We start from the raw sequence: 57,671 nt of genomic DNA, 5'->3' as shown, positions 1-57,671 counted from the left end.
AATGGATTGCCATCTCTGTTGAGAAAGGATACTTGCAACCTTAAGACAAAGTTATGAAAGGACGGTAGACATTAAGTTGTTCAGTCTTTACCCTAGAGCGTCGCACGATGAGTTACCGAGTTTTTTATGCCTGAGTTACCAGAAGTTGAAGTTAGTAAAATGGGGATCACCCCTCATTTAGTGGGTCAAACGATCCAGTCTTTGACTTTTCGCACCCCTAAACTCCGTTGGGATATTCCACAGGAATTAAAACAATTAGAAGGTCAGGTTATCCGAAATATTACTCGCCGAGCTAAATATTTACTGATTGAGACCGATATAGGTAGTGCGATTGTTCATTTAGGAATGTCGGGGTCGTTGCGAGTGCTTGATGCTGAAATCTGTGCAGGTAAACATGATCATGTTGATTTGAAGCTAAGTAATGGAAAAGTACTGAGATACAATGATCCCCGCCGATTTGGTGCTTGGTTATGGTGCGCACCGAATGAACAACATCAAGTATTAAGCAACCTTGGCCCAGAACCATTAACAACGGAATTTCATGCTAGCTATATGCTAGAGAAGGCATCAGGTAAGCGTTCGACGGTTAAGCAGTTTATTATGGATAATAAGTTTGTTGTTGGTGTTGGCAATATCTATGCGTGTGAGTCTTTATTTTCTGCCAAAATTCATCCTAATAGATCTGCTGGGAGTTTGTCTTCCAGAGAGTGGCAAACTTTGGTTACAGAGATCAAGCAAGTGTTACACACCGCCATTAACCAAGGTGGCACGACACTAAAAGATTTTGCTCAAGCAGACGGTAAACCTGGGTATTTTGCGCAAGAGTTAAATGTGTATGGTAAAGAAGGAGATCCATGCCCTCATTGTGCCGAGAGGCTTGAAGCCATGAAAATAGGGCAACGCAACACGTTTTTTTGTTCAAATTGCCAAAAGTGATAATTTTGTGCCATTAGTAACATAATAGATGCTTAAACAAACTGCGAAGTAAGATTTCGTGAAACATAAGCCGACAACGGCTATAATTAGTTCTTTTTATTCAAGCCATATTGTAGTAGGAGACGCCTTAAATGGTGCAACCCATTGAGCATGTTTTTGTGATTCACGTAAGTGAAGGATATGACGACAGACGCAAACATATCGATAAACATTTACCAGAATCTGGCCTTACTAATTTTGAGTATATGCTTGATGGTGATATAAAAGATCTAACTGAAGATGTATTAGGTACCTTATTTAAAGGTAGTGATCAAAGTCCTGCTGAGCAGTCTTGCTTTTATAAACATTATTTAGTTTATAAAGCCATAGTTGAGCAAAAAATTCCCCATGCTTTAATACTTGAAGATGATGCTTATCTGGTCAAAGATTTTAACTTAAAAATGGTTAATATTATCAATGAATTGGCAGATAAATCTAATTATCTAGTCAATATTGAAAATGCATATTTAAGTGTACCATATAAATATAGAAAGCCCAATCAGCATATCTATTTAGCCAATTATACTAAAATGACTGGTGGTTATATCATTGATTATGTTGCAGCAAAAAAAATATATGATCACCTTAATTTAAATCCTATTCATCTTCCAATAGATGTCTACCAGAGTGAAATGAGAGATAAAATAGGATTTAATATCTATTGGGCTCACCCTTCCTTAGTCCAACAGGGGAGTAAAAATGGTACTTTTGCAAGTACGATTAATGTAGAAGGTGATAGATTTGTCGATAAAGTTAAGTACTGGTTTAAGTGTTACCATAAACAGTATGTTTGGAGTCATGTGAATAAGCGCGTTTTAAGGGTGTTTGAAAATGTTAAACACCACAAATAAAAATAAATTAGTTTCTCTTCTTTTTTCTATTCCTATTCTTTGGATGGCAACAGGAATGCTATGGGATGGGGATGGAGATATGCGCTTAGTTCCTATTGTATTACTTGTTGCGTTAACTTCTTTATTTTTATTTAAGTTTGATACTATTAAAGATAACTTTAATAGTAACTTTTGGATAAAGATATTATTAGTTAGTTCTTGTTTTGGAATTTTTGCTTATTTATATTATGGATTCGATTCTCGTGAGTTACGAGCCACTATAACTATTCTACTAGTTCTATTAGTTATTCCCTCTTACTATTATAGAAGAGGAAGTGTACAGTGGTTTCTTTTAGTTTGTTCTGTTTGTTGCTCTATTTATGGTTATTATTTTCAATATTTAAATTCTAGTACTCGTAGTGAGTGGCCTATTAATGCTATCCCTTTTGCGACTATATCAGGTCTAATATTAATTATATCTATTAATCTTCTTTTGATAAGTAAATGTAGAATTAAAAAAATATTGATATTAATGCCTTCAATTATTTTCTCATTAAATGGTGTTTTATTTAGTCAATCAAGAGGACCATTGATATCTGTAGTTATAGTATTATTTATTAGTATATTTACTTTTTTCTTATTGAAAAATAAGAGATCTGCTTTTTTTTCCATTTTAGCCTTTTCTATCTTAAGTTTAAGCTTAATACAAATTCCTTTGGTTAACCAAAGACTAAATTATACCTATAATGAGCTTAATACTATCAAAAATGGTAACTTTGATACATCCATAGGTGTTAGATTTCAAATGCAAAATATTGCATTTGAACTTTGGAAGCAAAAACCTATTTTTGGATATGGAAAAAATATAAAGAGAGAATTTGCACGACTTGAAAAGAAAAAAATTATAACACCTAAAGTTTACCGTCTTATATCTATGACTTTCCACAACGGCTATCTAGATAAGTTTGTTCTCTACGGTATTCCTGGTGGTTTGATTTTTCTGACTTTCTTGTTTTATCCCATATACCTTTCTCGGCAATATTCTCTAAAGGAAGGAAGTGCTCTTCTTTGGGCTCCTGCTTTATTTATGATACTTTGTAATCTGACTGATGCGCCTTTTATTAATGCACAAGCCGCTATCTACTATATGTTTATCATTGGTGCCATGAGTATGATGCTGAAAAATGAAAAAGAGCAGAGATTGGAGAATGTATGAAGCTATTTTACTACATCAAACATGCACTATTAAATGTGGCTCCAAGTCTTTTTTATCATCACAAAAAAACACAATTAGAAACTAAGTACCGTGAGATACAGGACTACATTGCTCAACGTACGGATTATTACTGTAATCTTAGCCAACCTTTTAGCCTGCCAGAAGCATCGGTTCAAATCGGTAATTATAAGCGTAAAGGGTACACTTCTTACTATTTCGATCTAAAAGAATTTTTGCATTACTTTCCTAAGCAATTTCAATTTGCCTATTATTTTGGCGATGAGACCCATATAGAGCCTGTTCCGACTTTGTTTAAGGCACGTCCTATTGAGGGTGAGAACCAGAACTCGGTTCTTTTTAAACTGGATAAACGTCGTCACTTTCGCTTTGTTGAAGATAAATTGACGTTTGCAGAAAAGAAGAATATGGCGGTGTTTCGCGGCGCTGTAACACAGCCTCATCGCATTCGCTTTATGGAGCAATTATTCGGTCATCCATTGGTCGATGCTGGCCAGTCCAATACCAGCGAGATACATCCTGAATGGCAAAAGCCGTTTATGTCAGTGGAACAGCAACTCAAATACAAATTTTTGGTTTGTTTAGAAGGGAATGATGTAGCGTCAAACCTAAAGTGGGCGATGTCCTCAAACTCGGTTGTAATTACACCCAAAATGAAATTTGAGACGTGGTTTATGGAAGGAACCTTAGAAGCTGGTAAGCACTACATTGAAGTCAAAGATGATTTTTCGGACTTTGAAGAGAAAGTGAATTACTATTTGGCACATCCTGACGAAGCTGAACAAATAGTCCGAAACGCTCATGACTATATTAAACCATTCTTGAACGAAGAGTTGGAACAGCTCATTTGCATTAAAACACTTGAACGCTATTTTGAGCTTTCGGGTCAATATAACAAGACGAAGTGATGAAGATACTGATAATTGGCCCTTCATGGGTAGGTGACATGGTGATGTCACAGGGCCTGTATATCGAGCTAAAAAAATTACACCCTGAAGCTGACATTGATGTTTTAGCTCCGGCGTGGTGTAAGCCTATTCTAGAGCGTATGCCTCAGGTTCGAAAAGCACTAGAAATGTCATTAGGTCATGGTCAGTTTGATCTAAAAACGCGTTATCGCTTAGGTAAAACTCTTCGAGAAGAGCAATACGATATTGCTTACACTTTGCCTAATTCTGCAAAGTCTGCGTTGATCCCGTTTTTTGCTAAGGTAGCCAAGCGGGTTGGGTGGAAGGGAGAGGTGCGTTATGGCCTTCTCAATGACATCCGTACCAACAAAAAATCATTTCAGTTTATGTTGGAGCGATATGTTGCACTAGCACATCCGAAATCAGCAATGACAGGATCAGGCTGCTTGGGGGAATTGTCCTCATTGCCTTACCCTCAACTTACGGTGTTAGCCGAACCTCAAGCCAAAGCGATACACCAATTTGGCTTAAATACCGATAGGCCAATACTTGGACTTTGTCCTGGTGCGGAATTTGGGCCTGCGAAGCGTTGGCCAGATAATCATTTTGCCAGTGTTGCCAGTTCAATGATCGCAAAAGGCTATCAAGTCTGGTTGTTTGGCTCGGTGAAAGATCGTGAAGTCACTGATAAAATCATTCAACAAGTAGAGCAAAATAGCCAACAATTTTGTTTTAACCTAGCGGGTGATACGAGCTTAATCCAAGCGGTGGATTTAATTGGTGCTTGTAAAACCGTTGTCAGCAATGATTCTGGTTTAATGCACGTTGCTGCTGCGGTTGGTTGTAATGTGGTTGCGGTGTATGGTTCGAGTTCACCTAAGTATACGCCACCACTTACTGACAAACTCGCAATATTGAATACTGATATCGATTGTCGGCCATGTTTTGAGCGCACGTGTCCCAAGCAACACATGAAATGTCTTGTTGAATTAGAACCTCAACGAGTTGTTGATGCAATTTCTCAGTTTGATGTCATTTTATAGGAGTAAGTGATGAGCACTATTGTGCGTTATTGCTATACCTTTCTACTCATGCTGATAAGCCCCATCCTGTTATGGGGCTTATACCGTTCTAAACCTAATAAACCTCGTTTTGGCTTCCGCTGGAAAGAACACTTTGGTTTTACACCCGAATTGGGTGATATCAAAGAAGGGGTAATCTGGGTACATGCGGTTTCGGTTGGTGAAGTGTTGGCAAGTAAGCCGCTTGTGTTGCAGCTCAGAGAGCGTTATCCAACAAAAATCATTCTAATCACTACCACAACAAGTACCGGGGCAGAACAAGCAAGTAAATTAGGTGATGGAGTGATTCATCGCTATATGCCCATCGACTTTTCTTGGTGTGTTCGTCGTTTTTTAAATGTCGTTCAACCAGAAGTATTGTTAATAATAGAAACAGAAATTTGGCCCAACACGATTCATACAGTGACTAAATCTGAGGTTCCGATAGTTTTAGTCAATGGCCGCTTATCCGAGAAATCGGCTAATAATTACCAAAAACTGCGATTGCTAATCGTCCCAGCATTGCAGCAATTAACGACGCTTTTGACAGTACATGATGATGATAAGCAACGTTTCCTAAAGTTAGGCGCATCAGAGACATCGGTGACGACCACTGGCTCGCTAAAATACGATATTTCAGTAAATAACCGTGTTTTTGAGTCTGGTAAAACATTACGCAATTTTCTTGGGCTTAAGCGCAAAGTCTGGATAGCGGCAAGTACACATCTTGGTGAAGATGAACAGATACTACAAGCTTACAAAATGGCGAAACAATCCATTCCGGAACTCCTGCTTGTTTTGGTTCCTCGTCATCCTGAGCGTTTCGACTCTGTTGCAGAATTGATTGAAAATCAAAACCTTTCCGTTGCGAGAAGAACGTTGATTCAGTATGACGATTTAGCGGAAACTATTGATGTCTACTTAGGTGATACCATGGGTGAAATGATGGTATTACTTGCTGCAAGTGATTTGGTGTTTATGGGCGGAAGCCTGATTGGCCAAAAAGTGGGTGGGCATAATTTTATTGAACCAGCGGTATTATCTAAAGCCTGCATTACTGGTCCGAGTTATTACAATTTTGCCGATTTGGGTGAGCAGTTAATTAATGCTGGAGCACTTGAAGTTGTAGAGGATAGTGTTCAGCTCTCTGAAAAGGTATTAGAGCGTTTTTCATCGCCGAATTCTTTAAAACTGAGTGGTGAAGCTGGGTGTGATATAGTGCTTCGTAATCAAGGAGCGCTCAAGCGCACACTAGCCGCCATTGATTCTGTTATTGAGAGTAGCCAATGATCAAAACATTCATTATTCATGTCAGCAAAGGATATGAAGAACGTCGTAAGCACATTGATAGTCACTTACCTAAACATGGTATCAGTGATTATGAATATATGCTTCGTGGTGACATCGATGATTTAGATGACAACATCCGTAATGAATTTTTTGGGCCTAGATTGTCTCTTGCTGAAAAATCGTGTTTCTATAAACATTTTCTGGTGATGAAACATGCAGTAGAGCACCAAATTGAACCTGTATTGGTTTTTGAGGATGATGTGGTTTTAACTGACAGGTTTCAAGCTGAGTTTGCCAATATTCAGTCTGAACTAGCAGACAAAAAAAACTACTTTGTGAATATTGAAGAAGCTTCTAACTCCGTACCATTTAGTATCCGCAAACCAAACCAACACTTATATCCTTGCAAGGTGAATAAGCTATGTGGTGGCTATATATTTGATCTCGAATTTGCCGCCAAATTTGTTGCTTACGTTGAAGCGGAGCAAATCAATACTCCAATCGATGGCTTAATTGGTGATCTGATTGATCAATTACAGTTCAATTTATACTGGACCCATCCACCAGTGGTAAAGCAAGGCAGCAAAATTGGCATGTTTGAAAGTGAGTTAAGTGGCCGTTCTTCTGGCTGGTATGCAACAATGCGGAGCTGGTTTAAAGAAGGTTATCGTACGCACGTTCGTAGTCACTTAAGTCAAAAACAAAAAGCCTTGTTTGAGCACGTAACCAAGTATTGATTAGCTTATGAATGTATCTCCCAAGCAATACCTTGCTTTTGTTGTTTACGGTAATGACAAAACATATTACCAAGGGGCACGATTCTGCATTTTATCTTTCCTAGCGAATTGGCAAGGTGGTGTAGGTAGCCGACCTGAAGTGGTTGTACTAGCAGAAGAAACTGAGCATTTTTCTGGGTTGCCTATTCGGATTCTGCCAATTAGTTCAGCTCAAAAAGCGGAGTGGAGTTTAAATAATACCTATCACTTTAGAATAAAGAATCGTGGTTTGAAGTACTTGTGTGATCAGCTACCGTTAGCTAGTGAAGATAAGCTAGTGTTTTTAGATACTGATACTTACTTTAATCAAGCGACTAATATTTATTTTGATGCTATTAGTTCAACTGAATCGTTGATGTTTTTCCCAGAGGTGAAGATTAATGATTTACCAGAATCCAATGAATATGCTGTGATCCGAGGCAAGGATATTGCCTTAGAGGATGGTTCAAGCTACTGCGTGACAGAGCAGTCCACAATGTGGGCGTCCGCTGTGATTGGTATTACCGGATCGCAAAAGCAAGCATTTGATTATGCCGATCAGCTTATTCAAGCTTTGAGAAATGAAGGGTGTAAAGCCCATACACTAGAGCAGTTTGCACTGTCAGAAGCATTGTCTCGAGATGTAGCATTGCGACCTGCGAAGGATTGGTTGAATCATTATTCCACCAGTGGCAGAAAAGATTGGGGAAGAAAAGTGCTTGAGCGCTTCTTTATTGAAAATGGCAACAAGCCGTTTGAAGAACAAGTACAGCTCGCCAAAAAAGTAAGCTTTACTCGCCCGTTGTCAGAAGTTATTCGTGGTCATATCTACAAGAAGAAAAAGAAACTACGCCAGCTGTTTGGTTTAAAACCAGAGTAACAACAAAATGCTATGCGTGGTAGCCACTTAATAGAGCTTGCCACGCATCGCTTGAGAGCTGAATATTTTCTAGTTTCACTTCCTTGTCAAAAGAACGTTTTAATCTCTCTAAGTTTCCTTCTTTCCATTGTCCATTTGCTTGTTGCATGCACTTGTCAAAATCGATGATCCAGACTTTGTTGTGGTCATCGATCAGAATATTGTGGATATTCAAATCAGTGTGATTGACGTTAATGTTATGCATCTTGCGTATTTCTTGGCCAATGAGGAAAAATTGATCTTTGGATAGTGAACCTTGAGAGAGGATTGCGACTAAATCGCGTGCATTGGCAAGCTTTTGCACCAAAATATCTGCTTTGTATGTGGGGCCGTGTTTGATGATTCTGGCTGCAACGGGAGCGGGCACGTTAACGCCATATTCAACCAGTGTTTTTAATAAAGTTAGCTCTTGGTAAGCTCGGGTATTGTTTAACCCTGTAAACCAATAACTGTCCTCAACCAGTTTGCCAAATAGACCGCCACGGCGATAGTGCCGAAGAGCAAATTCACCTTGTTTCCCCTTAACAAACCAAGTCGTTCCACGACCTTGCGCTGAACCTGTAATGGCATTAATGCTCTGCCAATAGTCAATCGAGAAAGCTTGCTCAACGTCTTCACTCAGTAGAGAAGGATCATACCAATACGTTGTTTGTTGGGTTTGCTTTTGGGTAAACATGAATTACTGTCTTGGTCGGGTTGGTTTATGGCATACTAAGCGCAAAGTATATCAAACCAACAATTGATTAATGAGTTGTCCGCAAAGCTATCAAAAAATTCTGGTTATCGCCACACACTGTATCGGTGATAGCCTGCTTATCACCACTTTTACTCGTAGCTTAAGAAAAGCTTATCCTAGTGCGCAAATTGACGTATTGGTGAATGCACGTGGTGAAATGGTGTTTGGTACCAACCCCGATGTTGATAGCTTGGTTGAGATCCCACCTCGGCCGAAATTAAAAGATTATCGTCGCATTCTCAAACAGCGTGGACGGTATGATTTAGTGATTAACGAGATGCTCAATGACCGTACGGCGATCTATAGCTTTGTTTTTGGTAAGAAGCGTTTAGGGGCTGTAGACGACAGCTTGAAGGGGGCTTGGTTAAAGAAACTCGTCTTCAACAAATATATTCTTGAGCAAAATCGTTTTGAGCACAAAATGAGCCGTATGGCGCGTATGCTTGATCAGATCAACGTGGAAGTTGTACCTAAGCTCATCTCACCCGAAGAAGAATTACCTGAAATAGTTAAAGAGTCCTTGCCGAAAAACTACGTCGTTGTGCATGCGCCATCTTCGAATGAAATTAAACAGTGGCCCGTTGATTACTGGATTGACGTGATCACGGCGATGCTGGAGCAAGGCTATAATGTAGTGCTATCAGGTGCAGCTTTGGAGCGCGATCAAGCGATCGTGTCTGAGCTGTTAGATAAGCTCCCACCATCAGAGCACCTATTTAGTGTTATGGGTCAGCTTTCTCTTGCACAGACCTCCACTCTATTGAAACAAAGTGATGGTTTTGTTGGGTCCGATAGTGGGCCAGGTCATATGGCGTCAGGCTACCCAATCCCCATTGTATCTCTGATCAGTGTTGCGCCAGCCAGTATGTGGTCGCCGTGGCCTTATGAGATGTCAGTCGACAGGGTAAACAACCTGTACTCGAATGGAACGCTTAAGCAGAAGCAAGGCAACATTACCTTATTACAATCAAATCGAGATTGCGTCCCTTGTTATAAGAACAAATGTCAGATCAGTGATGATTTGTATTCTCCTTGTCTTAAAGATATTAAGCCGGTACGTGTGATTGAAGCCATCACAGAAACGATTCCTTTAAAGGTGGTGGAATGAGTACAACAAACATAACGCCGCCTTCGTCTATTTGTGTCTTGCGACTGTCAGCCATTGGCGATGTTTGTCATGCACTGTCTGCCGTGCAGTTGATCCAAAAAACATATCCTCAATGCCGTATTACTTGGGTGATGGGCAAGATTGAAGCGCAATTGTTAGGCGATCTCCCAGGCATTGAAGTCGTTGTTTTCGACAAGAAGCAAGGCTTTAAAGGGATGAAAGTGGTTTGGCAACAGCTTAAAGGGATCAAGTTTGATTACTTGCTGCATATGCAAGTGGCGCTACGTGCAAGCCTGCTCTCTTGGGGAATCAAAGCCAAAGTAAAGCTGGGCTTTAGTTGGTCACGAGCAAAAGAAGGTCAGTGGTTATTCACCAATAAAAAATTACCTGCAACTGAGGTTGGGCATGTTCTGGATAACTTTGCTGAATTTGCTCGTTATCTTGGTTGTCCAGTCACAAAGCCAAGTTGGTCTATTCCGCTGTCTGATGAAGAAATGGCTTTAGCGAAAAGCCTTTCCCAGCCATATATGGTGATCAGCCCGGCAGCAAGCAAGGATGAGCGCAATTGGTTGGTTGAGCGATATGCCCAAGTCGCGGATCATGCGCATCAACAAGGTTTAAGTGTTATGTTGTGTGGTGCGCCAACTGAGCGTGAACACAAACTTGCAGCGCAGATCGAACAAACGATGTCAGTGCCATGTACCAATTTAGTGGGTAAAACTTCATTGAAGCAGTTGGTTGCGGTATTAAAACATGCTGAAGTGGTGCTGGCTCCTGACTCTGGACCGGCTCATATGGCAACAACGCAAGGGACACCTGTGATTGGTTTGTATGCCCACAGTAACCCGCGTCGAACAGGACCATATAATAGTCAGCAACTGGTGGTTTCGGTTTATGATCAAATAGCGCAAGAGCAGTACGGTAAGCCTGTTTCTGAACTTGCGTGGGGAAGTCGAGTTAAAGGGCAAGATTTGATGGCTAGAATTCAAGTTGAAGATGTGATTGCTCAATTAGACCACCTTTTACCATCAAAAATGAGTCGTGAATCTTTAGAAGACGAGTCGCTACAAGCTGAATAATTGATAAGGAATCGTATGCGCATAGCAATTTATCCGGGCACTTTTGATCCTGTAACTAATGGTCATTACGACTTGATTAAGCGAGCAGCCAGTATGTTCGATCAGTTGATCATTGGAGTGGCAGCCAGTCCGAGTAAAAATACCTTATTTACACTGGATGAAAGAGTGGCTTTATTGCGAGAAACTTGCCAATCCTTACCGAACGTTTCAGTGGATGGCTTTAGCGGTTTGTTGGTGGACTTTGCAACGAAAAAGAGCGCCACTATTTTGATTCGCGGGCTGAGAACCACAATGGATTTTGAATACGAGTTTGGCTTAACGACTATGTATCGTCGTTTGAAACCGGAATTAGAAAGCTTGTTTCTAACCCCTTCAGAAGAATACGCCTTTCTTTCTTCAACCTTGGTGCGTGAGGTTGCAATTCATGGTGGTGATATCGCGACGTTTGTACCGGAATGTGTCCACAAAGCCGTTTTGGAAAAAACAAAGGTGAAGAAAGCTAAGTCATGAATATTTTGATGTACACACGTGCGACGTTGCCTGTTAAAAACTATGGCGGAACGGAGCGAGTGATTTGGGATTTAGTTTATGCACTACATTTAGCGGGTCATAAAGTCACATTACTTGCTGGTAAAGGCACTCAATGTGAATGGGCAGAGGTGATTGAGTATCAACCTGAATGTCCAGTTTCAGAGCAAGTCCCAGCTTATATTGATGTCGTGCATTTTCACTCTGAACTAGAGCCAGTTCACTGTCCTTATGTTTATACACAACATGGTAACTCCGCTGGGCCTATAGACGAAAATACCATTTTTGTTTCTAAGCAGCATGCGATCAATCATGGTGCAGAAGCCTTTGTTCATAACGGGTTGAATTGGGATAATTACCTAAAACCACGGCTAAATGCCAATAGAAAGCGCTTTCATTTTCTCGGTAAAGCAGCATGGCGGGTGAAGAACGTTCAAGGGGCAATTGATATCACCAAAAAAGCTGGTGAGACACTGGATGTACTGGGTGGCCATCGTCTTAACATCAAAATGGGATTCAGACTAACACTGGACAGGCATGTGCGTTTCTTGGGCATGGTGGATGACACCACGAAGTCACAAATAATGACGCAATCCAAGGGATTGATATTTCCTGTGACCTGGCATGAACCGTTCGGACTGGCAATTACAGAGAGTTTGTATTTCGGTTGCCCTGTTTTTGCGACACCTTATGGCTCGTTACCAGAACTAATCACAGAAGAGGTTGGTTTTTTATCTGCGAATGAAAATGCGCTTGTGGATGCGGTTCGGGCATCAAGCCAGTTTTCTGCTGAGCGTTGTCATGAATACGCGCGAGATTGTTTTAATGCAGATATGATGGCCCAAGCTTACCTCGCTAAATATCAGCAGGTAGTTAATGGTTCAGCACTGAATCCAACGCTTGGAGATGTGTTAAAAGAATATAAGAAACTGCCTTATTCTAAAGCATAAATAAAGGGAGCCATATGGCTCCCTTTATTATCTAGTAACCCACATATGGGTCGTTACCATCACGGCGGGTTTTGAGCAATTTCAGAATCCACATATATTGTTCAGGCTTTGGTGTAACAAACTCTTCGACCACCACGTTCATTGCACGCGCATCTTCTAGTTCATCACCACTAAAATCTGCCATAGGTGGCTTAATTTCTATCTCATATTGACCCGTTTCAACATTGTAGCTGGCAAACGTTGGGACAATTTTTGCTCGGCTAACTTTAGCGAGCTTACCAAGACCGGGGAGTGTTGCTTTCTCGGTAGCGAAGAAATCTACAAAAACACTTTGTTCAGGGCCATGATCTTGATCGGGAAGGTAGTAGCCTAAATAGCCGTCTTTGACTGATTTGATAAATGGTTTAATGCCTCCACTGCGATCATAAACACGGCCGCCATATTGCACACGTTGCTTGTGCATTAACCAATCCGTTAACGGGTTCTTCTGGCTGTTTGCCATAGCGGAAACAGGTAGGCCACGAGACGCCAGTAAAATCGCAGGGATATCAATGGCCCAAGAGTGCGGAACCAGTAAGATCGCACTTTGCTTCTCTTCATGAAGTTTTTGTAAGTGCTCTAGTCCGATAATTTTGGAATGGCGCTCAAGCCATTTTTTACTGCGCAAGGAAATAGCAGGGAAGCCAAGTAGAAAGGTTCCTGCCGTGACGAGACAGTTTTCTAAAATCTGTTCGCGTTCAGCGTCACTTTTTTCAGGAAAGCACAAAGACAAATTGATACGCGCCTTTTGCACTGGTCCTCGCTGCTTTTTTGTCATCTTTTTAGCAACAAAGCGTGCGATAGCTGCTCGAGCTCTATTTGGAAGTAGGGTAATCGGCGCTCCAAGCAACAGAGCGATCCATGTTCCCCAATGTTTTGGTGCCAAGTACTCGGCTTTAAACTCAGGGTTATAGGCTTTAGGGTCGTAATCGTTTCTGGATTCAGACATAGGGTAAGGGTATTTAGTAAAAACCGGCTCGGATGAGTGAGCCGGTGTAAATCGTTTCAGCTTAGGCGTTAATAAGCTGCATGTATTCAGCGACACCTTGTGCCACAGTCTTAAACTGGTGGTCACAACCAGCAGCTCGGAGATTAGTTAGATCGGCTTGTGTAAACTCTTGGTACGCACCTTTCAAATGCTCAGGGAATGGGATGGTTTCCATTGTTCCTTTGCCGTGGTAGCTAATTACTGCTTTTGCAACCTCTTCAAAGGACTCCGCATTACCAGTACCTAGGTTAAAAATACCAGAGACTCCACTTTGCATGAACCATAGGTTGACGGCAGCTACATCGCCCACATAAACAAAATCACGCTTGAAGTGTTCGCTACCTTCAAATAATTTTGGATTCTCGCCAGCATTCATCTGATTGTTTAAGTGGAAGGCTACCGAAGCCATTGAGCCCTTATGTTGTTCACGTGGGCCATACACATTGAAATAACGGAAACCGACGACTTGTGACAGTTTTTCACCATGGGCGGCAGCATCTTCCCACACACGGCGAACATAATTATCAAACTGTTGTTTGGAGTAACCGTAGACGTTTAGTGCGCCTTCGTATTGTTTTTCTTCTTTAAATACAGACGTTTCACCGTAGGTAGCGGCCGAAGAAGCATAGAGGAATGGAATGTCACGATCGAGGCAGTAATGCAGTAGCTCTTTAGAGTACTCGTAATTGTTAAGCATCATATACTTGCCATCCCACTCAGTCGTCGCAGAACAAGCACCTTCATGGAAAATGGCGTCGATGGGGCCAAAGTTCTCACCTGCCATGATTTGAACTAAGAAATCATCACGATCCATGTAATCAGCAATATCCAAATCAACCAGATTCTGGAATTTCTTGCCATTTTTCAGGTTGTCTACAACCAGAATATCGTTAATGCCTTGTTCATTTAGGGCTTTGACAATGTTGCTGCCGATCATGCCAGCACCACCGGTTACGATGATCATACTCATTCCTTCATAATAAAGCGGTTCTTTCGCGAGTATAACACAGTTGTTTTCACCCTCCAGAGCTCTCTAGCCAAGATAGAAAAAGAGACGCCATTAAGGCGTCTCTTTACATTGGAGGTTAGGCTTAGTCACTGCCAAATAAGTCGCGGGTGTAAACTTTGTCTGCAACATCTTCAAGCTCAGCAACCATGCGGTTAGAAACAATTACATCGGCTTCTTGCTTAAATGCCTCAAAATCAGTGATAACACGTGAGTGGAAGAAGTGTTCTTCTTTCAACACTGGCTCGTAAACGATAACTTCAATACCTTTAGCCTTTAGACGCTTCATGATGCCTTGAATCGAAGATGCACGGAAGTTGTCAGAACCAGCCTTCATGATCAGACGGTAGATACCGACTACTTTAGGCTCACGTTTTAAGATAGATTCAGCAACAAAATCTTTACGTGTACGGTTTGCATCCACAATCGCTGCGATGATGTTATTTGGTACCGTTTCGTAGTTAGCCAGTAGCTGCTTGGTATCTTTTGGCAAGCAGTAGCCACCGTAACCAAATGAAGGGTTGTTGTAATGACTACCAATACGTGGGTCTAAACCTACACCTTCGATGATTTGGCGTGCGTCCATACCATGCGCTTCAGCGTAAGAATCTAGCTCGTTAAAGTAAGCAACGCGCATAGCTAAGTAAGTATTTGAGAATAACTTAACAGCTTCTGCTTCTGTTGAGTTAGTGAACAGAACAGGAATGTCTTCTTTTATCGCGCCTTCTACGAGTAGATCGGCAAACACTTTCGCACGCTCACTTTGCTCACCAACAATAATACGAGATGGGTGCAAGTTATCGTAGAGTGCCTTACCTTCACGTAAAAACTCTGGAGAGAAGATCAAGTTATCACAACCGAGCTCCTGCTTTATGCGGTCTGTGTAACCGACAGGAATGGTTGATTTGATTACCATCACTGCGTTTGGGTTAATTGCCATTACATCTTTGATGACAGCTTCAACAGAAGAAGTGTTGAAGTAGTTGGTTTGAGGGTCGTAATCCGTTGGGGTGGCGATTACAACATACTCGGCATCTTTATAGGCTTGCTCTTTGTCTAACGTAGCCTGAAAGCTCAGCGTTTTGTTTGTTAGAAAGTCTTCAATTTCAGCATCAACGATCGGAGAGATGCGGTCGTTTAGCATCTTTACTTTTTCTTCGATGATATCAACGGCTACTACGTCATGGTTTTGCGCGAGTAGCATTGCATTGGATAAACCAACGTACCCGGTACCTGCAACTGCAATTTTCAAAATAAACTCCGATTTAATTCTTATTCAATGCTTGCTTCCAATCAGAAATGAATATCCGCAAAGGAAGAAATTAATGTTCTATACCGAGCTCTCCTCTCTTTTGGAAAGCAACAGGGAAAGATGGATTGCTATTATGGTAACTAGAGCGATACAAATTAGGCAATATAGAATTAAACATAGATGATTTGGTTAGCAGAAGTGAGAAATTATTTATAGGCAATTAATGTCATTGGTGCTCAATTTATAATGCTACGTTCTGAAATTATTATTTGTGTAATTTTAAAGCCTGAGATTGTAGAAGAAAGCTTATGCTCATAGCATAGAATGTCTTCATTCTGTAGTAGAGCCTCCCTCCAGTTGTATCTTTGAGCTATAAAATAGCTATATCTTAAAATTTTCTGTAAAATTTGCTTATTTGCAATAAAGCACTGTTAGTCTATTGGGATACTTGACCTAAAGGTGAGGGATAGATTTGGTTCTAATATGCTATTTATAAATGAAGGTATGTCATGACATCAATTTTGCCTTTAATTGGCCGCTCTAATGCTCTGTTTACACAGGATATTACACAGTATGAATCGGAGCTGTCACGCATTGTTTCTGCGTCAAGTTTCCTTGTTCTGGGCGGCGCTGGCTCAATCGGACAAGCCGTAACTAAAGAGATTTTCAAACGTAACCCTAAGAAGCTACATGTTGTCGATATTAGTGAAAACAATATGGTAGAGCTTGTTCGAGATATCCGTAGCTCATTTGGTTATATTGATGGTGACTTCCAAACATTTGCTTTGGACATTGGTTCTCTAGAGTACGACGCATTCATTAAAGCCGATGGTAAGTTCGATTATGTATTGAACCTATCTGCGCTTAAGCATGTTAGAAGTGAAAAAGATCCTTATACACTGATGCGCATGATCGATGTGAATGTTTTTAATACTGACAAAACGATCCAGCAGTCTATTGATGCTGGCGCGAAAAAGTACTTCTGTGTTTCAACAGATAAAGCAGCAAACCCAGTCAATATGATGGGAGCGTCCAAACGTATTATGGAAATGTTCCTGATGCGTAAAAGCGAGCAAATGGCAATCTCAACTGCTCGATTTGCAAATGTGGCATTCTCTGATGGCTCGCTACTTCACGGATTTAACCAACGTATCCAAAAGCGCCAACCTATCGTGGCCCCAAACGACATCAAGCGTTACTTTGTTACTCCTCAAGAGTCGGGAGAACTATGTTTAATGTCTTGTATCTTTGGCGAAAACCGTGACATTTTCTTCCCGAAACTGAGTGAAGCTCTACATCTTATTTCGTTTGCAGATATCGCGGTGAAATACCTAGAGCAACTTGGTTTTGAACCTCACCTATGTGAAACAGAAGAAGAAGCACGCCAACTTGCACATACGCTTCCAGAGCAAGGCAAGTGGCCATGTTTGTTCACTGCAAGTGACACAACTGGTGAAAAAGACTTCGAAGAGTTTTTTACAGATAAAGAAGAGTTGGATATGTCTCGATTCGAAAATCTAGGCATCATCAAAAATGCTCCTCTTTATGAGCAAGAACTTCTTACTTTGTTTGAAAACAGCATCTCTGAGATGAAAGGTGAGCGAGCTTGGACTAAAGAGCAGATTGTGAAACTGTTCTTTACCATGATCCCTGATTTTGGGCACAAAGAAATGGGTAAATACCTCGATAGCAAGATGTAAGTGGAGTATTCAATGAAAGCGACATCTATTGTTGAATTTGTGAGAGATACTTACAAAACAGACGAATTTATTCCCTTACATGCACCGACTTTCGATGGCAACGAAAAAGCGTACGTAATGGAAACGATTGAAAGTACATTTGTTTCTAGCGTCGGTAAGTTTGTCGATGATTTTGAGAGAAAAATTGAAGCTTACACTGGTACGGCTAAAGCTGTAGCGACAGTGAATGGTACAGCAGCATTGCATGCTGCATTGTACATGGCTGATGTTCAAAGAGGCGACTTGGTCGTCACGCAAGCTTTGACTTTTGTTGCAACCTGCAATGCTCTTTATCATATGGGGGCTGAGCCTATTTTTCTGGATGTATCTCCAGTGAGTTTAGGGTTGTGCCCTAAGGCTGTGGATGCATTTTTAGAAGAGAATGCTGAAGTCACAGACGTGGGGTGTATCCATAAAAAAACAGGTAGAAGAATCAAAGCCGTTGTACCAATGCACACGTTTGGCCACCCTGTAGAGCTTGATGAACTGGTTGCCGTTTGCTTGAAATGGAACATCACGTTGGTTGAAGATGCCGCAGAAAGCCTAGGCTCGTTCTATAAGGGCAAACACACCGGTACTATTGGTGATTTTGGTGCTGTCAGCTTCAATGGCAATAAGATCATCACCACAGGCGGTGGTGGCATGGTGTTATGTAAGACTCAAGAATTAGGTGCGCGTACTAAGCATGTCACGACGACAGCAAAAGTTCCTCATCCGTATGAATTCTTCCATGATGAACCTGGCTTTAACTACCGAATGCCTAACCTGAATGCTGCTCTGGGATGTGCACAGATGGAAGTTATCGAGCAGTATTTGAAGCAAAAGAGATTGCTTGCAGAACGCTATAAAAACTTCTTCAAAGGTACAGATTTTAAATTTGTCACTGAGCCAGAGTATGCGAAGTCAAACTATTGGTTAAATGCAATCATTTGTCCGGATAAAGAAAGTCGCGAAGAGGTACTTAAAGGCACAAATGGTTCAGGCGTGATGACTCGACCTATTTGGCAGCTCATGCACAGATTACCTATGTTTGAGAATGCAATACGTGGTGACCTAACTTACTCAGAGTTTATTGAGGCGCACCTAATCAATCTTCCAAGTACCCCATTGGAAATCAAAGGCTAAGTAGGTTTAATACATACATGACGCAGACACATAAAAAGGTTGCGGTCTTTACTGGTACAAGAGCAGAGTATGGTCTGCTCTTTTGGCTTTTAAAGGACATACAAAGCGATCCTGACCTAACACTTCAATTGCTTGTTTCTGGTATGCACCTATCACCGGAATTCGGTGATACTTACAAACAAATTGAAAAAGATGGCTTCAATATCGATGAGAAAATAGAGATTTTGTTGTCTTCTGATTCCGCTGTAGGTACAGCGAAAAGTATGGGGCTGGGTGTTTTAGGGTTTGCTGATGCCTTGTCGCGACTAGCACCAGATGTTCTTGTCATTCTTGGGGATCGCTTTGAAGCGCTCGCCGCAGCACAAACGGCCATGATACTTCGTATTCCGATCGTTCATCTTCATGGTGGTGAAATAACAGAAGGTGCTTATGACGATGCAATTCGTCATGCGATTACTAAGTTGAGTTACCTACATGGTACGTCGACAGACGAATACCGAAACCGAGTGATTCAACTTGGTGAATCACCAGCGCGTGTACGAAATATTGGTGCAATTGGCTTAGACCACCTAAACCGAGCGTCTTTTATGACGGTTTCTGAGTTGAGTGGATCACTAAGTTTTGAGCTCACAAAACCTTATTTTGTTGTTACTTATCATCCTGTTACTCTGGGTAACGAATCTCCAGAGGAAAGCTTTCAATCGCTTTTAGACGCATTGGATGAATACCCTGATCATCAAGTAATATTAACTTACCCTAACGCAGATGACGGGGGTCGACGCATTATCCCAATGCTAGAAGATTATGCGGCAAGTCAACCAAAACGTGTCTTGGCGATTCCATCACTAGGGCAAGTGCGTTATTTGAGCTCGGTAAAGCATGCGGCTGCAGTTATTGGTAATTCGTCGAGTGGTATTATTGAAGTACCAGCTTTTGATGTTCCTACAGTGAATATAGGGGCTAGACAAAAGGGACGCTTGGCCGCAAAAAGTGTTTTAAATACCACTGCTACGAAAGAATCCATCAGTAACGCGATTGGCCTCGCTGTGAGCCGAAAGTATAAAGCTGAAGATGAAAATATTGCTAACCCCTACGGGCAAGGTGATAGTAGCAAGCAAGTCATAGAGATGATTAAAGGACTGGATTTTGATCCTTGTAAGTCTTTTTATGATGTAAACATTGAACCTGACTTAAACAAGAAAGTAGAGTGAGACAATAATGACTTTGATTATTGCCGAAGCGGGTGTAAACCATAACGGTCAAGAAGAACTAGCATTTTCGTTGGTCGATGCTGCTCACAAAGCTGGAGCGGATATAGTAAAGTTCCAAACTTTTAAAGCAAAAAACCTAGTTACCGAAGAGGCTAAGCAAGCTGAATATCAAGTAACGAATACTCAAAAGCAAGAGTCTCAGTTATCGATGTTAAGCCGTTTAGAACTGTCGTACGAGACCCACCATGATCTCGTCAAATACTGTGATTCGCTTGGTATTGAGTTTCTATCAACAGCTTTCGATTTAGAAAGTTTAGATTTCTTAGTCAATGATCTTGGTTTAACGCGCTTGAAGTTGCCTTCCGGTGAGTTAACGAACGCTCCTCTTGTATTGGCTCATGCTCGTACTGGTTGTGATCTTATTGTATCAACAGGTATGGCAACACTTTCCGAAATTGAGACAGCTCTTGGGGTGATTGCTTTCGGCTATACAGCCGATGAAAAAGCAGAACCTTCCATGCTAGGTTTCCAAGAAGCTTACGTATCAGAAGCAGGTCAAAAAGCGCTAAAAGAAAAAGTAACAATTCTTCATTGTACGACGGAATATCCTGCTCCAATGGAAGAAATCAACCTAAGAGCAATGGATACGCTAGGGCGAGCATTTGATTTGTCGGCAGGCTATTCGGATCACAGTGAAGGAATAACAATTCCAATTGCGGCTGTTGCTCGCGGCGCTGTTCTGATCGAGAAGCACTTTACGTTAGATAAAAACATGGAAGGTCCAGACCATAAAGCTTCGCTTGAGCCACAAGAGTTAGAGGCAATGGTTAAAGCCATTCGTCAGGTGGAAGTTGCATTAGGTTCTAGCGTCAAAACGCCAACAGTTTCTGAAGTGAAGAATAAATCAGTAGCACGAAAGAGCTTAGTAGCTGCAATGGATATTAAAGAAGGTGAAGAGTTAACAGAATCCAACCTTACGATTAAGCGCCCTGGTTCTGGTTTGTCACCTTACCGCTATTGGGAACTTATTGGTAGTAAGGCGAGCAAAGGGTATAAAGCAGGAGAGCTGATCATTGAGTGATGAGCCTATTCTTCCTATTGTAATGATTGGTGGAGGCGGTCATGCCTCCGTTCTTGCTGAAATACTGCTTACACAGGGAAGAGACCTACTTGCTGTGATAAGCCCTGAAGATGTAAGCCAACGTTCTGTATTTAAAGGAATTGCCATCCTTGAAAAGGACGAAGATATTCTGAAGTTTGATAAAGACAAGGTTCTTTTGGTCAACGGTATTGGAATGATGCCCAAATCCGGCTTCAAGAAAAAAATTAATGAGCACTTTCTTTCATTAGGTTATCAGTTTGAGACAGTTATTGCAGATAGTGCATTTGTCTCGCCTTTTGCAAAGGTAGGTATTGGATCCCAGATACTTCCTAAAGCGATAGTTCAGACTGGAGCAGAAATAGGTAACCATACAACTATTAATACTGGGGCAATTATTGAACATGATTGTCAAATTGGCTCATATAACCATATAGCTCCTGGTACGACTATTTGTGGGGGAGTTGTAACTAATGATGAGGTTTTTGTTGGTGCTGGTTCGACTCTTATTCAAGAGATTAAGGTAGGGAAAGGTGTTGTAGTTGGTGCGGGTACAACAGTTCTAACTAACTTGGAACCAGACTTAGTTTGCTACTCTAAGCCGAATTACAAGAGAAAATGAAATGAGTCATGATTGGAAAAAAATTTTAGTAAGCGCTTGCGATAGAGTACATGAAGTCTTAAAAGTGATTGATGCTCAAGCCTTGAAATTAGCGCTGGTGGTAGACTCTGATGGGTGCTTATTAGGTACAGTTAGCGATGGAGATATACGTAGGGCATTAATTAATGGTACTCCACTAGAACAGCCTATATCAGTGGTTATGAATGAATCACCAACTACAGCAAGAGTTGGAGTGTCAAGAAACGACCTATTAACATTGATGGAGCAACGGGAGATTCATGCAATTCCGATACTAGATAATGGTAAGGTCATTGGTCTAGAAACATTACACGGATTGCTCCATAAACCACAATATTCTAATCCAGTCTTCCTGATGGCTGGAGGTTTTGGGACTCGTCTTAAGCCATTGACAGATAATTGTCCCAAGCCTTTACTCAAGGTCGGAGAAAGACCAATTTTAGAGACGGTAATTCTAAGCTTTGTTCGCTCTGGTTTTAAAAATTTTTTCATATCTACTCATTATTTGCCCGAAATGATTCACGCAGCTTTAGGGAATGGTGAGAAATGGGGGATAAGTATAAAATATATCCATGAAGATGTACCGTTAGGAACCGGGGGAGCTCTCGGTTTATTACCAGATGATATTCCTGACTTACCTGTGATTGTCATGAATGGGGATGTTTTAACGAAGATTAATTTTGAAGATCTTTTAGCATTCCACACAAAACAGAAATCTATTGCAACAATGTGTGTCCGGGAATTTGATTACCAAGTTCCTTTCGGAGTAGTCGAAGCTGAAAATATGAAAATTACAGGATTAGTTGAGAAACCCACCTATCGTTTTCATGTCAATGCAGGGATTTATGTAATAGATAAAGCGGTTATATCAAAAGTAGTAAAAAATGAGTATTTGGATATGCCAACATTATTTGAATCCTTAATAGGGAAGCAAACTCATGTTTATCCATTTCATGAGTATTGGTTAGATATTGGGAGAATGGATGACTTCAAACGTGCTCAAATTGATATCCTGACACTAGGTATATAAATATGAAGATATTAGCAGTTATACCAGCTAGATCAGGGAGTAAACGGCTTCCTAAGAAAAATATCAAAGTTTTAAATGGGAAACCATTGATACAATGGTCAATAGAGTCGGCAATTAACTGTAAGCTTATTAGTAAAGTTGTCGTCAGCACAGATTGTGAAGATATTGCAAATATAGCATTGAATTCAGGTGCCGAAGTCCCCTTTATCAGGCCAAAAAATTTATCTGAAGACTCTAGTTCAAGTATCGATGTTATCTTGCATGCATTGGATCATTACAAAGATAAGGGCGAGAACTACGATTTTGTGATGCTTTTACAGCCAACATCCCCCATTCGCAGTCAAGCTCACAATGAAAGTGCTATTGAACTGTTGAAATCGAAAGAGGCTGATGCAGTGGTTTCAGTATGCGAATGTGAGCACTCTCCCCTCTGGGCGAACACATTACCTGAAAGCCTCTCTATGGATTCCTTTATTTCTGACGACATTAAGAACTCAAGAAGTCAGGAGTTGCCTCTTTTTTATCGTTTAAATGGTGCTATCTACTTGTCTCGAGTTAGTCGTTTATATGATGAAAAGTCTCTGTTTTTATCATCAAATGTATATGCTTACTTGATGGACAATGAGAGCTCTGTTGATATTGATCATGAATTAGATTTTCTTCTCGCTGAAACAGTTTTGAAATATAAGGAAAATAATGAATAAAGTCATAATTATTGGAGCAGGACAATTGGGTAGTCGTCATTTACAAGGTGCCCTGCTGAGCAAAAATGAATTACATATAACAGTAGTAGATCCATCTGCAGAATCGCTTAATGTCGCAGAAAAAAGAGCTAGAGAGGTTGAATTAGCTAATCAGTACACATCAGTTATTTATTGCAAGGATCTCCCGAAAAATGAAGCTTATGATGTTTGTATTATAGCTACTTCTGCAAATATTCGGGCTTCTGTAACAGAAAAGCTATTATCTCATAACGAAGTTAGAAATATTGTATTTGAAAAAGTACTTTTTCAAAAATTAGATGATTATGAGGGAATAGATAAACTTTTAAAAAGTAAGTTAACTAAGGGGTGGGTTAACTGTCCTAGACGATTATTCCCTACTTATCAAACTTTGAAGGAAGAGCTTGATCTTTCTTTACCCGTTCATATGACAGTCAATGGGAATGGTTGGGGTATGGCATGTAACAGTGTACACTTCTTAGACTTGTTTACTTACTTAATTAACAGCTCATCAATGCAGTTAAGTGAGGCTGAACTAGATAAAGAACTAATTAAAAGTAAGCGAGAAGGCTTTCTTGAAGTAACTGGCCAGCTATCTTTTTCCATAGGTGAACATACGTTGGAGATTTGCTGTGGAAAAGGTTCAAATCTAAATTTGGACTTATCAATTAAAAATGGCGAGATGTATCATTTTGTGAATGAAATAGAAGGAATTAGAACAAAAGTATATAATGGATCGAAAGAACAATTCTCTCATCGTGCACTTTTTCAAAGTGAGTTAACAGGACAAACTGTTGATGAACTCATCTCCCATAACTCTTGTGGGTTAACCCCCTTTGTTCAATCATGTGAAATTCATACGCCATTTATCAATGCACTTATTAAGCATATGTCAATTGTTCTCGGAAAAGAGCTTGATGAATGTCCAATTACTTAATCTAAGGATAAAATATGATCTGGTTAATCGGTTCCGGCGCGATGTCGGTAGATTACTCAAAAGTTTTAGATGCACAAAACAAGGATTATTTAGTTATTGGTCGTGGTTTGGAGTCTGCGGAAGATTTTCAAACTAAAACCGGAAGAAAAGTCATTACAGGGGGGCTTTATGATTATTTGAATTCGAAGCCACTAGTTGCAGAGTCAGCGATAGTATGCGTGGGAGTTGCTCAGCTTTATGAAACAACTCTGTGCTTAATAAATGCTGGTGTTAAAAATATTCTAGTGGAAAAACCAGGAGGGATAACTGTTGAAGAGGTCAAAACCTTAGAACAACAGGCTGCGCGAACTTCTAGTAGTGTGTATATCGCTTACAACCGCCGATTCTTTTCATCTGTATTAACTGCAATCGAAAAAATCAAAGGTGAAGGAGGGGTGACATCGTTTAACTTTGAGTTGACAGAGTGGGGACATGTAATCGAAAAGCTAGACAAACCAAAAGAAGTTCTCAAAAAATGGTTCTTGGCTAACTCAACACATGTAGCTGACTTGGCATTTTTTCTTGGAGGAAAACCGAAAGAAATGGCTAGTTTCACTCAAGGTAACTTGTGTTGGCATCCGTCAGGTTCAATATTTTCTGGTGCAGGCATCAGTACTGAAGGTGCATTGTTTAGTTATAATGCCAATTGGGAATCGGCAGGACGTTGGTCTGTGGAGGTTTTAACAAAAGAAAATCGATATATTTTTAGGCCTATGGAGCAATTGCAAGTTCAGAAACGCGGCACGATTCCAATAGTAAATGTAGATATAGATGATACTTTAGATATCAAATATAAGCCTGGACTGTATAAACAGGTAGAAGCATTTTTGAGTAGCAATAAAGAATTATTATGTAGTGTAAATGAGCAGCTAGATATGTTTCAGTATTATGAAAGTATGGCAGGATACACCTCGTAAACGTAGGTGTTAGTATTTAAGTGAATAATAAAACTAATATCTATTATGTTGAGTCGCCGGGACAAATAATTTCGGCGATTGAAGCTATATATCTATATAAAAATAATAATGCTAAATTATTTGTTAGATTAAATGGAGAAAAATATAATGATGAACAAATTAAACAAACGATCTTATTTTATCAACAGAAAGTAAAAATAAAGTTTGAAGTTCACTTCATAAATAATCTGCTTAAATTTATATTTACTTTTGTATTGACATGCCGAAAGTCAAAAGGGAAAAAATTCGTAGGATGTCATAAAAGTAAATATATAAAGTTGATGAGTTATTTTACTGATATTAAAGACCACTATCTTCTAGATGATGGCATCGCAACTCTTATCTATCAAGATAAAGGAGGCCATGGCCCATTATTTACGTGCCTAGATATAAAAGGAAAACCAAGGCAAGAAGTCGTTAGACATAACTTTAATTGCTTGAAAAGTATCCCTACAAAAGAGAAAGTTGGGGCACCCATATTTTTTGGTGCTAAGTATGTGGAAGCAGGGATAATTTCTTTAAATTCTTATGTAGAAATATTGAAAGGTTTAATCAATACTAAAGGAAACTTAATATATGTTGCTCATCGAGCTGAAAAAGATGAAAACCTTGAAATATATAAGTCGTTAGGAGTCTCTATTGTTAGATTCAGATTACCGTCTGAAATAGAATTACTTTTGAGAAAAGATAAACCTAAAGAAATTTATGGTATATATAGTGCTTCTTTGATTACTTCGAAAATTATAAATCCCAAAATGAAAGTTTTCTATATTAGACCTAGTTCTCTTTTGATAGATAAAGAAGTAGAAGATTTGATATATAGTAATATGAAACAATATAATATATCTGAGCTTGAAATTAATGGATAAATATAAAAGAATTTTTTCTTATAGCTTTATTGCTATGCTGTCAAGTATATTTCCTTTCTTTTTATTGCCTTTTCTGACACATCAATTAACAATGGAAGAGTATGGCATTTATTCTTATTGGTATGTAATTATAACAGTTTTATCTTCATTTGTACTCTGTGGTTCTATTTCAAGTTATACTACGTATTTTTCTAGAGGAAAAAGTAATACTAGCGGTGTTGTTTACTATAATTTAAAGTTTTCTATATTACTTACTATATTAATTCTATTTTTCTTAGTGCTTTATAATTTATTTTATAATATAGGAATTCTAACAATAATTATTCCTATATTTATACTATCAAGATCTCAATATCTATTTTATCAACATTTTTGCAGAGTAAATAGAAATATAGTTAACTTTACTATAATTAGCATTCCATTATATGCACTAGTTTTTGGTATTCCAATAATTTTAATAAAGTTTGGATTTATAGAAAAAATAGCAACTGATGTTTTATATACTATGGCAATTGTTATGGGAGGTTTTACTTTCATATTGTTATATCTAGATAAAGCATTTGTTCCAGATAAAAAACAATATAATAATATTTATACTGAAATTAAAAAATTTGGTTTTTATTCTGGAATGCATGTTATTACAGCTGCATTAGTTACAGTTTCTGATCGAATTATATTAAAGCATTTTCTAGATTCCAAATTATTTGCAATCTATGCATTATCTGCAACCTTAACCTCCATATTATCTCTTGTTATGTCTAAGGTTTCTCAAAGTATGCAAAGTGAACTTTATTTAGATTTGGACAATGTTAGGCATGACGCCAGAAGAGAAGTTGCTAAGAACTGGTTTTACAAATATTTTCTATTCATATCTATTGTTACTTTAATATTTGTATTTTCTTTGGAGTTTGTAGTGGAAATGTTATTTCCACCTAGTTATTTAGAATCGATAAATTATGCAAGATTACTGTCAATAGCTATTTTTTTTCAAGGCCTATATTATTTTTCTTCAACTTTAGCTTTCTACCTTAGAATGTCTAGAGAGATGTTCTTTATCTCAATTATTGTTGGAGTGATTGGTGTTGTGCTAAATACAACATTAGCGATTAATCATGGTATTGATGGTGTGATCATATCTTTAGCCATTACGTGGCTATTTTACTTTATTATAACAACTTGGGTTTCAGTTAAAAAACTATAGGTTTCATATGATTAAACTGTTTAAGAAGTATGTTTTTACGTTTATATCTTTATTGAAAGGGTGTAAATATCAAGTAAAGCCAAATGTTTATGGATTTTCATTGTTCACCAAAGGGACAACATTAGGGAAAAATACTAACTTTAACGGTTTTAGAGTATATGGAGGTGGTACGATATCAATCGGCGATAACTTTCACAGTGGCAAGAACTGCAAAGTGATAACTCAAGTCCACAATTATCATGGTAGTAGCCTTCCTTATGATGACACTTATCTAACTAAGGATATTGTGATTGGAGACAATGTTTGGTTTGGTATGGATGTGACTATTTTATCTTCTTGCCACATTGGTGAAGGAGCAATAATACAAGCAGGGTCAGTGATTGTTAATGATATTCCTCCATTGGCTATAGCTGGTGGGAATCCAGCAAAAGTATTTAAGTATCGTGATAAAGAACATTATTATAGTTTAAAGAGTTTATCTAATAATGGTTAAAAGTATAATATTTTCAGTCATCATAATATCATTAATGGTTCAACAATTTTGGATTATATCATCCCCTATAGTTTTAAAACCGTATATGTTGGTAATTGTTGGAACAATTCCTTTTTTTCTATTTAATATGAATAGGAAAATTAACTTTCCTGGAAGTTTTTTAATACTATTTACCTTGATGATCTATTTGGTTTCTACAAGCTTTTTAGTCGATGATATTAGTTTGTCTTTCAATAGAACATTAGGCTTACTTCTTTTATTTACATTAATATTTTACTTGTTTATATATGGTGATGAAAGTAAATTTAATAAAAGGATAATACTAAAATTTTTATTAGTTTATAGTTGTCTTTCTCTTAGTTACTATCTTGTTGGGTTAATCGCAAGTATGAAAGTTGAAGGCTATCTTGAAGGGTTTGAACGTGGGATTTATGGACTGTATTTAGATGGTATTTTACCAAGATATAGAGGATTTTTAGACAGTCCTAATAATGCAGTTATCATACTCTTTATGATCCTAATGTATTCACTGATGGACTCCTCTAAATTAGGAAATCTTCTTTCTTTCTTAACTCTTTTGTTGATACTAATAACATTTTCTTTCACTGGATATATTGCGGTTACTTTTCTTATTTTAGGTTATGTGTTATCAAGAGGAATTAAGGCTATTTCAGCTTCTTTATTATTAGTACTATTTACCATATTTCTGTTACTTCATTTTTATTTGCATGACTCTACTTTTAGTATGCTTGTCGATGCTAGAGTCGAAAGATTGAGTACTGGTAGTGGACGTTTTGAATTGTTTTCACACTCGATAGAGTTAATTAGCAATGCACCAATATCAGGGCATGGTTTAGCACAAGCTAGATTGTTGTTAGAAGGATTCCAAGGGCGAGATTTACAAAGTACTCATAATTCCTTTATTGAGGTTTTCTTAGAAGGTGGTTTTTTAGCTATTACTTTATACTTACTTTTTTGGACTATGTTGTTTATTGATGCAATAAAATCGAAAGTTTGTTGGAAAAGTAGAGTTATACTCTTTTCTTATTTGGTTTCTTTGTTTGTATTAAACAACAGTAACAACTTGTTTTATGTGGAATTAATGATTTTTGGTCTATTCTGGTTTTATTGGGTAAAAAGACAACTAGAAAATGACACATATCATCAATATTGTTTAAATTAAGGTTTTAGATAATTTCTTGATAAACAGAAAATTATATTAATGGAGTCTATAGTGAGAATTTTAGTAACTGGTGGTGCAGGGTTTATTGGTTCTGCCGTTATTAGGCATATTATAAACCATACAGGCGATGAAGTACTTAATGTCGACAAGCTAACCTATGCTGGCAACTTAGATTCATTAGCTGAAATCGAAAGCAACGAAAGGTACAACTTCGTCAAGATAGATATATGCGATATTACTTCACTGACGCAAATTTTTCAGGAATATCAACCTGATTTAGTTATGCATTTAGCAGCGGAGTCGCATGTAGATCGTTCCATTGATGGCCCATCAACCTTCATTGAAACTAATATCATTGGTACGTATTCTCTCTTAGAGGTAGCTAGAGAATACTGGACCAACTTAGCAGAAGAAAAAAAGGTTAGATTCAAATTTCATCATATATCTACAGATGAAGTTTATGGAGATCTCGGTGATACAGATAACTTATTCACAGAGCTAAGTTCATACGCACCTAGTAGCCCTTACTCTGCATCAAAGGCTTCAAGTGATCACTTAGTAAGAGCCTGGCACAGAACTTATGGTTTGCCGATTTTAATTACAAACTGTTCTAATAACTATGGTCCTTGCCAGTTCCCGGAAAAGTTGATACCACTTACCATTCTGAACGCATTAGCGGGAAAAGAGTTACCTATCTATGGTAATGGATCACAAATTCGAGATTGGTTATACGTTGAAGACCATGCAGAAGCCCTAATTCAAGTGCTTAATAAAGGAAAAGTGGGTGAAACCTATAATATAGGTGGGCACAACGAAAAAACTAATATTGATGTGGTGACAACAGTATGTAGCTTGCTTGAAGAACTAGCACCAAATAAGCCAGATGGTGTCAAATTGTATCAAGATCTAATAACATATGTTAAAGATCGGCCAGGACATGATGTGCGATATGCTATTGACTCATCAAAAATGCGGACAGATCTTAATTGGGTACCAAATGAGTCCTTTGAATCCGGGTTGCGAAAAACAGTTCTATGGTTCTTAAATAATCGTAGTTGGTGGTCACGTGTTATGGATGGTTGCTATGCAGTCGATCGATAAGTAGTTACCTATTAGATAAATTTAAATAAAGGCGTCATATGAAAGGTATTATTTTGGCAGGCGGTTCGGGGACTCGTCTTTTCCCAATAACATTAGGAATTTCTAAGCAATTGCTTCCGGTTTATGATAAGCCTATGATTTATTACCCATTATCTGTTTTAATGTTAGCTGGAATTCGAGAGATCTTGATAATTACAACTAAAGAAGATCAAGATAACTTTATGCGTTTATTGGGTGATGGCGCTCAGTTCGGGATTTCATTAGAGTATGCAATTCAAGAAAAACCCGAAGGTTTAGCTCAAGCATTTATAATTGGTGAAAAATTCATAGGTACAGATAGTGTTTGCCTAGTATTAGGTGACAATATTTTTTGGGGCCAAGGATTTTCTCCATTATTAAAACAAGCAAGAGAGCAAAAAGAAGGGGCAACAATCTTTGGTTATAAAGTCCATGATCCTGAACGATTTGGCGTAGTTGAGTTTGATGAACAATTCAAAGCTATTACGATTGAAGAAAAACCATCAAAGCCTAAGTCAGAGTTCGCTGTTACAGGGCTTTATTTCTATGATAATAACGTGATTGATATAGCAAAAAATATAAAGCCGTCAAATAGAGGTGAACTAGAAATAACCTCTATTAACCAAGAATACCTTAAGCGTAAGCAGTTGAAAGTAAAGCTGTTAGGAAGAGGGTTTGCGTGGCTTGATACTGGTACGCATGATAGCTTGCTCGAAGCATCGCAATTTGTATCAACTATAGAAAACAGGCAAGGCTTTAAAGTTGCCTGTTTAGAGGAAATTGCACTTCAAAATTCATGGATTGAGGAACTTGATATTACTAATAACAGTTCGATGTCAGATAGAAATAGTTATGGACAATATGTTTTGAGTTTAATTAAAGGTTGAATTTATGGAAAAGAAAATAGCTATATCTCAGTCAAATTATATTCCATGGAAAGGTTATTTTGACATGATTTCATATGTAGATGAGTTTATTCTTTATGATGATATGCAATACACTAAACGTGATTGGAGAAATAGAAATAAGATAAAAACATCAGATGAATGCAGATGGTTAACTATTCCAGTTAAAGTAAAAGGTAAATATTATCAAAAGATAAGGAATACTGAAATTGATGGAAGCCAGTGGAAAAAAAAACATTGGGGCTCAATTCAGCAAAATTATAAAAAGTCTCCTTTTTTTAATGAAATAAGTAATATTTTAAAACCACTTTATGATAAAGAACACTATCTCTTATCTGAATGTAATGAAGATTTCATTCGGAGTATTTGTAACTATTTATCAATAGATACAATAATCAACAGTTCAAGCGAATATGAGTTAATCGAAGGTAAGAGTGAGAAGCTACTTAATATATGCTTACAAGCTGGCGCAACAGAGTATGTATCTGGGCCAGCAGCTAAAGATTATCTAGATGAAAAAATCTTTATTGAAGCTGGTATTAAAGTAACCTGGTTTAGTTATGATAATTATCCTGAATATAAACAACTTTGGGGAGATTTTAATCATTATCTCTCGATAATTGATTTATTATTCAATCAAGGAAAAGATAGCTACAAGTTTATGAAATTTGTCCGTTAAGATTGAGGGGAGGGAAATGGAACTGTCTGTTGTCACTACGTTATACAAATCAGAAAATTATATAAATGATTTTTATAAGCGTATAACAAAAGAGTGCAATGAATTAACGTCACACTACGAAATAATCTTTGTAGATGATGGCTCGCCTGATAATAGCCTTGAAATGGCCATTTCAATTGCTCAAGGAGACGATAAAGTTAAAGTTATTGAACTTTCTAGGAACTTTGGTCATCACAAAGCCATAATGACTGGGTTGAAAGAATCAGTTGGTGATTTGGTTTTTTTAATCGATAGTGATCTTGAAGAAGAGCCCGAACTTTTAAGCAAATTCTATCATTGCTTACACGAAGGTAATGGAAGCTTCGATGTAGTATATGGTACACAAGTATCTAGAAAAGGAGGATGGTTTGAACGAGTATCAGGGCATGCTTATTACAATGTATTAAATAAATTCACAGATTTAGAAATAGATAAAAATATAGTAACAGCTCGTTTGATGAATAGAGCTTATGTGAATGCTCTGGTTGAGCATCAAGAAAAAGAGTTGTTTCTAGCTGGTTTGTGGTGCATAACTGGTTTTAGGCAAAAACCAATTTCCATTATAAAGCATAGTACTAGTGATACAACATATACTCTTTTCAGTAAACTTCAGATTCTTGAAAATTCGATAGTTTCATTTAGCTCTAAACCCTTGAAGTTAATATTTCATATAGGTGTCTTGATATCACTATTTTCTCTATTTTATATAGCATATTTAATCTCAGGAAAACTATTTTTTTATAAGCCTATTGATGGTTGGACTTCGATTATAGCATCAATATGGTTACTTGGAGGTTTGATAATACTTTTTATTGGTGTCATTGGTATCTATCTATCCAAGATATTTATTGAAACAAAACAGCGACCTTATACTGTGATAAGGAAAACTTATGGTGGAAAATAAAGACATTTTGAGTGAGGTGAAAAACTATTATGATAAGAAACTGTCACTTTATGGTAATACTTCTCAGGGAGTAGATTGGAATAGCGTTGAAAGTCAAGTTTTAAGATTTGAACAATTAACAAAGGTGATACGTTGCTGTAAGAAAACTTCATTGAACGATCTAGGGTGTGGGCATGGTGATTACTATTATTATCTCACTAATAATTTTGACAAAATTGAATATGAAGGGATTGATGTATCACAAGATATGGTTGATCTTGCTCATGATAAATTTCCTGAGGCAGATTTCATTTGTTCGTCAAAACCGTCTAAAATTAGAGATTATACAATAGCTAGTGGCATCTTCAATGTAAGGCAAAGTAGAAGTGATGATGAGTGGTGGGCTTATTTTACAAGAACTCTTGATATAATGGATTCCCACTCTGAGCTTGGCTTTGCATTTAACTGCTTAACCTCATTTTCTGACATAGAGAAAAGGAAGGCATATCTATATTATGCAGATCCAATGAAGGTATTTGAGTATTGTAAGAAAAAATATTCTAGAAATGTTGCTTTGCTGCATGATTATGATCTTTATGAATTTACAATTATTATTAGGAAGGACAAGTGAGTAAGAAAATTGTTATTTTTGGTATTTCTGAAATTGCTGATATGGCATATTTTTACTTCAATAATGATACAGAGTATCAAGTTGTAGCATTCACGATAGATAATGATTTTATTAAGAGTAGTAATAAATTTGAATTACCAGTTATAGCTTTCGAGAATGTTGAGGATAAATATCCGCCTGAAGAATATGATATGTTTGTTGCTTTAAGTTATACAAAGCTGAATCAACTTAGGAAGATTAAATATGGGGAGGCTAAAGCGAAAGGGTATTATCTAGCTTCTTATATTAGTAGTAACTGTGTAAATTATGCTAAGACAATTGGGGATAATTGCTTTATTCTAGAAGATAATACTATCCAACCTTATGTATCTATCGGAGATAATGTAACATTATGGAGTGGTAACCACATAGGACATCACTCAGTAATTGATTCTCATAACTTTATTTCATCCCATGTGGTTGTATCTGGAGGTGTTCATGTCAAAGAGTCATGTTTTATTGGTGTAAATGCAACAATAAGGGATCACGTTATTATCGGTAAAGAAAGTGTATTAGGAGCTGGAGCTCTGATTTTGCAAGATGTAGAAGAAAAAGGAGTCTATATGTCTTCTTCTACAGAACGTTCACGAGTACCTAGCTCAAAGCTGAGAAATATTTAATGAAATTTAAAAAGCTCGGGCTTCTTTATAAACTTCCTTTATTGGGTTTAGGTGATTACGGGGTTTCTCATACGTCCACTCCTCGAGCAATACATATAAAAGACGATATTTTTCGGATCTATTTTAGTTCAAGAGATGAAAAAAATCGTTCATCAGTATTTTTTATTGATATTGATATAATTAAAAAGGATGTTTTCTATGAAAATCATAACCCTGCCTTAACTTTTGGGGATGACAGAACCTTCTATCCTGATGGTATTAGCTTAGGAGATATTATTGAGTCAGACAATGGCCGGTTTTTTACATTCATGGGCTGGAATAATCCAGAGGATAATCACTGGTTTGGTGAGCTTGGCTTGGCACGGATCTTAGATGATGGGAGCTTAGAGGTGGTTGGAGACAAAAGCCAACCTACTCTTGGAGTTGATATGATCGACCCAATTAGCCTTTCTTATCCTGCGATTATAAAAAAAGATTCTACTTATGAAATGTGGTATGGTTCAACAGTCTCTTGGAAAGCTCAAGATAATGAAGAAATGGTCCACATTTTTAAGCAAGCAGTATCTACGAATGGAATTAACTGGACCAAAACTAGAACTACTTTTCCATTTAACTCTGGGGTAATGCAAGCACTATCCAGTCCAACATTCTTTGAGTTTAGATCAGAAAAACATATGTTATTTTCTTACCGAGGAGATGGATCTCAGACGTATAGGATTGGACGTGCTGTATACTCTGACGTTGACGAAAAATGGCTTCTAGTGACTAACCAACCTGTTGTTGATATATCAAATGAAGGATGGGATTCTGAAATGGTAGAATATCCATTTTCATTTGAGCATAAAGGTAAGATATATTTACTTTATAATGGTAATGGTTTTGGAAAATCAGGTATCGGTATTGGTTATATTACAGAATAAATGAATTATGGCTAGTGATTTTGAAAGCAATCATGATGATAAGTACCAGATTGTTAGATATTTTTTAGTTGGATTAGGGCAAAACGGAATTGGTTATTCCTTCTACCTTTTATTTACTTGGTTTGGTTGTGATCCAAAATTAACAATATCTATTTTATATCCTATTTCTGTTATAATATCTTTTTTAGGAAATAAAAAAATCACCTTTGATTATAAAGGTAATAATGTAACAACTTTAATTAAGTTTGTTTTTGTACATATTAATGGTTATTTAATTAGTATTGCATTTTTATATTTTTGTCATGATATTCTGGGATATCCTCATCAGATAGTGCAAATTTTCTCAATATTTTTTGTTGCAGTTTTTATCTTTTTGATGTTGAAGTTTTATGTTTTTTCGAAATCAAGTGCAATAGTTAATAATTGAGGTTAGTATGATTGAGGAAGTTAGAGTATAGTGAGTAAAATGAATCGTATCTACTCTATTGAAATACTCCGAGGGATAGCAGCTTGGTTAGTTGTTATGCATCACTATAACCAAGTTTTTTTTCGTTGGGATATGAGTAGTAGTATATTAGGAGATGCTTTTGGTTATTTTACTACACATTATGCAAAGTTGGGGGTAGATGTTTTTTTTGTTATTAGTGGCTTTATAATAACTTTAACTTCATTAAACACATCCTCCGCTGTCACATTTTTGTTAAAGCGTTATATCAGAATTGTTCCTGCATATTGGTTTTTTACTTTGGCATTAATACCTATGTGCTATATTCTTAGTCCTGAAAATGTATACACGGATTGGACTTTTTCGTCTCTTATAAAGTCTTTGTTATTCATACCACATGAAAACCCTTCCCGTTATCTTGGAGTTTTTCCTTTTCTGTCTGTTGGATGGACACTAAACTTTGAAATGTTTTTTTATTTGCTATTTGCAATATTCATTGCAAAGTTAGGGAGATATGCATCTCTTGTCATTATTCCTCTTTTGATAGTTCTCCCTTCTATTTGGCCTTTAGACTGGCCCTTTTCTATTATCGCCTCTAGTCCATACCTCTATGAGTTTGCCCTAGGTGTAATGCTTTGTCTTGTTTATTTATGCAGGCTTGAAGAACCTAATAAATTATGGGTGATATTAATATTATTGGTCACTGTGTTTTTCTTTGCTTTAGGCGGAGCTCAAGATTACAAGTTTATTTCTGTTCCTTTGTTAGTTTATTGGTGCCTCTCTATAAATAATGATTTTTCTAATACGGGGAAGAAAATAGCTACTTATTTGGGTAGTCGTTCATATTCAGTTTATTTATCTCACCCGTTAGTTCTATATATGCTCAATGAATATGGTCAGGGATTACTTAAAGAAAATGAGTTTTTATTCTTGATAATATATATACTTTCAATTCTGGTCCTTTCAGAATTTTCGGTTCGTATAGTTGAGTCAAACAGACTTGTGGATAAGATCAGAGGCAAAATAAATCATGCTCAATAAAGAATTTATTCCTTTCAACATTCCTTTGGTTACAGGTAAAGAGAGAGAGTACATAGATGTGGCTATTGGAAATAGAGACCTTTCTGGTGATGGAAATTATACAAAGAAATGTCACAGGTGGCTTGAGGAAAATTTTTTATGTCAAAAAGCTCTATTGACACCAAGTTGTACTGCCGCCTTAGAAATGGCTGCAATTTTGATTGATATACAACCTGGTGATGAGGTTATTATGCCAAGCTATACATTTGTTAGCACGGCAAATGCTTTTGTTTTACGAGGAGCGAAAATAGTATTCATAGACATTAACCCAGACACTATGAATATAGATGAGAATTTGATTGAACCTGCCATTACATCAAGAACTAAAGCTATTGTTCCTGTTCATTATGCTGGTGTCGCTTGTAAAATGGACGTGATTATGGACTTAGCTAAACAATATAATTTATTTGTTATTGAAGATGCCGCTCAAGGCGTAATGTCTACTTATAAAGGAAAGCCTCTAGGCACTATCGGACATATAGGGACATATAGTTTTCATGCTACAAAAAATTATACTAGTGGTGGTGAAGGTGGGGCGTTAATTATAAATGATAACTTCTTCGTAGAGCGTTCTGAAATAATAAGGGAAAAAGGAACTAATCGTAGTAGATTTCTAAAAGGGGTCGTTGATAAGTACACATGGGTAGATATTGGAAGTAGTTACTTGCCCTCTGAAATTCAAGCTGCATACTTATATGCTCAATTAGAATGCGCAGAAGAAGTAAACATATCTCGCTTATCTTCTTGGCGTCTTTACTTCAAATCTTTGAGCAAGTTGCAAGATAAAGGTGTAATTCGATTGCCTGTTATACCAGAATATTCCAAACACAACGCACATATGTTTTATATTAAGCTTAAAGATTCAAAAATTAGAGATGATTTGATAGATTTTTTGAAATCTAAAAATATATCATCCGCATTTCACTATGTTCCACTTCACAATAGCAATTATGGATGTCGAGTTGGTCGCTTTTTTTCTAAGGATATACATACGACAAGAGAAAGTGAGAGACTACTTCGATTGCCACTCTATAAAGATATAGATAAAAATGAAGTATTCACAGTATGCGAAAAAATATGCGAGTTCTTTAATGATTGAAATAAATTCTAGCCAAAGAAGATATTTTCTATTGTGTTCTATAGTTATATTGGCATTTTTAGTTTCTAGAATATTTCTCATTCATCTTGATATAGTAGAAAACTGGAAAGCATTTTACTATCAACCTATTGATGAATTTTATTATAACATATCAGCAATTGATTTTTTGTTTGGTAATGATAATAATGAATTAGCTCTGTCTTCATTGCCTTCAAGTATATTGTTCGGTGGTGGTATACATAACGTAATAAGCACCGTATTTTTATATATATTTGGTCTTGAATTGTATTCTATAAGGTTAGCATCTGTTTTTACCGCTTTGAGCATTGTTGTAATACTTACACTAGTTCTTAACAGGTATGTTAGTAGTAAATTTGTAAGAATTTTTTCCTTGTTATATTTATGTAGTGAAGCTAGTTTTTTATCAGCCTCTATAATATCAGAGTTTAGCCTTTCAAGAATGTTGGTTGTAATAACTTCATTTTGTATTGTATGTTGGGCGATACGCAAGAATTTGGTAAGTAATTATTTCGCCTTGGGTTTATCAACTAGTCTTTTAGTTTTCTTTTCTTATATTACCAACGTTTTTATTTTGTTAGCGGCATTTTTGTTAGTCACTTATATTGGTAAGAAGTCACGGTTTGTTATTGCTTATATTGTTGGTGTTATAATTGGAACTTTGTTTTTTGTTTATTTTAACTATTATTTCCTATCTGTTGATCTGATAAAAGAAGTTAGATTTTTAATAGATGGATTTGGCAGTAGAGTTACTGTTCCCTCTTCAGAAAGTTTTATATATAGGCTTTATAATAATTTTCTTAATTTTTTTGATGCTAACTTTTTTCGATTTAATCTGTTTTTCCTTGTCTATTCTACTTTTTCTATTTTTTCTCTGATCATTTTATTTAAAAGATTGGGGAATAATGAATATTTAATTGTATTAGTATTCATATTGTCCTTTGTATTGCAGTGTTTGTTTATTAATGATTTTCCATATAGAAAGTTAATTACTATTCTTCCTATTTTTATATTAGCAAATACTTTTTTCTTTGATTTCATATTGAAGTCAAAGGATCATCTCAGTAACTTGAAAATAATATTATTATTCTCTTTTACAGGTTTGTCTTTATTTGGTTGGATTTCTGCACCATTTTTTGTTTCTATTAATGATAAGTGGTTATATTTTGTATTGATTTTAATTTGTTTTGTGCTTTTTACTTTTGTAAAAAATAACATGTTGGTTTTTAAAATTAATTTATTAATTATGTTTATCATTCCAAATATATTTTGTTGGTATTCAATAGTTAACTATGATTCAAAGTATTCAAATTCAATTAAAGAAATGAAGGACTACATAGGGAATGATATTTTAGTGGGGGGCTTCTCATATGCTTATTCCGCTTCAGTTTCAAAACCACCCTTGGTAAATATATATCGCTATAAAAACCTTAAAGAAGAGTATCTAAAAGATATTTGCACCGTAGTGACACATTATCAAGATTCATATGATATATACTCTATTGGTGTCGGGGCAATTCATCCTACTTATAATGATTATAGATTTAAATCTCAAATTGTTCGCACTTGGAAAATTAATGAACCTAGTTCTGATAGAGATATTGCGCTATACAAAATTTCATTACTTGAACCATTTTGTTTGAATTCGAAGGTTACTGATGGCAAATAATCTACATATAAAGGAAATTGATAGTATTAGAGGATTCGCCGTTCTGGGCGTTTTGTTGTTTCATGCAGGTATATCATTATTTTCTGGTGGCTATGCCGGCGTTGATGTATTTTTTGTTTTAAGTGGTTTTCTTGTTTCTGAATCGATAATCAGGGTCATGAATAATGGCAAATTTTGTTTTGTAGATTTTTACTTAAGACGATTTAAAAGAATATATCCTGCGGCCATTACTACCCTGTTCTTAGCATTGATTTTTGGCCAGATGATACAACTTCCTGATGAGTTGATAGAGTTGAAGAATAGTGCTTTTTCATTCTTTACGTTATCTACAGAATATTGGGCTTCAGATTCAATTAATTATTTTGGTATTGCAGTTGAGTTTAAACCATTAATTCATTATTGGAGTCTTGCTATTGAGCTTAAATATTATCTAATTACTCCTCTCTTTTTGTTTATTGGATATCGATGTTGTTCAAGTAAGCAACTGTTTTTCATTTCTATTGGATTTCTATTATTCATATGCATACAAGTTTTTTATGTTACTAGCATACATCCATCAGATTATTACTTCTCTTTCTTTGCTAGAAGTTGGCAGTTTTTCTTAGGTGTATGCATTTGCTTGTATATTAATGCATTCAAATTTGATTGGGTAAAGGTATTAGGTAATCGAATTTTTCTTGTTCTTGGCTATTTAATTATTCTATTTTCTTATTTATTTTTTGATTCAGAGTCAAACTTTCCTGGTTTATTATCTTTAGTCCCTTGTCTAGGGGCATGTATTCTTATATTAAATGCTAAAGCTAATAAGGATAGAAGGCTAGGTATGTTTATGACGTTGTTATCTTGGCTTGGGGTAATATCATTTAGTCTTTATTTACTTCACCAACCTATTTTTGCTTACTATAAATTATTACTTGGTAAGAGTATTAATGTTGATGGTATTTTAATATCTATCTTGGCATCAGTTATAATTAGTGCTTTTTTATATTATTTTGTGGAAAGGCGCTTCAATAGTTATTCTATTTCATCAAAAAGTACATATGTATACTGTCTTTGTTTAAGTCTTTTTTCTGTTTATTTGATTTTTATTCATGACAATAAATTAGGTCCAGATTCTAAAGAATATGTAGCCTTTCGTCACGAAAATAATCCTCGTATTAATGAGTGTAGAGTAACAAATAAAATCATTAATCCTGATACTTTATGTAGATATGGAAATTTTGAAACAGGAAATAGGAAGTTTTTCTTATGGGGTGATAGCCATGCTGACCAATTAGTACTTCCTCTTTCTGAGAGTTTGACTCCTTACGGGGCTGGAATTGAAGAGGCTGCTATCGCTGGTTGTCCTCCAATACTCAATTATGTGTCTAGTAACCCTAAGCGTAAGTGTGAAGAAAACAATAAGTTGATATATAATTACTTAATTAACCAGCCTCATATTACAGATGTTATCCTTCATGCATTTTGGATTGGTTACTTTGATAATGATATAGGCTCTAAAAGTAATAATATGGATGAGCTTTTAGTTTCATTTTCGGATATGATTAAGAAGTTAGAATCTAATGGTAAAGCAGTACACGTTATGTATCAAATTCCTCAGTTGGAAATTGATCCACCATTATATCTAGCACGACGTGCTTTTTTAGATTCTTATTTCTCGATGCAGTTACCTACTCTGACTATGGAAGATTTTGAAAGTAAGTCTTTATTGTCAACACAATTTTTAGACTTAGCTTTGAGTAATGTAAGTATTAATGCAATCTACCCTAGCCAATTATTATATGATAAAGAAAAAGATGATTTTACTTTTATTTATGACGGAAGGATTCTGTATCGTGATAACAATCATCTTTCGTTGTCTGGAGGTAGATATATATCAGATAAAATAGCTGAGAGGCTCATTGAATATCAACATCAAGATTAATCTATATAAAATTTAGCTTGTGCATTGGTACATAGTTTTATATAAGCTCATAAATAAGACTAAAGCCTTTAAATGATGACTATATGGTGAATGAGATGCTACTATCATTTCATTTGCTATATTTAATAGTTTCGACGGTGTTGAAGTATGCTATCCCAACCATTAGTTTCAATTATTACACCTTGTTATAATCCTGGTGAGGATATTTTAGGTACTATCTCAAGTGTGCTTAATCAAACCTACAATAATTTTGAGTTATTGCTAATAGACGATAATTCTCCCGCTGAGAAACCTCTTGGTTTCAAAGAGTTAGTTCTTTCAGATAAGAGAATTAGATACATCGAACGGTCTTGGAACGCAGGCCCTGCTGTCACTAGAAATCGAGGTATTCACGAAGCAAAAGGGCGATTCATCGCTTTCCTTGATGCTGATGATGAGTGGCATCCTGATAAGTTGCAAGAACAAGTTTCATTTATGCTAGAGCATAATGTTGAGCTGTCTTATACCGCATATGAAGTGATTGATTCTCGAGGCAAAGTTTTGGGTTCTCGTATACCACCAGTTGAGCTTTCTTATCAGGATATATTACGTTCAAATCAGATTGGCTGCTTAACTGCTGTATATGATGCAAATAAACTAGGCAAAGTATATATGCCAAATATTATGAAACGGCAAGATATGGGGCTTTGGTTAAAGATTCTTAGAGAAGGTTATATCGCTAAAGGGATTTGTCGACCACTCGCGCGCTATCGTGTAGGAAATAAATCAGTATCTTCAAATAAGCTGACAGTGCTAAAGTATCAATGGAGAATCTATAGAGAGATAGAAAAGCTACCTCTTTTAAAGTCAGTTAAGTACTTTAGCCATTATGCCTATAGAGGTGTATCTCGAAAGGTTTAGTCCGAAATAAGAAGGGGCTACTTAGCCCCAAACCCTGTTAACATAGTTTTGATTGTTTTGATGACAATATTCATGTCAAGCCAGAAAGAAAGATGTTTAATATAGTATAGATCGTGGGCTAGTTTTTCCCTAGTGGAGTCAGTATCGTCAGCATAGCCTTGAACGGTTTGAGCCCATCCTGTTATCCCTGGTTTTACCATGTGTCTGTATCCGTAAAATGGAATTTCTTGTTCAAACTGTATAACAAAACTCTCTTGTTCAGGCCGTGGTCCGATTAATGACATCTCTCCCTTTAACACATTGAAAAATTGCGGAAGCTCATCAATGCGCACTTTCCTGATCACTTTGCCAACTCTTGTTACACGGGCCTGTTCTTCAGTTGCAAATTTATCTTCTGCATCTTTTGATTTAACGGTCATGCTACGAAATTTGTAGATTCTAAAAGCTTTCCCTCCTTGACCTACTCTTTCTTGAATAAACATTGCTGGCCCAGGGTTTTCAATTTTAATCAGAATAGCAGTAATAGCCATTATGGGCAGGGTTATTGGAAAAGAAGCTAGAATTAAAACCGATTCCCAAAGACGTTTAATCTTGTGGTAGATTGGGTTAGGTGTCAGAGTACCTATATAATTTTCTGATAGATGTAGGGTTTGAACTTTTCCTTCAACCATCTCCCTAATACTTTCGGAGTGGAAAACGGGAATATTGTTTATACTACAATCTGCTATGAATTTTTCTTGCTCTGCAGATAGTTTCCCGTGCAAGTCTACGACTAGTCCATCCTGAGCAGCTCTTAAATCTAAATTTTCTAAGATCTTTAACTCTAGACGTGCATGCTTAGCGTGAAGATTTTCAACACTAAAATTATCTATAGCTGTTAGTTTCATTTTATATTGTTCACCACGAAATATAGCAGAAACGTACATCCAGAGTAGGTGTAAAAGAAATCCATATATCAGGATCTCCCGAGAGTACTCAATTCTTAACAGTAGTATCAATGCCATAGCAAAAGCATATAATGACGCCAGAACTGGTAAGATATAGAATTTTCGATCGACTAACAAATAGTTGGTTATTTTGGGAATTGTTAATGATGCCCCTATATATGCTGTACTTATAATCCACATACTATTAACGACAGTGATTGGTAGCGTTGAGCGCCAACCAGTAAAAATGTGAATTAGTAATACGCTTCCAATAATGCCAATACCATGACAAATAATTGAGTTTTGAAATAGTCTTTTCACTTTTTTGCCCGTTTCTTTATCTATTCTTACAAGATTTGTTTTAGCACACGATCTGCCTTCACTCGCGTAATTTTACGCATCAGCTTTTGGACAACCTCAGGATAATCTTCCACTTTTTCTAGTTGTTTGTATGTACAGATGAGTTGAGTGTGTTGCAGAATATTCTCTACTTCTTGTTCGAACTGTTTAGTTAGGTGATGGTAGTGATCTTGAATGAGAATCGCGTTCTCTAAATCAAGTTTCCATGCACGTGGGTTTAGATTATTGCCAGTGATCAGCATGTATCGTTTATCTACCCAAATCCCTTTTAAGTGAAAGCTATTTTCATCGTGTTTCCAGAGATGGATAGAGAGTTTTCGTGCAGCAATATTTGCTTCATTTACTTTAGCAAACTGGCGAAGGTTACGTTCGTAAAGGTACGGCAATCCGCCGATGGTTTTAAATTCTTCTTCGGGAGCAATATAAAAGTCATTCGCGGTTTTATCACCAACAACAATGGTAACTTTTACACCACGTTTTATCGCTTTTTTTACTTCCTTTGCCACTGGTTTTGGGAAGTTAAAATATGGAGTACAAATGAAGACTTCATCTTTTGCCAATGCAATAAGCTGAGCGATGCCTTGGTTTAATCGGTTACGTTTTCGCCCTAGGCCAACAATTGGAGTAACGGCGACTTGATCTGGACTGATGCTTTCTGATGTAAACTGATAAGACGCTTTTGCTAGCGCCGCACGGAACTGGCGAATATCCGCTTTAATTTCTTTGGTTTCAGGCTTTGCAGGGCAGGCAAGGTTATTTACTGCTGGGTGAGCAACCATTTGCTCCTGAATAAATTGCACCATGCTATTAGCTAAAGAGGTATTGCGTAGCGAATGATAGCGATCAAAGCGGTATTTTTCTTTGTAGTTCAGGTAGATATTATTGAGGCTTGCACCACTGTATATTACCTGATCATCTATAATAAAGCCTTTTAAATGCAGCACACCAAACACTTCTCGACCACGAACCGGAATCCCATAAACAGGAACTGTATGTTGGTAGCGCTCAGAGAACTCTTTGTACATCGATGCGTTTGTTTTAGATGCTTCAACACCGATTAGGCCACGTTGTGCGCGGTGCCAATCAACACATACATTAATATCTAAACCAGGATTGCGTTGCTTAGCTTCGTAAAGCTCGGTCAATATTTCTCGACCGGCTTCGTCATCTTCAAGATAAAGTGCAACAAGGTAAATTCGTTTGCTGGCTTCTCGAATCGCTTGTATTAAGCGAGTTCTGAAATCTGACGCAGCGTACAACGTCTCAAATTGCGCGGGATCTTGCGCTAGAGTTGGAAGTTGTTCGAATAAATTCCTATTGCTGATCATGTTGGGTGGATTACCTTAACTAAAAGAGGACATCGGATATTAGCAAATCTAAACGGCCGTTTACCAGAAAAGCTGTGAATTTCAGGGATTCTGCTGCTGAAAATGCATTGGAATGAGACTTTTTCCACCGCTTATGTAGCGATTAAAGAGTTGTTTGAGGTGGTGTGGTAGCGCCTCGCTATCAGTCGTATGAAATCCATGCTGTTGATAAAAAGCCTCTAGGTGAGCATAAGCAAAGCAGTATGTTCTCTCATTCAAAATAGTGTTGCGACAATGGTTCATGAGCAGATGTCCAACACCGGTGCCTCGATGCGTTGGCACAACGAGCATTCCAGTTAACAGTTGTAGTTGTTCTAGAGGACGAAACCGAACCACTGCAACAATCATATTGTTTTCATACCCGACAATAGTCACTTCATTTTTTTTCGCTTTTGCTGAAGGGTAGTGCGTTTTATAAATTCGTGCGACTAGTGGAAGTTTTATTGGCTCTAGTGTCTGAAAGGTCAGCTTACTCATTCTCATTGGGCGACTATCTATTGTAGAATGAAGTCAGTTTAAATGACTTGATAAAACTGATGCAAACTCTCACTCAGGCCAGTTTGGCACCTTTCCACACTTTTTCTATCGAACAAACTTGTGATTATTTGATGGAAGTGTCTTCTATTGACGAACTTAAAGCGGCATTTCAGAACCCTGAATGGCTCACTATTCCGAAGCTTGTATTAGGAAAAGGCAGCAATATGTTGTTTACCCAGCACTTCGAAGGCGTTGTGTTGTTAAATCGCCTCTTGGGTAAATCTGTTGAAGAGTCAGAAACGCATTGGAAACTGCATGTTTCGGCTGGGGAAGATTGGCCTTCTTTCGTTCAGTGGTGTGTTGAGAAAGGTTACAATGGTTTAGAAAATTTGGCGCTAATTCCTGGCTGTGTCGGTTCTGCACCCATCCAAAACATAGGTGCTTATGGGGTGGAATTACAAGATGTGTGTGAGTATGTGGATGTATTGTGCCTCGAGTCTTATCGGATCATTCGATTGAATGCTGAAGAGTGTGAGTTTGGCTATCGCGACTCAATTTTTAAGCATCGACTCTACCAAAAAGCCGTGATTGTTGCTGTTGGTTTTCGTTTATCCAAAAGCTGGAATGCGAATGTCCAATATGGCCCGCTTAAGTCTTTTAAGCAAGATACGGTGACCGCGCGAGAGGTGTTTGAACGTGTCTGCCAGATCCGCCAAGACAAATTGCCAGATCCATCAGTAAACGGAAATGCCGGAAGTTTTTTTAAAAACCCTATTGTGGAAGAGTCGCACTATCAACGTCTTGCTCAGCAGTATCCAGATATTGTTGCCTATCCTGTTGCAAACGGCACGAAGCTAGCCGCAGGTTGGTTAATAGATCAATGTGGCTTAAAAGGAGAAATGTGTGGTGGGGCGCAGGTACACCCGAAGCAGGCATTAGTCATTGTCAATAAGTCGCAAGCAATTGCAGAGGATGTGGTCAGTCTAGCAGCTCTAGTTAGACAGCGAGTACTGGATAAATTCGGTGTGGAGTTGGAACATGAAGTGCGCTTTATGGGGGCAAGACATGAGACCAGCTTAGAGCGCATTTTAGGTAAGCCACTATGAAAGATCATAAGACTAAGCTGAGCTTACTCAAAGCTCTTTCCCAAGGAGGCTTTCACTCAGGTGAAGATCTCGGGGCAGAGCTTGGCATTTCTCGGGCGGCAGTTAGCAAACATATCAAGGGAATACAAGCTTGGGGTGTGGATGTATTTCGTGTTCAGGGCAAAGGTTATCAATTAGCTGAGCCCCTGCAGTTACTGGATGAACATACTCTACGAAATGGTGTTAATAAGCCACTCAGTCTTATACCGATCATTGACTCAACAAATCAGTACTTGCTGGAAAGAGTGGATGAGCTTGAATCGGGCTCGGTTTGTCTAGCAGAATACCAAGCTAAAGGGAGAGGACGGCGTGGTCGAGAATGGGTGTCGCCGTTTGGTTCGAACCTATATCTCTCAATGTTTTGGCGCTTGGATGCTGGTATGGCGGCAGCAATAGGGTTAAGCCTTGTTGTTGGTGTTGCAATTGTAGAAGCGTTGCAACAACAAGGAATTGAAGGCATAAAATTAAAGTGGCCCAATGATCTCTATTTTCAAGATCGAAAGTTAGCGGGAATTTTGGTTGAAATGTCTGGTCAAGCTGGCGGAGCTGCAAACTTAGTCATCGGAATGGGGATGAATTTAAAGATGCAGCAGAATACGTCGGGGATCACCCAACCATGGGCTAGCCTCAGTGAAGTGCTTGAAGAAAAAGAACTCGATCGCAATCAGCTTGCCATTTCAATGATTAATACACTTCAGATTGCTCTTGAAGATTATGAAGCCAAGGGAATGTCTGGTTTTGTTGAGCGCTGGAATCGGCTTGATAATTTTCTAGGAAGAAAAGTTAAGCTTATTATGGGTACACGCGAAGTTGTTGGCATTGAGCGCGGGATCAATGAGCAAGGAGCCGTGTTATTAGAAACAGAGATTGGGGTAGAGGCATACATCGGTGGTGAAATTTCACTACGCCAAAGCTGATTCTATTCGGTGGTTAACGCCAATGATGCTCTTTAGGTTTAAAGGGAATAATGTCAGCAGCTTCACACTCCTCCTGAAGTACATCACCATCTAAAGCACATCGAAAGCGGCCGATTTGTGCGGAAAGCTCCTGCATTAAAACAATATTGGTGTGGTTAGGGTTTTTACAGCGACTAACCACTCTATCAATGTGGCTTTGCTGGGCCCATAACCTGTCTTGCATTTCCTCAGATGCAGATAAAATCATCTCCTCACACATGTCCTTTTTAAATTGCTCAAAGGCTGCGGGATTGTGCTCAGCAAGTTCCATTAGTTCATCAAATGATGGCAGGGTTTGAGTTAATGGTGTCACACTCATAGCTGATTCCTTACATCCGGGTGATTAATTTATCAACAAGCTACTATAAGGATAAGAGATAAAATAGAGCAAAGTTTGAACGAAAATGGACTTTCTCAAATTTGAGAAATCTGTTTTGCTTGTGGAATAATGGGGATCGAATTACTTATTTTAGATTTCTTAAATAGAATCAGGGAGGTAATGATTAGAGGAGCAAAATTGAGTAGCTACAACGGCGCTCCCCTTCAATAATATGTTCGGTTCTGGTGATAGTGCATTCTTTACCTAATAGTTTTTGAAAAACATTTAACTCAGATTGGCATAAGCTTGGACATCGTTTTGCCGCTTTACAAATGGGGCAGTGATTTTCAATCAGCAGATAACCATTCTCTGTCTTTTCAAGCTCGGCCATATAGCCTTCTTGCTCTCGCAGTGATACTAAAACTTGCAATTTATCTTCTAAGTTAGGGCTACCAGCGATTGCTTTTTGGTATTGTTCAAGAGTTTTTACTTCCCGTTCTGCCGTTACCTTAGCAACCCCTTCTTTGCCAAATACAGACTCAATGGCATCAATCACTTGAATGGTAAGTTCACTATGACGATCAGCAAACTGAGCATGGCCTTTCTGGGTTAAAGACCAATGGCGGGTTGGACGGCCGACTTTTACTTTCACATCATGAAAAGCGAGAATGCCATCATCTTCAAGGCCCTGCAGGTGCTGACGAGCTCCCATAGTCGTCATTGATAGTTCTTCCGCTAACTGTTTTGCGGTAATGGCACCATCGCGTTTAATGGTTTGTAGTATCCTATCGACTGTTTTCATCACTTCCCTCTTTTATTTTCGTTATTATGTCGGAATGAGTTTATAAAGCAAAGAATTTACTATGTTGAACTTTATGGCTGATCAATTGACTTCGTCTTTTGATAACACTTTTTCGCAAAAATCTTCGCTAGTGTTAGTTTTGACTATGCTAAACTGTCGAGCAATGAAATTGAGTACTTGGTGTCAGCCAAGATTAGTGATGTTAAAGGATATAAAGTGAGCAACTATACTCAGCAAGTAACCAATCAAAATTACCCAGAACTGCCACAAAACTTCCCTCAAAGTAACGAAATTAATTTACGTGAGCTGTTTGATGCGCTTTGGGTAGGTAAGTGGACAATTATTGTTACCACAGTATTATTTGCAGTGAGCGCCATATGTTACTCATTATTTGCTCAGCAATGGTGGAGCTCAAAAGCAAAAGTGTCTCAATCTCAGCCTCAAGACATAGCTGCTTACCAGCAACAGGTTAAGCAATTTCAACCAGTTTTTGATATTTATCAAGAAGATGGCACGGTACTAGTAAGCGAAGAACTCAATGACTTGATGGATACCGAAGTATTATTTCAACGTTTTATTGATGGGCTTAATTCAACTAATAATAAAAAAGCATTTTTAGATGCAAGTTCTGAATTTCAGGTGTTTAAGCAGCAGCTGATAGAAAATACTGAAGGCAATGTGGAAGCTGAAAAAGAAGCGAATCGTAAGCTGTATGCTGAATGGTTTCAGAAAATTTTAGCTAGCGCGGTAGATAAAAAAGCAGAGTTTTCTCCTTACAACGTGAGTTTTCAAGCTACAACAAAAGAAAGTAGCTTTATTATGCTTTCAAAATATATGGGTGTTATTAAACAAAAAGCTCGTAATGATGCTTTAAATAACCTAGAAGCAATTGTGACAGCAAAAAAGCATGAACTCATACAGCAAAAACATATTTTAACTTCTCAAGCTAAAAATCGCTTACAGGTAGAAGTTGAGCGAGCTCAGTATGCATTAGATATTGCTGAGGCTGCTGGAGTAAATCAGCCAATTCAAACCAATTCAAACCAAGAAATTTTTTCGATTGACTTGGGAACTAAAGCTCTAGCAGCGAAAGTAAAGGCGCTAGAATCAGTGAAAAACTTAAGTGTTATTGAACCTCGTTTACAACAAATTGATGCTAAGCTTGATATGCTAAACAACTTGAAAGTTGATCGCTCAATTGATTTTCAAACTTTCCGCTTTTTGGAAAATGTTGAACCACCAATTTCTCGTGATAAACCCAAACGCGCTCTTATTGCTGTACTAGGTACACTTCTTGGAGGGATGTTGGGTGTGGCAATCGTGCTAATACGTTTTGCATTTCGACGTGAGGAAGATTAAGCATATAAACATATCAAGTTAAAGGGCTCTCTATAGAGCCCTTTTTTATTCTACTTTTTCGTTATCTACCTCACAAAAAAAAATGCGTTTGCCCTTGGGATCAACCTTTTTACCCCTCATATAGGTATCACAAGGCCTTATTGGCTGTTATCAAATCAAACATGGAAACTTTCAGGAGAGACGACCGATGAACATTCGTCCATTACATGACCGAGTTATCGTAGAGCGTAAAGAAGTAGAGTCTAAGTCTGCTGGTGGCATTGTGCTGACGGGTTCAGCCGCAGAAAAATCAACGCGTGGCGTCGTATTAGCTGTAGGTAAAGGCCGCATTCTGGAAAACGGTACAGTTTTGCCACTAGATGTAAAAGTGGGTGATACGGTTATCTTTGCTGAAGGCTATGGTACAAAAACTGAAAAAGTAGACGGTAAAGAAGTGTTAGTAATGTCTGAAAATGACATTCTGGCAATCGTAGAGTAATAGCAATCATTGAGTAATTTTTGCTCAGATTCAACTCCTAATCAAAAACAAAGAATTTAGAAAAGGAAACTAAAGATGGCTGCTAAAGACGTTAAATTTGGTAACGATGCACGTATTAAAATGCTAGAAGGTGTAAACGTTCTAGCTGACGCAGTAAAAGTAACACTAGGTCCTAAAGGCCGTAATGTAGTTCTAGATAAATCTTTCGGTGCACCAACAATTACTAAAGATGGTGTATCTGTAGCGCGCGAAATCGAACTTGAAGATAAGTTCCAAAACATGGGTGCGCAAATGGTAAAAGAAGTAGCGTCTCAAGCAAACGACGCTGCGGGTGACGGCACAACAACGGCAACTGTTCTTGCACAGGCTATCGTTAATGAAGGCCTTAAAGCAGTCGCTGCAGGCATGAACCCAATGGATCTTAAGCGTGGTATCGATAAAGCAGTGGTTGCAGCGGTTGAAGAGCTAAAAGCGCTATCTGTTCCATGTGCTGATACAACAGCGATTGCACAGGTTGGTACTATCTCTGCAAACTCTGACTCGACAGTAGGTAACATCATTGCTGAAGCGATGGAAAAAGTAGGCCGCGACGGCGTTATTACAGTTGAAGAAGGTCAGGCTCTACAAGACGAGCTAGACGTAGTAGAAGGCATGCAGTTCGACCGTGGTTACTTATCTCCTTACTTCATCAATAACCAAGAAGCTGGTTCTGTTGATCTAGAAAGCCCATTCATCCTACTAATCGATAAGAAAGTATCGAACATCCGTGAACTTCTTCCAACTCTGGAGGCGGTAGCGAAAGCATCTCGTCCACTTCTAATCATCGCTGAAGATGTAGAAGGCGAAGCGCTAGCGACCCTCGTTGTGAACAACATGCGTGGCATCGTGAAAGTAGCGGCTGTTAAAGCACCAGGCTTTGGTGACCGTCGTAAAGCAATGCTACAAGATATCGCTATCCTAACTGGCGGTACAGTGATTTCTGAAGAGATCGGTCTAGAGCTAGAGAAAGTAACTCTTGAAGATCTAGGTCAGGCGAAGCGCGTGACTATCACTAAAGAAAACTCAACCATCATCGATGGTGCGGGTGAAGAAGCAATGATCCAAGGTCGTGTTGCTCAAATCCGTCAGCAAATCGAAGAAGCGACTTCAGATTACGACAAAGAGAAACTGCAAGAGCGCGTAGCTAAACTGGCTGGCGGTGTTGCAGTGATCAAAGTTGGCGCAGCCACTGAAGTTGAAATGAAAGAGAAGAAAGACCGCGTTGAAGATGCACTTCATGCAACTCGCGCTGCGGTTGAAGAAGGTGTGGTTGCTGGTGGTGGTGTAGCACTTATTCGCGCAGCATCTAAAGTTGCTAACCTTGAAGGTGACAACGAAGAGCAAAATGTTGGTATCCGTGTAGCACTACGTGCAATGGAAGCGCCAATTCGTCAAATCACTAAGAACGCAGGTGATGAAGAGTCTGTTGTTGCTAACAACGTACGTGCTGGCGAAGGTAACTACGGTTACAACGCGGCAACTGGCGAATACGGTGACATGATCGAGATGGGTATTCTAGATCCAACTAAAGTAACTCGCTCTGCACTTCAATTTGCAGCATCAGTAGCGGGTCTGATGATCACAACTGAAGCGATGGTAACAGACTTACCACAGAAAGATGCGCCAGCTATGCCTGATATGGGCGGCATGGGTGGTATGGGCGGCATGGGCGGTATGATGTAATCCGCTTATCTCATTAGCGATGGGTTTAAACCTGACGCTATGAGTTTGTAACTCAGCCTTAAATCAAAACCAGAGTCTATTGGCTCTGGTTTTTTTGTTATTTAGAGAAAAGAAAAAGGCTTCCATTAGGAAGCCTTTATAAATCACTCAATGAGATTAAAGAATAAGGTCGCGAACTTCAGGATCTTTACGTTCTAGGTAATGTGTTGATTTAATGCGGCGAATCGTGCGGCAGCGACCACGAATCAATAATGTTTCTGTTGTTGCAATGTTGCCTTGGCGGCTGATGCCGTCCAGTAAATCGCCTTTGGTGATCCCTGTTGCAGAGAAAACTACATTATCACTGCGAGCCATATCATCCATTTTTAGCACCACGTTGGCTTGTACACCCATTTCTTCACAGCGTTTTAGCTCAGCAGCACCGTAGATGCGGTTTTCTTCGTTATCACCTTTTACTTCATGACGTGGAAGTAAGCGGCCGTGCATGTCGCCATCTAGCGCACGGATAACAGCGGCGGAGACTACACCTTCTGGTGCACCACCAATACAATACATCGCATCCACTTCGCTATCTGGCATGCAAGTTAAAATAGAGGCAGCAACATCGCCATCAGGCACGGCAAACACGCGAACACCCATTGCTTGCATTTGCGCGATCACTGCATCATGACGAGGCTTAGCTAGCGTGATCACCACGAGTGTATCGAGTGATTTATTCAATGCTTTGGCGATATTTTCCAAGTTTTCTTTCAATGGCTTATTAAGGTCGATGCAGCCTTTTGCTCCTGGGCCAACCACCAGTTTTTCCATGTACATGTCAGGCGCTTTAAGGAAGCTGCCTTTTTCTCCCGCGGCCAGTACAGCTAGAGCATTGGATTGCCCCATTGCCGTCATGCGAGTCCCTTCGATAGGGTCAACAGCAATATCAACTTCATCACCGCCAATACCGACGTTTTCACCGATGTAGAGCATTGGTGCGTCATCAATTTCCCCTTCGCCAATAACAATTTCACCGCTGATATCAGTTTTGTTCAGTAGTGTGCGCATAACTTCAACCGCAGCACCGTCAGCGGCATTTTTATCGCCCCGACCTAACCATTTATAACCAGCTAATGCTGCACCTTCTGTGACTCGAGAAAATGCCATTGCCAAATCGCGTTTCATGATGACTCCAATACATAGGTAATAGGGCTAAAAATCGACGCGATTCTAGCATATCAAAAAGGAAACGTTTGCTTTTTTACTGCAAACTCTATTGAACTGGATCAATAGGGAGCGTTAAAGTGACGGTATGACAAGGTCAGAAGGCTTATAAGTCAGAAGTATGTCAATATGCGCCGTTTTTTTGACCGAATGGCTCAAAATAGCAAATATAGAGAGTGTTTATCTTAGCCACGCTGAGTAGAATGGGGCTATGGGTTAAACTCGACCAAATTGAAGAAAGGTAGGCGAACATGTCTTTTGAAGTACTAGAACAACTAGAAGCAAAAATCCAAACAGCAGTAGACACCATTGCACTGCTTCAGATGGAAGTAGAAGAGCTAAAAGAAGAAAAAGAAAAGCTAGCTAGCGAAGCGAATGAGCTACGTTCAAACCGTGAAGCGCTTGAGCAAAAAGCACAGCAAATGCAGCAAGAGCACGCGGCATGGCAAGATCGCATCCGTAATCTACTTGGTAAAATGGATGAAGTTGAGTAATCAACAACAAGCCTTTTATTACAACAAAAACGCCAGCGTCATGCTGGCGTTTTTGTTTTTCGAGAGAATTAATTTAGCTCAAGCTTTTGGTCGTACACCTAGGGTGTGGCACAGAGCATAGGTCATTTCTGCTCGGTTTAGTGTGTAGAAGTGGAAGTCCTTTACGCCTTCGCGGCTTAACACACGCACCATATCAATTGCTTGGCTTGCACCAACCAGTTGGCGCGTTGTTGGGTCATCATCCAGACCTTCAAATTGTTTTGCCATCCAGCCCGGAACTTTGACGTTATTCTGAGCAGCGAAACGAGACGCTTGCTTGAAGTTTGATACTGGAAGAATGCCCGGTACGATTTCAACATCAATGCCTGCAGCGACGCAGCGATCACGGAATCGAAGGTAGCTCTCTACATCAAAAAAGAACTGAGTGATAGCGCGGTTAGCACCGGCATCGACTTTACGTTTTAGATTCAATAGATCGGCTTGTGCGCTTTTAGCTTCAGGGTGAACTTCTGGAAAAGCCGCGACGGAAATATCAAAATCATGGCGAGATTTGAGCAGTTCCACAAGATCGGATGCATACATATCAGGTGCGCCGCCACCGGGTGGAATATCACCGCGCAGAGCAACGATGCTTTCAATGCCATTTGCCCAGTAATCGTCAGCAATTTTAATCAATTCTTCACGAGAAGCATCGATACAAGTTAGATGAGGAGCGGCTACCAGCCCTGTCTCTGACTTGATCTCTTTAATGATGGAGTGGGTACGATCACGCTCACCAGAGTTTGCTCCGTAGGTAACCGATACAAATTTTGGTTGCAGTGTTTTTAAGCGGTGAACAGAGTTCCAGAGTGTCTCTTCCATTTTTTCGCTACTTGGAGGAAAAAACTCGAAAGAAACGTTGATATCATCAGCGAGTTCCGCGATATTCTGGTTTAGTGCGTCGATATGACTGGCGTGCGTGTATCCCATCTTACTCTCCCTGTGGTAGCGTCCACTACCCAAACTTCCAAATCTTCAAACTGACGTTTAGACGTCTATATGTCCAAAGAATGTAATGAATACGTTTTAATGTCAATAATGTGATTATGAATTTTTTTCAAGTTGATAATTAAGGTAACTCAAGTTCGGGGCAGATGTTGAGTAAAATCGTCTAAATGCGAGGGAAAAGAAAAAGGCTTCGACGAATGCCAAAGCCTTTTGTATCAATTATAACAAACTAGAAAGTAGGTTGAGATCGGATTGGATTGCTCCTGCAGTGACTTCGCGCCCCGCGCCCGGCCCTCGAATAACCAGTGGATTATCTTTATACCACTTACTTTCAATCGCAAAGATGTTGTCGCATGGCAGGAGGTTCGCCAAAGCATGTTCTTTATTCAATGCTTCGACTCCAACCGTTGCCGTGCCGTTTTTCTCTAAACGTGCAATGTAACGCAGCACTTTATCTTCGCGCTGGGCTTTTTCTAACCGCTCTGCGAGCAGCTCACTTAATAGTTGGCTTTTATCAAGGAAGTCATCCAGTGATAACCCGGCTAATTCTTGCGGAACTAAGCTTTCTACTTTGACCGCTTCTGGTTCGATATCTAATCCTGACTCACGTGCGAGGATCACCAACTTTCGCATCACATCGGAGCCATCTAAGTCACTGCGAGGATCCGGCTCGGTAAGTCCTTGTTGCCAAGCAAGATCGACTAACTCTGCGAATGGAACACTGCCATCGTATTGTTGGAACAACCAAGACAAGGTGCCAGAGAAGATCCCGGAGAGTGCTAAGATTTCATCGCCACTTTCGCGCAAGTCTCTTACCGTATGGTTAATAGGTAATCCAGCACCGACGGTCGCATTGTAGAGCCAGTGACGGTTGATCTTGGCAAACGCATCTTTTACATCATGGTAATAGCGGCTAGAAGCCGAGCCAGCGACTTTGTTTGCTGATATTAGGTGCATACCTTGTTGGGCAATATCTAGGTAACGTTCAGCGAGCTCTTGGCTTGCGGTCACATCAAGTACCACGAGATCGTCATAACCCTGAATTGCTCCTAATTGCTCAATCCAAGAAAAATTCTGATATTCGATGGCTTCTTCATCGAATCGTGCCGCTACCAAATTGGCATCGATACCGTTTGGGTTATACCAATAGGTTTGGCTATCAATGACGGCTACTAACTCAAAGTTCATGCCACGACGCTTTTCTAAATCACGCTTTTGTTCCGCAAAAAGAGTTAACCAACTGGAACCTATATTTCCTTTGCCGCACAGTGCGACAGCGACGCGTTTCTGAGCTTGAAACAGCTGTGTGTGGATACCTTTAACCAAGGGTTTGGTATCGACAGTGCGTAAGACGGCAACCAGACTGAGTCCAGACTCTGACTCAGAGATAAACTCAACCGGTGCGTGCTTTAGCTGCTGATAAAACCCATAGCAATGATTCGGGTTTTTCGTCACGCCAGCCCCAACGGCTGCCACAAGCGAATAACCTTCTTTCAGTTTGATTTCTGCCTCGGTTGCTACGTCTTGTAGGTAGCTGAGTGCGCCATTCACAATTTCAGAGGTGTAAGCAAGGTTTAATGTGTGCTGATCCGTTTGAGTTTCAAAAGCAAGGGGTTCGAGCTGCGCTCGTTTTAGACCAGCTAAAACTTCCTGTTGCTGGCGGATAAAGTCATGGCCGGAAGCAAAATGCAGCCGGATCAGCATCACTTCATCAAGTGAAGAGATGATTTTTGCACCGCGGCCAGAAGCCAACACGCGTTCGATTCTGGTTGAACCGGATTCCGGCTCATAGCTGCAGCGTAAGTGACAATCCATAGTACTTTGAGCAACAGGCTGTAAAGTTCGGCTATGGAGTACTGGAGCGGCTAGACGAGCCAATTCGCTGGCTTCATCAAGGCGCAGTAAAGGAAGTAAACAAGCATCGCTGACTAATCGAGGGTCAGCGCTATAAACCCCAGCCACATCACTCCAAATGGTTACCTTGCTTGCATCAGCTAATGCACCAATAACAGTGGCGGAGTAATCAGAGCCATTACGGCCGAGTAAGACGGTATCACCACGCTCGCTTTGTGCCATAAATCCGGTGATCACGACGCGATGTTGGGCATGTTGGGCGAGGGTTTCTTTCAACAATGGGTATGACGCACCGCGGTCAACCTCAGGCTGAGTACCGGGCTCCGCTCTGAGAAAAGCGCGTGCATCTTGTGCGACGGCAGGCAGTTTGTTTTGAGTTAATAGGGCTGCCAGTAAGCGCGATGACCAAACTTCGCCATGTCCAAGCACATTGGCTTGCTCTGCTGAACTCAATGGTGCAGTAAGCTCGCCTAAAGTGCTGAACTCATCATGCAATAGTGACAGTAATTCAGTACGGGTATTGGTTGTGATCAGCGACTCAATCAATTCACTCTGAAAATGGCGCAGCTCTTGTAGCGCTTCATGTGCTAAGCGGCCATCTTTATTGAGCGCTTCGAGAAATGCAATCAATCGATTGGTGGTTTTGCCAGCCGCCGAGACCACAATCAAATCTTCGCTGTCCGAATACTCTTTTAAGATATTAGCAACTCGGCGGTAGCATGCAGGGTTTGCTAAGCTACTACCACCAAATTTATGCAATTGACGAGGCTGGCTCATTATCGGTACTCCTTCGCTTTTGCAAAGGCTTGTTGGAGATCATCGATTAGATCCTGCGCATCTTCTAGGCCAACGGATAAGCGCAGCAATTGTTGAGAAACCCCCGCTTCGGCCAGTGCCTCTTCACCCATTGCGCGGTGCGTCATGGACGCTGGATGACAAATCAAACTTTCTACGCCACCTAAAGATTCTGCAAGAGAGAAGAGCTCCAGCTCGCTAACAAAGAATTTTAGTTGCTCAAAGCTGCCTGCAAATTCGAAACTTAACATTGAACCAAAACCAGATTGCTGTTTCTTTGCAATGTCGTGGCCAGGATGATTTGGCAGGCTAGGGTGGTAGATGGTGCCAACGAGTTCCTGTTGTTGTAGGTAATTAAGAATATCACGAGAGCTCTCTTCGTGAACGCGCATACGTGCGCCTAATGTACGTATACCGCGCAGAGTCATATAGCTATCAAACGGTGTTCCGGTGGCGCCAATGCAGTTACCCCACCAAGCTAGCTCTTCCGCGTGTTCTTCGGTTTTAGTGATCACCACGCCACCAATGACATCGGAATGGCCATTGATGTACTTG

At 38.8% G+C, this 57,671-nt stretch carries 58 protein-coding genes (2 of these 58 cut by a window edge); 45 read left to right on the top strand and 13 right to left on the bottom strand.

The annotated features are described in order from the left end of the window. The 9 genes from ACQEXU_RS12830 to ACQEXU_RS12790 form a co-directional block, all read left to right on the top strand. Window positions 1-44: the end of a hypothetical protein gene (locus ACQEXU_RS12830; RefSeq protein ID WP_367987864.1), read on the top strand. 430 nt of this gene lie to the left of the window's left edge; only the last 44 of its 474 coding nucleotides appear in the window; the start codon falls outside the window, past its left edge; it ends in the stop codon at window positions 42-44. Window positions 45-126: 82 nt separating this feature from the next. Further along, window positions 127-936, top strand: coding sequence for a bifunctional DNA-formamidopyrimidine glycosylase/DNA-(apurinic or apyrimidinic site) lyase (gene mutM, locus ACQEXU_RS12825; protein ID WP_427011099.1), 810 nt, complete (start codon window positions 127-129; stop codon window positions 934-936). A gap of 131 nt (window positions 937-1,067) precedes the next feature. Continuing rightward, window positions 1,068-1,826 (top strand): glycosyltransferase family 25 protein, encoded by a 759-nt coding sequence (locus ACQEXU_RS12820; protein WP_427011098.1) that lies wholly within the window; start codon window positions 1,068-1,070, stop codon window positions 1,824-1,826. Then, a complete protein-coding gene (locus ACQEXU_RS12815; protein WP_427011097.1) occupies window positions 1,807-3,021 on the top strand; it encodes an O-antigen ligase family protein in 1,215 nt (404 codons plus the stop codon). Before ACQEXU_RS12820 ends, ACQEXU_RS12815 begins: the two co-directional genes overlap by 20 nt. Then, window positions 3,018-3,947, top strand: coding sequence for a glycosyl transferase family 90 (locus tag ACQEXU_RS12810; RefSeq protein ID WP_427011096.1), 930 nt, complete (start codon window positions 3,018-3,020; stop codon window positions 3,945-3,947). The genes ACQEXU_RS12815 and ACQEXU_RS12810 overlap by 4 nt, the downstream gene beginning before the upstream one ends. Beyond that, on the top strand, window positions 3,947-4,990 hold the full coding sequence (waaF, locus tag ACQEXU_RS12805; RefSeq protein ID WP_427011095.1) for a lipopolysaccharide heptosyltransferase II: 1,044 nt from the start codon (window positions 3,947-3,949) through the stop codon (window positions 4,988-4,990). The genes ACQEXU_RS12810 and waaF overlap by 1 nt, the downstream gene beginning before the upstream one ends. A gap of 9 nt (window positions 4,991-4,999) precedes the next feature. Next, window positions 5,000-6,298, top strand: coding sequence for a lipid IV(A) 3-deoxy-D-manno-octulosonic acid transferase (gene waaA, locus ACQEXU_RS12800; RefSeq protein ID WP_427011094.1), 1,299 nt, complete (start codon window positions 5,000-5,002; stop codon window positions 6,296-6,298). Further along, complete coding sequence (locus ACQEXU_RS12795) at window positions 6,295-7,035, top strand: glycosyltransferase family 25 protein (RefSeq protein ID WP_427011093.1); 741 nt, start codon at window positions 6,295-6,297, stop codon at window positions 7,033-7,035. Before waaA ends, ACQEXU_RS12795 begins: the two co-directional genes overlap by 4 nt. A 7-nt stretch (window positions 7,036-7,042) precedes the next feature. After that, entirely contained in the window at window positions 7,043-7,933 is an 891-nt protein-coding gene (locus tag ACQEXU_RS12790) for a hypothetical protein (protein WP_427011092.1), read from the top strand. A gap of 10 nt (window positions 7,934-7,943) precedes the next feature. Here ACQEXU_RS12790 and ACQEXU_RS12785 read toward each other — a convergent pair whose 3' ends face one another. Continuing rightward, window positions 7,944-8,648, bottom strand: a complete 705-nt coding sequence (locus ACQEXU_RS12785) for a 3-deoxy-D-manno-octulosonic acid kinase (RefSeq protein WP_427011091.1) — start codon at window positions 8,646-8,648, stop codon at window positions 7,944-7,946. A 70-nt stretch (window positions 8,649-8,718) separates the two neighbouring features. On the opposite strand from ACQEXU_RS12785, the gene ACQEXU_RS12780 reads away from it, so the two are divergent. From ACQEXU_RS12780 to ACQEXU_RS12765, 4 genes are read left to right on the top strand one after another with little or no spacing between them, the layout of a single operon-like run. Beyond that, entirely contained in the window at window positions 8,719-9,816 is a 1,098-nt protein-coding gene (locus ACQEXU_RS12780) for a glycosyltransferase family 9 protein (protein WP_427011090.1), read from the top strand. Continuing rightward, on the top strand, window positions 9,813-10,895 hold the full coding sequence (locus ACQEXU_RS12775; RefSeq protein WP_427011089.1) for a glycosyltransferase family 9 protein: 1,083 nt from the start codon (window positions 9,813-9,815) through the stop codon (window positions 10,893-10,895). The genes ACQEXU_RS12780 and ACQEXU_RS12775 overlap by 4 nt, the downstream gene beginning before the upstream one ends. Before the next feature lie 15 nt (window positions 10,896-10,910). Next, a complete protein-coding gene (coaD, locus tag ACQEXU_RS12770; RefSeq protein ID WP_367987876.1) occupies window positions 10,911-11,405 on the top strand; it encodes a pantetheine-phosphate adenylyltransferase in 495 nt (164 codons plus the stop codon). An 8-nt stretch (window positions 11,406-11,413) separates the two neighbouring features. Further along, window positions 11,414-12,373, top strand: a complete 960-nt coding sequence (locus tag ACQEXU_RS12765) for a glycosyltransferase (protein ID WP_427011123.1) — start codon at window positions 11,414-11,416, stop codon at window positions 12,371-12,373. Window positions 12,374-12,404: 31 nt separating this feature from the next. Here ACQEXU_RS12765 and lpxM read toward each other — a convergent pair whose 3' ends face one another. The 3 genes from lpxM to ACQEXU_RS12750 all read right to left on the bottom strand — a co-directional run bounded on the left by lpxM (window position 12,405) and on the right by ACQEXU_RS12750 (window position 15,658). After that, window positions 12,405-13,361, bottom strand: coding sequence for a lauroyl-Kdo(2)-lipid IV(A) myristoyltransferase (lpxM, locus tag ACQEXU_RS12760; protein WP_427011122.1), 957 nt, complete (start codon window positions 13,359-13,361; stop codon window positions 12,405-12,407). A 61-nt stretch (window positions 13,362-13,422) separates the two neighbouring features. After that, window positions 13,423-14,364 carry an ADP-glyceromanno-heptose 6-epimerase gene (rfaD, locus tag ACQEXU_RS12755; protein WP_427011088.1) on the bottom strand — a complete coding sequence of 314 codons (942 nt, stop codon included), beginning with the start codon at window positions 14,362-14,364 and terminating at the stop codon, window positions 13,423-13,425. Between the two features lie 127 nt (window positions 14,365-14,491). Beyond that, the gene (locus ACQEXU_RS12750; RefSeq protein WP_427011087.1) at window positions 14,492-15,658 is read right to left on the bottom strand and encodes a nucleotide sugar dehydrogenase; all 1,167 of its coding nucleotides are present in this window, start codon (window positions 15,656-15,658) and stop codon (window positions 14,492-14,494) included. Window positions 15,659-16,167: 509 nt separating this feature from the next. Between ACQEXU_RS12750 and ACQEXU_RS12745 the strand changes: the two genes are divergently transcribed. The 26 genes from ACQEXU_RS12745 to ACQEXU_RS12620 all read left to right on the top strand — a co-directional run bounded on the left by ACQEXU_RS12745 (window position 16,168) and on the right by ACQEXU_RS12620 (window position 41,872). Beyond that, window positions 16,168-17,358 (top strand): UDP-N-acetylglucosamine 4,6-dehydratase, encoded by a 1,191-nt coding sequence (locus ACQEXU_RS12745; RefSeq protein ID WP_427011086.1) that lies wholly within the window; start codon window positions 16,168-16,170, stop codon window positions 17,356-17,358. 12 nt (window positions 17,359-17,370) lie between these two features. Then, the gene (locus tag ACQEXU_RS12740) at window positions 17,371-18,522 is read left to right on the top strand and encodes a LegC family aminotransferase (protein ID WP_427011085.1); all 1,152 of its coding nucleotides are present in this window, start codon (window positions 17,371-17,373) and stop codon (window positions 18,520-18,522) included. 17 nt (window positions 18,523-18,539) lie between these two features. Next, window positions 18,540-19,733 carry a UDP-N-acetylglucosamine 2-epimerase gene (neuC, locus tag ACQEXU_RS12735; protein ID WP_427011084.1) on the top strand — a complete coding sequence of 398 codons (1,194 nt, stop codon included), beginning with the start codon at window positions 18,540-18,542 and terminating at the stop codon, window positions 19,731-19,733. A 7-nt stretch (window positions 19,734-19,740) separates the two neighbouring features. Further along, window positions 19,741-20,814: an N-acetylneuraminate synthase gene (gene neuB, locus ACQEXU_RS12730; RefSeq protein WP_427011083.1), complete on the top strand. Its 1,074-nt coding sequence runs from the start codon at window positions 19,741-19,743 to the stop codon at window positions 20,812-20,814. Further along, window positions 20,807-21,454, top strand: a complete 648-nt coding sequence (locus ACQEXU_RS12725) for a NeuD/PglB/VioB family sugar acetyltransferase (RefSeq protein ID WP_427011082.1) — start codon at window positions 20,807-20,809, stop codon at window positions 21,452-21,454. Before neuB ends, ACQEXU_RS12725 begins: the two co-directional genes overlap by 8 nt. A 1-nt stretch (window position 21,455) precedes the next feature. Continuing rightward, a complete protein-coding gene (locus ACQEXU_RS12720; RefSeq protein ID WP_427011081.1) occupies window positions 21,456-22,502 on the top strand; it encodes a nucleotidyltransferase family protein in 1,047 nt (348 codons plus the stop codon). Between the two features lie 2 nt (window positions 22,503-22,504). Further along, the gene (locus tag ACQEXU_RS12715; RefSeq protein ID WP_427011080.1) at window positions 22,505-23,206 is read left to right on the top strand and encodes a cytidylyltransferase domain-containing protein; all 702 of its coding nucleotides are present in this window, start codon (window positions 22,505-22,507) and stop codon (window positions 23,204-23,206) included. After that, the gene (locus ACQEXU_RS12710; protein WP_427011079.1) at window positions 23,199-24,161 is read left to right on the top strand and encodes a Gfo/Idh/MocA family oxidoreductase; all 963 of its coding nucleotides are present in this window, start codon (window positions 23,199-23,201) and stop codon (window positions 24,159-24,161) included. The genes ACQEXU_RS12715 and ACQEXU_RS12710 overlap by 8 nt, the downstream gene beginning before the upstream one ends. Window positions 24,162-24,175: 14 nt before the next feature. Continuing rightward, window positions 24,176-25,117, top strand: coding sequence for a Gfo/Idh/MocA family oxidoreductase (locus ACQEXU_RS12705; protein ID WP_427011078.1), 942 nt, complete (start codon window positions 24,176-24,178; stop codon window positions 25,115-25,117). Window positions 25,118-25,137: 20 nt separating this feature from the next. After that, window positions 25,138-26,025 carry a hypothetical protein gene (locus tag ACQEXU_RS12700; protein ID WP_427011077.1) on the top strand — a complete coding sequence of 296 codons (888 nt, stop codon included), beginning with the start codon at window positions 25,138-25,140 and terminating at the stop codon, window positions 26,023-26,025. Beyond that, window positions 26,018-27,226, top strand: coding sequence for a lipopolysaccharide biosynthesis protein (locus tag ACQEXU_RS12695; RefSeq protein ID WP_427011076.1), 1,209 nt, complete (start codon window positions 26,018-26,020; stop codon window positions 27,224-27,226). Before ACQEXU_RS12700 ends, ACQEXU_RS12695 begins: the two co-directional genes overlap by 8 nt. Before the next feature lie 7 nt (window positions 27,227-27,233). Then, the gene (locus tag ACQEXU_RS12690) at window positions 27,234-27,719 is read left to right on the top strand and encodes an acyltransferase (protein ID WP_427011075.1); all 486 of its coding nucleotides are present in this window, start codon (window positions 27,234-27,236) and stop codon (window positions 27,717-27,719) included. Next, a complete protein-coding gene (locus tag ACQEXU_RS12685) occupies window positions 27,712-28,902 on the top strand; it encodes an O-antigen ligase family protein (RefSeq protein WP_427011074.1) in 1,191 nt (396 codons plus the stop codon). Before ACQEXU_RS12690 ends, ACQEXU_RS12685 begins: the two co-directional genes overlap by 8 nt. A gap of 51 nt (window positions 28,903-28,953) precedes the next feature. Next, window positions 28,954-30,003, top strand: coding sequence for a dTDP-glucose 4,6-dehydratase (gene rfbB / locus ACQEXU_RS12680; protein WP_427011073.1), 1,050 nt, complete (start codon window positions 28,954-28,956; stop codon window positions 30,001-30,003). A gap of 38 nt (window positions 30,004-30,041) precedes the next feature. Continuing rightward, on the top strand, window positions 30,042-30,908 hold the full coding sequence (gene rfbA / locus ACQEXU_RS12675) for a glucose-1-phosphate thymidylyltransferase RfbA (RefSeq protein WP_427011072.1): 867 nt from the start codon (window positions 30,042-30,044) through the stop codon (window positions 30,906-30,908). 4 nt (window positions 30,909-30,912) lie between these two features. After that, window positions 30,913-31,605 carry a WbqC family protein gene (locus ACQEXU_RS12670; protein ID WP_427011071.1) on the top strand — a complete coding sequence of 231 codons (693 nt, stop codon included), beginning with the start codon at window positions 30,913-30,915 and terminating at the stop codon, window positions 31,603-31,605. 16 nt (window positions 31,606-31,621) lie between these two features. Beyond that, window positions 31,622-32,548 (top strand): glycosyltransferase, encoded by a 927-nt coding sequence (locus ACQEXU_RS12665; RefSeq protein ID WP_427011070.1) that lies wholly within the window; start codon window positions 31,622-31,624, stop codon window positions 32,546-32,548. After that, on the top strand, window positions 32,535-33,158 hold the full coding sequence (locus tag ACQEXU_RS12660; RefSeq protein ID WP_427011069.1) for a class I SAM-dependent methyltransferase: 624 nt from the start codon (window positions 32,535-32,537) through the stop codon (window positions 33,156-33,158). Before ACQEXU_RS12665 ends, ACQEXU_RS12660 begins: the two co-directional genes overlap by 14 nt. Next, a complete protein-coding gene (locus ACQEXU_RS12655) occupies window positions 33,155-33,817 on the top strand; it encodes an acetyltransferase (RefSeq protein ID WP_427011068.1) in 663 nt (220 codons plus the stop codon). The genes ACQEXU_RS12660 and ACQEXU_RS12655 overlap by 4 nt, the downstream gene beginning before the upstream one ends. Then, window positions 33,817-34,737, top strand: coding sequence for a hypothetical protein (locus ACQEXU_RS12650; RefSeq protein ID WP_427011067.1), 921 nt, complete (start codon window positions 33,817-33,819; stop codon window positions 34,735-34,737). The genes ACQEXU_RS12655 and ACQEXU_RS12650 overlap by 1 nt, the downstream gene beginning before the upstream one ends. Window positions 34,738-34,744: 7 nt before the next feature. Next, entirely contained in the window at window positions 34,745-35,164 is a 420-nt protein-coding gene (locus tag ACQEXU_RS12645; RefSeq protein ID WP_427011066.1) for a GtrA family protein, read from the top strand. Between the two features lie 39 nt (window positions 35,165-35,203). Continuing rightward, window positions 35,204-36,223 carry an acyltransferase family protein gene (locus ACQEXU_RS12640; RefSeq protein ID WP_427011065.1) on the top strand — a complete coding sequence of 340 codons (1,020 nt, stop codon included), beginning with the start codon at window positions 35,204-35,206 and terminating at the stop codon, window positions 36,221-36,223. After that, a complete protein-coding gene (gene rffA / locus ACQEXU_RS12635) occupies window positions 36,213-37,361 on the top strand; it encodes a dTDP-4-amino-4,6-dideoxygalactose transaminase (protein WP_427011064.1) in 1,149 nt (382 codons plus the stop codon). The genes ACQEXU_RS12640 and rffA overlap by 11 nt, the downstream gene beginning before the upstream one ends. Continuing rightward, entirely contained in the window at window positions 37,312-39,048 is a 1,737-nt protein-coding gene (locus ACQEXU_RS12630) for a hypothetical protein (protein WP_427011063.1), read from the top strand. Before rffA ends, ACQEXU_RS12630 begins: the two co-directional genes overlap by 50 nt. After that, window positions 39,038-40,972: an acyltransferase family protein gene (locus ACQEXU_RS12625; protein WP_427011062.1), complete on the top strand. Its 1,935-nt coding sequence runs from the start codon at window positions 39,038-39,040 to the stop codon at window positions 40,970-40,972. Before ACQEXU_RS12630 ends, ACQEXU_RS12625 begins: the two co-directional genes overlap by 11 nt. A gap of 147 nt (window positions 40,973-41,119) precedes the next feature. Further along, complete coding sequence (locus ACQEXU_RS12620) at window positions 41,120-41,872, top strand: glycosyltransferase family 2 protein (protein ID WP_427011061.1); 753 nt, start codon at window positions 41,120-41,122, stop codon at window positions 41,870-41,872. 17 nt (window positions 41,873-41,889) lie between these two features. Here ACQEXU_RS12620 and ACQEXU_RS12615 read toward each other — a convergent pair whose 3' ends face one another. The 3 genes from ACQEXU_RS12615 to ACQEXU_RS12605 form a co-directional block, all read right to left on the bottom strand. Continuing rightward, entirely contained in the window at window positions 41,890-43,119 is a 1,230-nt protein-coding gene (locus ACQEXU_RS12615; RefSeq protein WP_427011060.1) for an exopolysaccharide biosynthesis polyprenyl glycosylphosphotransferase, read from the bottom strand. 26 nt (window positions 43,120-43,145) lie between these two features. Further along, the gene (gene pssA, locus ACQEXU_RS12610; protein ID WP_427011059.1) at window positions 43,146-44,486 is read right to left on the bottom strand and encodes a CDP-diacylglycerol--serine O-phosphatidyltransferase; all 1,341 of its coding nucleotides are present in this window, start codon (window positions 44,484-44,486) and stop codon (window positions 43,146-43,148) included. Window positions 44,487-44,567: 81 nt separating this feature from the next. After that, a complete protein-coding gene (locus ACQEXU_RS12605) occupies window positions 44,568-45,002 on the bottom strand; it encodes a GNAT family N-acetyltransferase (RefSeq protein ID WP_427011121.1) in 435 nt (144 codons plus the stop codon). A gap of 59 nt (window positions 45,003-45,061) precedes the next feature. Here ACQEXU_RS12605 and murB point away from each other — a divergent pair, with 59 nt between their 5' ends. Next, entirely contained in the window at window positions 45,062-46,108 is a 1,047-nt protein-coding gene (murB, locus tag ACQEXU_RS12600) for a UDP-N-acetylmuramate dehydrogenase (RefSeq protein WP_427011058.1), read from the top strand. Next, the gene (gene birA / locus ACQEXU_RS12595; RefSeq protein WP_427011057.1) at window positions 46,105-47,064 is read left to right on the top strand and encodes a bifunctional biotin--[acetyl-CoA-carboxylase] ligase/biotin operon repressor BirA; all 960 of its coding nucleotides are present in this window, start codon (window positions 46,105-46,107) and stop codon (window positions 47,062-47,064) included. The genes murB and birA overlap by 4 nt, the downstream gene beginning before the upstream one ends. Before the next feature lie 13 nt (window positions 47,065-47,077). Here the strand turns inward: birA and ACQEXU_RS12590 are convergent, their stop codons facing one another. After that, on the bottom strand, window positions 47,078-47,422 hold the full coding sequence (locus ACQEXU_RS12590; RefSeq protein WP_367987896.1) for a DUF3135 domain-containing protein: 345 nt from the start codon (window positions 47,420-47,422) through the stop codon (window positions 47,078-47,080). A 184-nt stretch (window positions 47,423-47,606) separates the two neighbouring features. After that, window positions 47,607-48,224 (bottom strand): helix-turn-helix transcriptional regulator, encoded by a 618-nt coding sequence (locus ACQEXU_RS12585; protein ID WP_427011056.1) that lies wholly within the window; start codon window positions 48,222-48,224, stop codon window positions 47,607-47,609. Window positions 48,225-48,440: 216 nt separating this feature from the next. Here ACQEXU_RS12585 and ACQEXU_RS12580 point away from each other — a divergent pair, with 216 nt between their 5' ends. The 3 genes from ACQEXU_RS12580 to groL all read left to right on the top strand — a co-directional run bounded on the left by ACQEXU_RS12580 (window position 48,441) and on the right by groL (window position 51,783). Next, on the top strand, window positions 48,441-49,583 hold the full coding sequence (locus tag ACQEXU_RS12580; RefSeq protein WP_427011120.1) for an LPS O-antigen chain length determinant protein WzzB: 1,143 nt from the start codon (window positions 48,441-48,443) through the stop codon (window positions 49,581-49,583). A 187-nt stretch (window positions 49,584-49,770) separates the two neighbouring features. Beyond that, window positions 49,771-50,061, top strand: coding sequence for a co-chaperone GroES (locus ACQEXU_RS12575; protein ID WP_367987899.1), 291 nt, complete (start codon window positions 49,771-49,773; stop codon window positions 50,059-50,061). Window positions 50,062-50,136: 75 nt separating this feature from the next. Continuing rightward, complete coding sequence (gene groL, locus ACQEXU_RS12570) at window positions 50,137-51,783, top strand: chaperonin GroEL (protein ID WP_427011055.1); 1,647 nt, start codon at window positions 50,137-50,139, stop codon at window positions 51,781-51,783. A gap of 156 nt (window positions 51,784-51,939) precedes the next feature. Here the strand turns inward: groL and glpX are convergent, their stop codons facing one another. Continuing rightward, a complete protein-coding gene (gene glpX / locus ACQEXU_RS12565; protein ID WP_367987903.1) occupies window positions 51,940-52,947 on the bottom strand; it encodes a class II fructose-bisphosphatase in 1,008 nt (335 codons plus the stop codon). A 290-nt stretch (window positions 52,948-53,237) separates the two neighbouring features. Between glpX and zapB the strand changes: the two genes are divergently transcribed. Beyond that, window positions 53,238-53,480 (top strand): cell division protein ZapB, encoded by a 243-nt coding sequence (gene zapB, locus ACQEXU_RS12560; protein WP_367987904.1) that lies wholly within the window; start codon window positions 53,238-53,240, stop codon window positions 53,478-53,480. Window positions 53,481-53,558: 78 nt separating this feature from the next. On the opposite strand, the gene metF is transcribed toward zapB, so the two are convergent. The 3 genes from metF to ACQEXU_RS12545 form a co-directional block, all read right to left on the bottom strand. Further along, complete coding sequence (metF, locus tag ACQEXU_RS12555) at window positions 53,559-54,449, bottom strand: methylenetetrahydrofolate reductase (protein WP_367987905.1); 891 nt, start codon at window positions 54,447-54,449, stop codon at window positions 53,559-53,561. A 237-nt stretch (window positions 54,450-54,686) separates the two neighbouring features. Next, complete coding sequence (locus ACQEXU_RS12550) at window positions 54,687-57,098, bottom strand: bifunctional aspartate kinase/homoserine dehydrogenase II (protein WP_427011054.1); 2,412 nt, start codon at window positions 57,096-57,098, stop codon at window positions 54,687-54,689. Further along, window positions 57,098-57,671: the end of an O-succinylhomoserine (thiol)-lyase gene (locus ACQEXU_RS12545; protein WP_367987907.1), read on the bottom strand. Its footprint extends 593 nt past the window's final position; the window shows 574 of its 1,167 coding nt (coding positions 594-1,167); its start codon lies beyond the right edge, outside the window; it ends in the stop codon at window positions 57,098-57,100. The genes ACQEXU_RS12550 and ACQEXU_RS12545 overlap by 1 nt, the downstream gene beginning before the upstream one ends.

Origin of the sequence: Vibrio sp. TRT 21S02 (assembly GCF_050113675.1) — a bacterium.
Classification (GTDB): domain Bacteria; phylum Pseudomonadota; class Gammaproteobacteria; order Enterobacterales; family Vibrionaceae; genus Vibrio.
The sequence above is the reverse complement of the archived record's forward strand: the minus strand, read 5'-3'. Positions and strand labels throughout refer to the sequence as shown.

Coding starts and splice junctions, on each gene's coding strand:
- lpxM (WP_427011122.1), bottom strand. CDS start 13,361: ATGTCTGAATCCAGAAACGATTACGACCCTAAAGCCTATAACCCTGAG.
- ACQEXU_RS12575 (WP_367987899.1), top strand. CDS start 49,771: ATGAACATTCGTCCATTACATGACCGAGTTATCGTAGAGCGTAAAGAA.
- ACQEXU_RS12785 (WP_427011091.1), bottom strand. CDS start 8,648: ATGTTTACCCAAAAGCAAACCCAACAAACAACGTATTGGTATGATCCT.
- ACQEXU_RS12720 (WP_427011081.1), top strand. CDS start 21,456: ATGAGTCATGATTGGAAAAAAATTTTAGTAAGCGCTTGCGATAGAGTA.
- groL (WP_427011055.1), top strand. CDS start 50,137: ATGGCTGCTAAAGACGTTAAATTTGGTAACGATGCACGTATTAAAATG.
- neuC (WP_427011084.1), top strand. CDS start 18,540: ATGACGCAGACACATAAAAAGGTTGCGGTCTTTACTGGTACAAGAGCA.
- ACQEXU_RS12705 (WP_427011078.1), top strand. CDS start 24,176: ATGATCTGGTTAATCGGTTCCGGCGCGATGTCGGTAGATTACTCAAAA.
- waaF (WP_427011095.1), top strand. CDS start 3,947: ATGAAGATACTGATAATTGGCCCTTCATGGGTAGGTGACATGGTGATG.
- zapB (WP_367987904.1), top strand. CDS start 53,238: ATGTCTTTTGAAGTACTAGAACAACTAGAAGCAAAAATCCAAACAGCA.
- ACQEXU_RS12665 (WP_427011070.1), top strand. CDS start 31,622: ATGGAACTGTCTGTTGTCACTACGTTATACAAATCAGAAAATTATATA.
- pssA (WP_427011059.1), bottom strand. CDS start 44,486: ATGATCAGCAATAGGAATTTATTCGAACAACTTCCAACTCTAGCGCAA.
- ACQEXU_RS12695 (WP_427011076.1), top strand. CDS start 26,018: ATGGATAAATATAAAAGAATTTTTTCTTATAGCTTTATTGCTATGCTG.
- ACQEXU_RS12620 (WP_427011061.1), top strand. CDS start 41,120: ATGCTATCCCAACCATTAGTTTCAATTATTACACCTTGTTATAATCCT.
- coaD (WP_367987876.1), top strand. CDS start 10,911: ATGCGCATAGCAATTTATCCGGGCACTTTTGATCCTGTAACTAATGGT.
- neuB (WP_427011083.1), top strand. CDS start 19,741: ATGACTTTGATTATTGCCGAAGCGGGTGTAAACCATAACGGTCAAGAA.
- glpX (WP_367987903.1), bottom strand. CDS start 52,947: ATGAAACGCGATTTGGCAATGGCATTTTCTCGAGTCACAGAAGGTGCA.
- ACQEXU_RS12660 (WP_427011069.1), top strand. CDS start 32,535: ATGGTGGAAAATAAAGACATTTTGAGTGAGGTGAAAAACTATTATGAT.
- ACQEXU_RS12715 (WP_427011080.1), top strand. CDS start 22,505: ATGAAGATATTAGCAGTTATACCAGCTAGATCAGGGAGTAAACGGCTT.
- rffA (WP_427011064.1), top strand. CDS start 36,213: ATGCTCAATAAAGAATTTATTCCTTTCAACATTCCTTTGGTTACAGGT.
- ACQEXU_RS12790 (WP_427011092.1), top strand. CDS start 7,043: ATGAATGTATCTCCCAAGCAATACCTTGCTTTTGTTGTTTACGGTAAT.
- ACQEXU_RS12640 (WP_427011065.1), top strand. CDS start 35,204: ATGAATCGTATCTACTCTATTGAAATACTCCGAGGGATAGCAGCTTGG.
- ACQEXU_RS12550 (WP_427011054.1), bottom strand. CDS start 57,098: ATGAGCCAGCCTCGTCAATTGCATAAATTTGGTGGTAGTAGCTTAGCA.
- mutM (WP_427011099.1), top strand. CDS start 127: ATGCCTGAGTTACCAGAAGTTGAAGTTAGTAAAATGGGGATCACCCCT.
- ACQEXU_RS12670 (WP_427011071.1), top strand. CDS start 30,913: ATGGAAAAGAAAATAGCTATATCTCAGTCAAATTATATTCCATGGAAA.
- ACQEXU_RS12685 (WP_427011074.1), top strand. CDS start 27,712: ATGGTTAAAAGTATAATATTTTCAGTCATCATAATATCATTAATGGTT.
- ACQEXU_RS12820 (WP_427011098.1), top strand. CDS start 1,068: ATGGTGCAACCCATTGAGCATGTTTTTGTGATTCACGTAAGTGAAGGA.
- birA (WP_427011057.1), top strand. CDS start 46,105: ATGAAAGATCATAAGACTAAGCTGAGCTTACTCAAAGCTCTTTCCCAA.
- ACQEXU_RS12690 (WP_427011075.1), top strand. CDS start 27,234: ATGATTAAACTGTTTAAGAAGTATGTTTTTACGTTTATATCTTTATTG.
- ACQEXU_RS12650 (WP_427011067.1), top strand. CDS start 33,817: ATGAAATTTAAAAAGCTCGGGCTTCTTTATAAACTTCCTTTATTGGGT.
- ACQEXU_RS12815 (WP_427011097.1), top strand. CDS start 1,807: ATGTTAAACACCACAAATAAAAATAAATTAGTTTCTCTTCTTTTTTCT.
- ACQEXU_RS12645 (WP_427011066.1), top strand. CDS start 34,745: ATGGCTAGTGATTTTGAAAGCAATCATGATGATAAGTACCAGATTGTT.
- ACQEXU_RS12585 (WP_427011056.1), bottom strand. CDS start 48,224: ATGAAAACAGTCGATAGGATACTACAAACCATTAAACGCGATGGTGCC.
- ACQEXU_RS12745 (WP_427011086.1), top strand. CDS start 16,168: ATGACATCAATTTTGCCTTTAATTGGCCGCTCTAATGCTCTGTTTACA.
- ACQEXU_RS12590 (WP_367987896.1), bottom strand. CDS start 47,422: ATGAGTGTGACACCATTAACTCAAACCCTGCCATCATTTGATGAACTA.
- ACQEXU_RS12625 (WP_427011062.1), top strand. CDS start 39,038: ATGGCAAATAATCTACATATAAAGGAAATTGATAGTATTAGAGGATTC.
- ACQEXU_RS12775 (WP_427011089.1), top strand. CDS start 9,813: ATGAGTACAACAAACATAACGCCGCCTTCGTCTATTTGTGTCTTGCGA.
- ACQEXU_RS12765 (WP_427011123.1), top strand. CDS start 11,414: ATGTACACACGTGCGACGTTGCCTGTTAAAAACTATGGCGGAACGGAG.
- waaA (WP_427011094.1), top strand. CDS start 5,000: ATGAGCACTATTGTGCGTTATTGCTATACCTTTCTACTCATGCTGATA.
- rfbA (WP_427011072.1), top strand. CDS start 30,042: ATGAAAGGTATTATTTTGGCAGGCGGTTCGGGGACTCGTCTTTTCCCA.
- ACQEXU_RS12740 (WP_427011085.1), top strand. CDS start 17,371: ATGAAAGCGACATCTATTGTTGAATTTGTGAGAGATACTTACAAAACA.
- ACQEXU_RS12710 (WP_427011079.1), top strand. CDS start 23,199: ATGAATAAAGTCATAATTATTGGAGCAGGACAATTGGGTAGTCGTCAT.
- murB (WP_427011058.1), top strand. CDS start 45,062: ATGCAAACTCTCACTCAGGCCAGTTTGGCACCTTTCCACACTTTTTCT.
- rfaD (WP_427011088.1), bottom strand. CDS start 14,364: ATGATCATCGTAACCGGTGGTGCTGGCATGATCGGCAGCAACATTGTC.
- ACQEXU_RS12630 (WP_427011063.1), top strand. CDS start 37,312: ATGAAGTATTCACAGTATGCGAAAAAATATGCGAGTTCTTTAATGATT.
- ACQEXU_RS12605 (WP_427011121.1), bottom strand. CDS start 45,002: ATGAGTAAGCTGACCTTTCAGACACTAGAGCCAATAAAACTTCCACTA.
- ACQEXU_RS12780 (WP_427011090.1), top strand. CDS start 8,719: ATGAGTTGTCCGCAAAGCTATCAAAAAATTCTGGTTATCGCCACACAC.
- ACQEXU_RS12810 (WP_427011096.1), top strand. CDS start 3,018: ATGAAGCTATTTTACTACATCAAACATGCACTATTAAATGTGGCTCCA.
- metF (WP_367987905.1), bottom strand. CDS start 54,449: ATGGGATACACGCACGCCAGTCATATCGACGCACTAAACCAGAATATC.
- ACQEXU_RS12795 (WP_427011093.1), top strand. CDS start 6,295: ATGATCAAAACATTCATTATTCATGTCAGCAAAGGATATGAAGAACGT.